The following is a 57,671-nucleotide window of genomic DNA, read 5'->3' on the forward strand; positions in this document are numbered from 1 at the left end:
GTGTATAAGAGACAGCATCATGGCGATCGACGAGCCGTCGCTCGGCCTCGCGCCAAAGATCATCGACCAGGTCTACGAGATCCTGGTGCGGCTGCGGGCGCAGCGCAAGCTCACGCTCCTGATCGTCGAGCAAAGCTCGACCCGCGCCATGATGACCGGTGGACGGATGATCCTGATCCGCGGAGGTCGCATCGTTCTGGAGGGGGCGGCCACCGACATGATCAAGGACGATCGCCTGAAGCAGGCCTATTTCGGCTTCGGAGATCACTGAGATGACGGAGATCCTCCAGATAGTCTTCGACGCCCTGAGCCTCGGCAGCCTCTACGCCCTCGGCGCGCTCGGCATCGCCCTGATCTTCGGTGTCATGCGGCTCGTCAATTTCGCCCACGGCGATTTCATCGCCTTCTGCGTGTTCGCAATGCTGTGGCCCTCGGTCGACGCAGCGGCGATCGTATTTGCCGGCCAACTGCCGTTCTATCTGCTGATCCCGCTTCTCCTCCTGATTGGTGCCGTGCTTTCGGTCCTCTCGGAGATCGTCGTCTTCCGCCGCTTCCGCAACGCCAATCCGGCGACGATGATGATTGCATCCTTCGCGCTCGGCTTCGTCATCAGGCATCTCCTTTTGATGTTGTATTCGAGCCGTCCGAAATCGATCACACTGTGGCCGAGCTTGGGCCTGCCGGTCGAATTCCTCGGGGCCCACATTCCGATGCTCCAGATCCTGACCATCATCATCACGCTGGTCGTGCTGGTCGTGCTCGTCCTGTTCCTCAAGCGCACGCGCTATGGGCTGGAGATGCGCGCGGCGGCGGAGAATTTCACCATGGCCCGCATGCTCGGGGTTCGCGCCAACGGCGTGATCCTGCTGGCCTTCGCCATCAGCGGCATGCTGGCCGCTGCGATCGGCCTGATCCTGGCCACCAACTCCGGCACCGCCGATATCGGCATGGGCGCCAACGTGATGCTGATCGCCTTCATCGCGACCGTGATCGGCGGCCTCGGCAGCATTCCCGGAGCGGTTGCCGCCGGCTTCCTGATCGGCGGGGCGAGCGTCGTGTTCCAGGCAACCTTGCCGCACGACGCCCGCGTGTTCCGCGACGCCTTCGTCTATGGCGCCGTCATCGTCGTGCTCCTGGTGCGGCCGCAGGGCCTGTTCGCACCGAAATCCTCCAAGCAGAGAGTCTGATCGTATGTCGACGCGGCCCTCCGTCATCCGGCAGACGATCGTAACACCGATCATCCTGATCGTGGCGCTGCTCATCATGGCCGCCCTCACCTATCAGTTCGGCAGCCGGGCCTTCAACCGCACTGCAGTCGAGATGTTCATCAACATCATGGTGGTCGTCGGGCTCTATGTCTTCGTCGGCAATTCCGGCCTCTTGTCGTTCGGCCACATCAGCTTCATGTGCCTTGGCGCCTACATGACCGCCTGGCTCGCCATTCCGCCGGTGATGAAGTCGATCACGCTGAAGGGATTGCCGGCCTGGCTCCTGCACACGCAACTGCCGATGTGGGTGGCGACCCCGATCTCGGGCGTGTTCGCGGCACTGTTCGCGCTGATCATCGGGCGCGTCATCATGCGCCTGTCGGGCATCGCCGCCTCGATCGCGACCTTCGGCCTGCTTGGCGTCGTCAACAACGTCTATTCGAACTGGGACTCCGTGACGGGCGGACAAGGCTCGATCGTCGGCATTCCGCCGACCATGAATGTCTGGATCGGCTGGCTCGGTGCCGCCGTCGCGATCGTGATCGCCTATCTCTATTCGATCTCGCGCTCGGGGCTTGCGCTTCGCGCCACACGCGACGAAGCGGTCGCGGCGAGCGCCTCCGGTATCGACATTGTCCGCGAGCGGCTGATCGCGTTCGTCGTCAGCGCCTTCATCATCGGGCTCGCGGGCGCGCTCTATGCGCACTTCCTCAGCATCGTGAATCCCGGCGCGTTCTATCTACGGACGACCTTCGTCACGCTGTCGATGCTGGTGGTCGGCGGCATGTACAGCCTCAGCGGGGCCGTCTCGGGCGTGGTTGTGATGTCGGTACTGATCGAGCTGTTCCGCAATCTCGAGAAGGGCATCAGCCTCGGCGGCCACACCGTCGCATTGCCGAACGGCGTCCAGGAGATCGCGATCGGCATCATCACCATCGTGATCCTGATGTACCTGCCCATGGGACTGACCCGCAACCAGGAATTCTCCTGGCGTGGATGGCCGTTGCAGCGGCGTCTGGCGCGCCCCGTCCAGACGGCGCTGAAGGAACTGAACTGACGTTCGTTTGCTCAATTGGAGGAGTGGCTCATGCATTTGAATACAGTACTTGGCTTTCTGGCCGGAGCGTCCGCGCTCGGGTTCACGCCGGCACAGGCGGCCGACGAGATCGTCGTCGGCTTCGCGACCGCGGCATCCGGATTCATGCAGGCCTACGACAAGCCGGCGCAGGATGCGGCCCTGATCCGGATCGACGAGATCAACAAGGCCGGCGGCCTGCTCGGCAAGAAGATCAAGCCCGTCTTCGCCGACACCAAGACCGACCAGGCCGAAGGCGCCAAAGCCGGTCTCGCGGTGCTCGACCAGGGCGCCGATCTCGTCATCGTCTCCTGCGACTATGATTTCGGCGCACCCGCAGCGCTGCAAGCGCAGGCGGCCGGCAAGGTTTCCTTCTTCCTCTGCGCGGAGTCGATCAAGGCCGGCATTCCCGGCGTCGGCCCCTTCTCGTTCTCGGCCTCGGTGCTCGCGGCCGTACAAGGCGCTACCATGGCGGAATGGGCCTACAACAAGAAGAACGCGCGCAACTTCTACCGGCTGCTCGATAGCTGGACCGTCTACAACAAGGGCATCTGCGACGGCTTCGACTGGCAGATGCCGCACCTGAAGGAAGCCAAGCTCGTCGGCAGCGACACTTTCAAGAACGATGACGCCTCGATCGCCTCGCAGATCACGCGCATCAAGAGCCTGCCGAAGGAACCCGACGCCATCATGCTCTGCACGATGATGCCGGGTGCCGTTTCCGCCATCAAGCAGATCCGCGCCGCCGGCATCAAGTCGATGATCCTGAATGGCTCCGGCGTCGACGGCAGCTATTGGCTGAACGCCGTGCCTGACCTCTCGAACTTCTATGTCCCCGTGCAGGGCTCGGTGTATGGCGACGATCCCAATCCCAAGGTCAATGAGTTCAACAAGAAGTACAAGGAAGTCACCGGTGGCGATCCGTCCAGCCAGTACGTCTATCCCGGCTACGTCCTGATCGACGTCTGGGCCAAGGCGGTCGAACGCGCCAAGTCGACCGATGCGGCCGCTGTCGTGGTCGAGCTCGAGAAGATGAACAACGAAGCCACGCTGTTCGGGCCGCGCACCTTCACCAAGGACATCCACCACCAGAACCAGGGCCGTTACCTGATCGTCGACACCGAGGCCGGCAAGCCGAAGGTGGTCGATCAGTGGACCATTTCGGAAAAGATTCCGCTCGACTATCTGGTGTCCAAGTAACCCGCAAATGCGCCGTCCGGGGTACGCCAGGCGCGCCCCGGACGGCCTTGCTTCTTCGTCTGCAAAGCCGTTGGGAGGAAATGGAGAGATGGTCGTGATCAACTGCGACATGGGCGAGGCCTACGGCCTCTACAAGATGGGCGACGACAAGGCACTGATGCCCCATATCGACGTCGCCAACGTCGCTTGCGGCTTTCATGCCTCCGACTTCAATCACATGCGCAAGACGGTGCAGCTCGCCAAGGAGTTCGGCGTCAAGGTCGGCGCGCACCCCTCGCTGCCGGACTTGCAGGGCTTTGGCCGCAGGGAGATGAAGATCAGCCGCGAGGAACTGGCCAACTGCCTGCTCTATCAGATCGGAGCACTCAAGGCATTCCTGGACGCCGAGGGCATGACGCTCAACCACATCAAGCCGCACGGCGCGCTCTATGGCATGGCGTCGCGCAACGAGGAGATCGCCGAAGCCGTGGCTGATGCGGCCGACGTCTACAAGGTGCCACTGCTCGGCATGAAGGGAACGCTGCATCAAAAGGTTTATGAGCGGCGCGGCCACACATTCGTCGCCGAATATTATGCCGACCTCGACTATAACGCCGACGGCAGCCTCATCATCACCCGCGAACACGAGGCCAAGGACCCCATCGATGCCGCCTCACGGTGCACGCGCGCCGTGAGCGAAGGCAAGACGCGGACGGTGGCCGGAAACGACATCACCGTAGGCGCGGATTCGATCTGCATCCATTCCGACACGCCCAACGCGGTGGCGATCGCAGAAGCCGTTCGCGAGGCGGTCCGTCCCTACCTCACCGCGCGCTGATCCGGTGCGCCAACAATCAAAGCAATCACATCATGAGGAACCCATGGCAACCCAACAAATCTTCTCGCCGCTTCCCGGCATCTTCTACCGCAAGCCTGCACCGGACAAGCCGGTCTACAAGAACGACGGCGACGTGGTCGCGGACAGCGACACGATCGGGCTCGTCGAGGTGATGAAGTCGTTCAACGAGGTGAAGGCCGGCGCCGCTGGCAAGATCCTGCGGTTCCTCGCCGAGAACGAGGAGCCCGTGATGGCCGGTCAGCCGATCGCCGAAATCGACGTTTGAGGCTCGTCGCATCTCCATGGCGATCAAAAAGCTCCTCATAGCCAATCGCGGCGAAATCGCGGTGCGCATCATTCGCGCAGCGCGCGAGCTCGGCATTGTGACCGTGCAGGTCTATAGCAAGGCCGACAAGGACTCGCTCGCCACCAGGCTCGCCGACGAGTCGATCGAGATCGGCCCGCCCCAGGCGTCAAAATCCTATCTCAACCAGGCCGTCATCCTCGAGGCCGCCAAGAGTGCCGGAGCGGACGCCATCCATCCCGGCTACGGGTTCTTGGCCGAGAATGCTGAATTCGCCGGGGCTGTCGAAGCGTCAGGCCTGATCTTCGTTGGTCCGACCGCGCAATCGATCCGGCTGATGGGCGACAAGGTCGCGGCGCGGGAAGCTGCTGCCTCGGCCGGCGTTCCCACTGTCCCTGGCAGCCGGGGTCGCCTGGTGTCCATTGACGAGGCCTTCGCGCTGGTCGACAAGACGGGCTTTCCCGTCATGATCAAGGCGGCGGCCGGCGGCGGTGGGCGCGGGATCCGCATCGCGCGCTCGGCCGAGGAATTCCGTCATCTGATGCCGCAGGCTCAGGCCGAAGCGCTCGCCGCGTTCGGCGATGGCGGGCTTTACGTCGAGAAGCTGGTCGAAGGCGCGCGACACATAGAGGTACAGGTGCTCGGCGACGGGCACGATGTCATCCATTGCTTCGAGCGCGAATGCTCTTTGCAGCGTCGCCGCCAGAAAGTCTGGGAAGAAGCGCCCTCGCCTTCGCTGGCTCCAGCTGTCCGTGAAAAACTCTGTGCCTCTGCTGTCGCGCTGGCCCAAGCGGTCAACTATCGCGGCGCCGGAACGCTCGAATATCTCTACGACGACCGGACCCACGACTTCTATTTCCTGGAAATGAATACCCGCATCCAGGTCGAGCATCCCGTCACGGAGATGATCACCGGGATCGATCTCGTGGGCGAGATGATCCGGATCGCCGGCGGCGAGCGCCTGCGAATCCGCCAGCACGAGGTGCGCGTCAGCGGTCATTCGATCGAGGTCCGCATCAATGCCGAGGATCCCTCGAAAAACTTCTCGCCGAACCCGGGCACCGTCAGCGCACTCGGCGTACCCGGCGGCGACGGCGTACGCTTCGACAGCATGCTCTATCAGGGCTACACGGTGCCGCCCTTCTACGACAGCCTGCTCGCCAAGCTGATCGTACATGACAAAGATCGGGCCAGCGCGATCCGAAAGCTCGAGCGCGCCCTTGCCGAGCTCAACGTCGAGGGCCTGGCGACCACGAAGTCGCTGCATCAGGCGCTTACCCGCGACGCCGACGTGCAGGCCGGACGCTTTCACACAGCCTGGCTCGAACCATGGCTGGAATCCCATGCCGCGACGCTTGCGGCACCGTTACCGACCGCAAAGGTTGCGCCATGATCGCGAGAGAAACCGTCCCGTCAGCAACAGGAGGCCGCTAGTCATGCAAACCCGATTTTCCTTCGGCGGCGATGAGCATATCTTCGCCGAAGTCGGTGAAGCGATGTCGCTGGAGGCATTCTTCAAAAGTCTCTTCGTCACCAATGCGGTGCGGGACGCCAAGATCAAGGGCGTGACCGAGATCTGCCCGGCGAATGCATCCTATCAGATCAAGTTCGATCCAGATCAGATCAAGCCCGACGATCTCCTCACCGAGCTGAAGCGACTGGATACGGGGTCCGAGAAGTCCGAGCCGGTGATCAAGACGCGGATCATCGAAATCCCCGTGCTCTACAACGATCCCTGGACGCACGAGACCCTGATGCGCTTCCGCGAGCGGCATCAGGATCCAAATGGGACTGATCTCGAATACGCCGCGCGCATCAACGGGCTCGATGGCGTCGATGCCTTCATCAAGGCGCATTCAAGCGCCCCCTGGTTTGTTTCGATGGTCGGCTTCGTCGCAGGCCTGCCCTTCCTCTACCAGATGGTGGAGCGCAAGCGGCAGCTTCAGGCGCCGAAATACCTGCGGCCGCGCACGGATACGCCAAAGCTCACCGTCGGGCACGGTGGATGCTTCAGTTGCATCTATTCGGTGCGCGGTGCGGGCGGCTACCAGATGTTCGGCATCACGCCGATGCCGATCTACGATCCAAATCAGAAGATCAGTTATCTGCGCGACTTCATGTGCCTGTTCAGGCCGGGCGACATCGTGAAGTGGAAGCCGATCGACCGGGTGGCCTATGACGCTGCGGTCGCCGACGTCGATGCCGGGCGATTTGCGCCGATCATCCGCGACGTCTCGTTCTCGCTGACCGAGTTCAACCGCGATATTGATGCCTATAACCGCAAGCTCGATGGAGTCCTCCATGGCCATTAAGGTTCTAAAGCCGGGTCTTGCAACCACCGTCCAGGACCTCGGGCGTCCCGGCTACTATCACATCGGCATCCCGCTTTCCGGGGGCATGGACCGTCACGCTCTCGCGGCGGCCAATTTGCTCGTCGGCAACCCGGAAGGTGCGGCCGTGCTCGAAGCCGTGTTCATGGGGCCAGAACTCGAATTCACCGAGGACGCCACGGTGGCGATCGCCGGCGCCGAGCTGCCACCCAAGCTCGATGGCGAACCGCGCGAGACCTGGACCAGCTTCAAGGTAAGGCGTGCTCAGATCCTCTCGTTCGATTTCCTCAAGCAGGGCGCGCGCGGCTACATCGCGGTCGCCGGCGGCATCGATGTTCCCGTCGTTCTCGGCTCGCGCTCGACCTACGCGCTCGGCGCGCTCGGCGGCTTCAAGGGCCGAAAGCTCGAAGCCGGCGACGAACTGCCGGTCGGCAAGGTCGCAGCAGCAGTGAAAGATGGCCGTACGGTCACGAGGGACCTGCGCGGCCAGCCGGCCGGGATGCCGACGGAGGTGCGCGCCATGCCGGGGCTCTACTGGCACCGCATCACCGAAGCCGCCGGCAACGGCTTCTTCTCTGACACCTGGAAGGTTGCTCCGGAAGCGGATCGCATCGGCTACCGTTTCAAGGGCGGCAAATCGCTCGAATTCGTGCCACGCGAACCGCCGTTCGGCGCCGGCTCCGATCCGTCCAACATCACCGATGCCTGCTATCCCTACGGCTCGATCCAGGTGCCCGGCGGCACCGAGCCGATCGTGCTGCATCGTGACGCAGTCTCGGGCGGTGGTTATTTCATGGTCGGCACCGTGATTGCTGCAGACATGGATTTGATCGGCCAGCTTCAGCCCAACACGCCGGTGAGGTTCGTCAAGGTCGGCATGGATCAGGCGCTTGCGGCCCGCAAGAACCGGACGGAGCTGCTGGGCAAGCTCCGGACAGCCCTGGCGTAATCGCCAGGGGACGCACGATCTGTCAACGCCCCGACCGGCAGCGGTCGGGGTGAATAGCTCTGTCTGCGCGTCACGTCCGCGGTCGAACCTCCTCGTTCGGCACGAGAGTTGCAACGGACGCGCTGGGGCTGAGAAACCAGACATGAACTATGCAAACATCGGAATAACCGCGATGTCCGTTTCTCTGAAACAGATCCGCTATTTCGTCGCCGCTGCCGAGACCGGACGCATCAGCCAGGCGGCCATGGACCTCAACGTCTCGCAATCGGCAGTAACCGCGGCGATCCAGCAGCTCGAAGCGACCGTTTGCGCACGCCTCCTGGAGCGCACGCCGAACGGCGTGACCGTCACCATGGAAGGCAGCCGTTTCCTGTCCCAGGGCCGTCAGATTCTTGCTGCGGTCGCCGAAGCGGTGCGGAGCACGCATATGTCCGCAGGGCCGCTGTTCGGGACGGTGCGCATCGGCGTGACCTACACGGTGTCCGGCTATTTCCTGCCGCGTCACCAGATGCGCTTCCAGGCGAGCTTTCCCGGTATCACCATCGAACTGTTCGAGGCCCCGCGCGACGTGCTCGAACGTGCGCTCGTCGACGGCGCGCTCGATCTGGCGGTGATGCTGGTCTCCAACCTGCGCGACAATGCCATGCTCGTCAGCGAGACCCTGCTGCGGTCGCCGCGCCGGCTGTGGCTTGCGCCTGAACATCCACTGACCCGCGCCGAGCGGGTCCATCTCGCGGAGATCGCGACCTATCCCTACGTTATGCTCACCGTCGACGAGGCCAAGCACACCTCGATGCGCTATTGGACCCACGCGGCGCTCGAACCGAAAACGGTCTTCCGCACTTCCTCGGTCGAAGCGGTGCGCTCCATGGTTGCAGGCGGCATGGGTATCGCCATTCTGTCCGACCTGATCTACCGGCCCTGGTCGCTGGAGGGACAGCGGATCGAGACCCGTGTCATCGAGGATGAGGTTCCCAGCATGGACGTGGGCCTCGCCTGGCGGCGCGACACAAAACTCTCGGAAGCCGCCAAGGCATTCCTCGATTTCATGCGCTTTGCGGTTGCCGGCGTCGGCCCGGCCAGGCCCCCGGTGAGCCTCGACCATCGGCATCGGGCCGAGGAGGCGATCGAAATCTAAGATATCTGTTTCCGTATTTGTTCGACTTGACGCCGTCCGGCTGCCCTCGCCACACTCGCGCTGGGACAAGACGACCGGAGGCACAGCCGGCGGCCGGGAGTGAGACATGCAAGTCACGTACGCGACTACTGACATTCCATTGCAAGCCCGGCGCCAGTACTGGCAGGAGGTCGTCTCCAGCACTTATTACTCGCTGGACCTTCGTTTTTTCGGGGGGCAGGACTTTCACGGCACACTGGGCGCGTGGTCGCTCGGGCCGGTCTCGATGTCCCGCCAGGCCTCCAACGGCCTGCTCTACAAGCGACATGAACGCCATCTGCTCAATGAGCGAGACGAATGCTTCCTGATCACCGTGCCGGAGCTTGCGGAAATCCGATTCGAGCAGGACGGCAGGGATGTGCGTTGCAAGCCGGGCGCCTTCCTGATCGAGCGCAGCCACCTGCCCTATGAGTTCAGCCATCAAGATCCTGCCGCGCTCTGGGTGCTGAAGATCCCAAGCGCCGTGCTGCGCGCGCGGATTTCCCGCCCCGAGCGCCTGGCAACCCTGCAGATCGACGCCAGCCGCAGCGTCGGTGCGCTGTTCGTCGACACGCTGCGCCTCGCCGGCGACCGCATCGGCGAGATGGACGAGACAGCTCGCGCGATGATAGGCAAGCACCTCATCGAGCTCCTGGCGATGGCCATCGAGTCCGACGACCGCGTGCTGACCGGGCACTCCTCGTCCGTGCGCAATGGCCACCTGCTCCGCTGCGAGCATTTCATTCGTACTCGCCTCGACGACATGCGGCTCACGCCCCAGATGATCGCCGATGGCTGCGGCATCTCGCTTCGATATCTGCAGCAGATTTTCGAGGGCGAGGGCATGACCGTCTGCGCCTATATTCGCAACCAGCGCCTTTCGATGTGCGATGCCCTGCTGCGCGATCCCAATTGCCGCAAGAGCATTTCGGAAATCGCCTATCAGTGGGGCTTCGCCGACCAGGCACAATTCAGCCGCAACTATCGCAGCCGGTTCGGCCGCACACCGAGCGAGGCGCGAGCGACCTCGCGCGCTTCCAATTCCTGAAAACAACGTCACCTGACGTCCGAGTGATCGATTCTTAGGCAACCCGCCGCCGATCCGGGCACACCTGCCCGTCGCTCTCTCGCACAAATCTTCCTGCGCTCAGCGTCAAGAACGCAAGCCGCCGATCTGCCTATGATCGGCGAAACGCTTGTTCGAAAGGAAGACGCATCGTGCAGAACCTTCGCGTGGCCGTCGATGTCGGCGGCACCTTTACCGACATCTGCATTATGGATGAGACGACCGGTCTCATCCGGATCGAGAAGACCTCGTCCACGCGCGATCCGATCGAAGGGATCATGGGCGGCGTCTCCAAGGCGGGAATCGATCTGTCCAAGGTCGCCTTGTTCTCGCACGGCACCACGGTCGCCACCAACGCGCTGATCACGCGCCGCCTGCCCCGCACCGCCGTCGTCAGCACGGAGGGCTTTCGCGACGTCATTGAGATCCGGCGCGCCAACAAGGAAGACCTCTGGGACACCTACAAGGACGTCGTCCGGCCCTACGTGCCGCGGCGCGACCGGCTGACGGTGACGGAGCGAGTCGATGCCGCCGGCAAGGTGATCCAGCCCCTTGACCTCGACGCCGCACGCAACGTCGCGCGCATCCTGAAGCGAAGGGGTGTCGCCGCGATCGCGGTCTGCTTCATGAACGCCTATCTCAACGGCGAAAACGAGCGCGCCATGCGCGAGATCTTGCTGCAGGAGATGCCGGACATCCCGGTCTCGATCTCCTCGCAGGTGCTCCCCGAAATCTTCGAGCACGAGCGGTTCTCGACCACGGTCGCCAACGCCGTCGTCAGTCCCGTCGTCGTGAGTTACACGAGCCGCCTCGGCGATCGTCTCGCCGACGAAGGCTATACGCGCGACCTGTTGCTGCTGCACACCGGGGGCGGCGTCATGACGCCGGCGAGCGTAAAGGATTTCGCCGCCCGCCTCGCCGGCTCCGGCATCGCCGCGGGCGCCATCGCCAGCCGCTACATCGCTGGCCTCTGCGGCTTCCCGCACTCGATCGGTCTCGACATGGGTGGCACCTCCACCGACGTGTCGCTGGCTTATGAGGGCCAGTCGCGCATCACCAAGGACTGGCACATCGAGTTCGGTTATCCGATCCGCTTCGCTTCCATCGAGGTGCTCACCATCGGCGCGGGCGGCGGCTCGCTCGCCTGGACCGATCCGGCCGGCTCCTTGCGCAACGGCCCGCAGTCGGCGGGCGCCTATCCGGGCCCGGCCTGCTACGGCAACGGCAACACCCAGCCGACCAACACAGACGCCAACGTCACGATGGGCCGGCTCGGCACGAGCCTGGCCGGCGGCAAGGTCATGCTCGACCCCGAGCTCGCCCGCAAGGCTGTCGAGGATGGCGTCGCAAAACCGTTCGGCCTCGGCCTGCACGAGGCGGCCGACGCCATCCTGAAGGTCGCCAACGCCAACATGTCGGACGCCGTGCGGCTGATCTCGATCAGCCGCGGCTACGATCCACGCGATTTCGCCCTCGTCGCCTTCGGCGGCGCCGGCGCGCTGCACGGCGTCGACGTCGCACGGGAGCTGGCGATCCCCGTTGTGATCGTGCCGCCCAATCCAGGCGTGACGTCTGCGCTCGGCTGCCTCCTGGTCGACATGCAGCACGATTTCTCGCAAAGCTGCATGGTCGGCGCCGACGAGGCCGATGCCGCCGATATCGAGACTCAGTTCGCCGCGCTGGAGAAGGAAGCGCTGGCGCGACTGACCCATGAAGGCGTAGCGCGGCAGGACATCGTGCTGCAGCGCTCGATCGACATGATGTATCGCGGTCAATGGCGCTCGCTGGCCGTCACAGCGCCGCGCCCGATCGGCAAGGTCGCCGACCTCGTGCAGAGTTTCCATGCCGAGCACCAGCGCGAATACAATTTCCGCCGCGACGACTCGCCCGTCAGCCTCTTCCGCCTCAATCTGAAGGCGATTGGTGTCGTGCCCAAGGCCGAGTTCGCCATCCACAAGCCGACCGGCGTGATCCCTGAGCCGGTCAGCAGCCGCAGGGTCTGGTTCGACGGCAACGGGCTCGACACGCCCGTCTACGCGCGCGACGACCTGCCTTGCGGCTTCTCCTTTCAGGGCCCTGCGATCATCGAGCAGGTCGATGCGACCACCGTCGTGCCCCCCGGCGCTAGCGCCGAGGTCGACAAATATCTCAACATCATCATCCGCGTGAAGGAGTGAGCCGATGGCCGCAGATCTCCCGCTCGACCCCGTGACCTTCGAGGTTCTCAAGAACTCCTTCATCACCAGCGTCGACCAGATGGGCGAGCAGGTGCTTCGGACCTGCTATTCCTTCGTGATCTACAACCGCGACTTCTCAAGTGCGCTGCACGACGCCAAGGGCGAATGCGCTGCACAGGGCAATCAGGACATCGCGGTCCATGTCGGCACGTTGCACTTCACCTGCCAGGACGTCATGCGGCACTTCGAGGGCGACATGCATGAAGGGGACGTCTATGCAATCAACGATCCCTATGCCGGCGGCACGCATTTCTCCGACGTGCGGCTGATCCGGCCGATCTTCGCCGACGGCAAGATCATCGCCTTCAGCCAGTCGAATGGCCACTGGTCCGACGTCGGCGGCAGCGTGCCGGGATCGTTCGACGTCGCCGCCCGCGAGATGTTCCGCGAAGGCCTGCGCATCACTCCCGTGCGCCTGTTCGACAAACGTGGCTTGCGTAAGGACGTCGCGCATCTTCTCGCCTCCAACACCCGTGACCCCGCCTCGATCATCGGCGACATCCAGGCCCAAGCCGAGGCGACCGCGGTCTGCGGGCGCGAGATCCTGCGCCTCGTCAGCAAATACGGCCGCGACACCGTCGAGACCGGGCTCGCTGCGGTCCAGGACTATGTCGAGCGTTCCGCGCGCCAGCGCATCGCAGCCTTGCCCGACGGCGAATGGGAGACGGTCGATTTCATCGATCGTGACCCGGCCGGCGGCGAAGGCATGATTCCGATCAAGATCAAGATGACGATCAAGGGCGATCGCGCGATCTACGATTTCACCGGCAGCCATCCGACCATCGGCTCGATCTACAATTCGGCCTTCGGCGCGACCTTCTCGGCGGTGGTGGCCGGGATGAAGACGTTTTTCCCCGACCTGCCGCTCAATTCCGGATTCTATCGCTGCTTCGACATCATCGCGCCCGAAGGCTCGATCGTCGACGCGAAGTGGCCGATTGCGGTCACCGGCTTCCTGATGCCCTTCGAGAAGATCATGAACTCGATCTACGAGATGTGGTCGAAGCTGATGCCCGAGCGCGCGCTCGCCTGCGCCTTCAATCTTGAATATCTGCTCACCGGCGGCTTCGATGGCCGCAGCGCCGACAAGCCGATCTTCATGTTCTACGACTGGCTGCCGGGCGGCTGGGGCGGCCGCAACGGCAAGGACGGCAGCAACGTCACCACCGCCTGCTTCGGCACTGGCCTGATGTCGCAGCCGGTCGAAGGCCAGGAGCGCGCCAATCCGATCCTGACCACAAAGTGCGAGATCCTGACCGACTCGCCCGGTCCCGGGAAATGGCGCGGCGGCGCCGGCGTGATGAAGACCTCGCGCATGCTGCAGGCGGAGAAGACCGTGATCTCCTACATCTGCGACCGCGAGCGTGCCGTGGTATGGGGCATCGAGGGCGGCCTACCGTCAATGCCGCACGGCCTGACGTTGAAGCGCGCGGGTGCAGATTCCGAGGAGCGCCTCGGCTCGATCTTCTCGGACGTTTCGATCGGCGAAGGCGACGTGTTCTCGCGTCCGACAGCCGGCGGCGGCGGATTCGGCGATCCGCTGGAGCGGGACCCGCGCCTTGTGATCGAGGATATCAAGGACGACTATGTGTCGGTCGCACGCGCCGCCAAGGACTACGGCGTGGTGGTGCAGATCATCGATGCCGAACTGTGCGAGTACGACATCGACAAGACCGCGACCGATGTGCTTCGCACCAAGCTCAGGGCCGAGCGCGTCGCAAATGCAAGGCTCGATCCGGAAATCGTAGCCGCGCGCTATCGCAGCGGCGAGATCGATGCGCTCGACGTCATCCGCCAGCATGCCGTGATCCTCGACTGGGGGAACGGCCGGCTCCTCCCCGAATCCACGCGTCAGTTCCGCGAGGTCTTCGAGCGGCGCTCGGTCGCAAAATGGGCCGCGGGCTGATCCCCGTTGGCAATCGCGTCGCCCACGGGCGGCGCGGCACGCGCATGCAAGGAGGACCCGATGCCGGCGGTCCTCACCCCATCATTCGAACCAAGAGGATTGAGCCATGACCTGCACGACGCGCCTTTCCATCAACCGGCTTCGGCCGATCTGCACAACGCTCGGCGTCGCCGCGAGCCTCGCTGTTTGCGCAATGACCGCGGCCTCGGCCGAAACGCCATGGTTTCCGATGAAGGTTTACGACGCCTCGTCGGGCACGCCAAAACCGGCGGAATATACGGCGCTGGAGAAGGCCGAGAAGCCCTACAAGCTCTGTGTGCTGTTTCCGCACATGAAGGACAGTTTCTGGGTGGCGGTCGCCTACGGCGTCGTGAAGCAGGCCGAGGCCTTGAACGTCAACATGACGCTCTATGAAGCCGGCGGCTACGAGAACCTGCCCAAGCAGCTCTCGCAGTTCGACGATTGCATGGCGAGCGGCGCGGATGCAATCATCGTCGGCGCGATCTCCGGCGCAGGCCTCAGCAAGAAATTCGAAGAAGCGAAGGCCAAGGGCGTTCCGGTCGTCGGCGTCGCCAATCCGCTGCCGCCCAATGCCCTGCCCGCCGCCAATTATGTCGACTTCGTCGTCATGGGTGAGGTCACCGGCGAGGGCCTGCTGGCGCAGTCCAAGCCCGGCGACAAGCTCAACATCGTGACCTTCCCGGGACCGGCCGGCTCCGGCTGGGCGGAATCCTTCAACGAAGGCTTCAAGAAGGCGGTGGCGAAGAATCCGAACGCCAAGGTGCTCGCCGAGAAGTTCGGCGACTCCGGTGTCGCGGTCCAGCTGCAGTTGATCCAGGACGCGCTGCAGGCCTATCCCAACATGAACGTGATCTGGGGCACCGCGCCCACCGCCGAGGCTGCGATCGGCGCGGTGGCAGAAGCCGGCCGTAGCGACCTGAAGATCATGTCGTCCTACGAGAACCAGGCCATGCTGGATGCGCTGAACCGAGGCGACATCCTGGCCTTTGCAACGCAGTACCCGGTCGGCGAAGGCGCCATCTCGGTCGACCAGGCGGTGCGCCTGATCGAGAAGAAGCCAGTGATGAGCCTCGCCCAGCCGCTGGCCTCCGCGGTCGACAAGACCACCGTGCCGAAACTGCAGATGGATCTCGTGCTGGCGCCGGCAAAGTGGACCCCGGTCTACTCGGTCAAGGCCAAGTAAGCCTGCGATTAATTCTTGAGGCGGGAGATGCGTCTCCCGCCTCTCGTCCCAACGGCCTGCGGAGCAGCAGATGGATGTCGACGACGACCCGAAGCCGGCCGAACCTCTGCTTCGACTGCGAGGCATCTCGAAGCATTTCACGGGCGTCCGTGCGCTCGATCGGGTCGATCTCGACGTCCGTGCCGGCGAGCTGCACGTCCTGTTCGGCGAGAACGGCGCCGGCAAATCGACCCTGATCAACGTGGTGTCGGGCACATTTCCGCCCGACGAAGGCACTTTCCATTTCGAGAGTGAAGAGATCCGTCATCTCACGCCACAACGGGCGCGCGCGATCGGCATCAGCCCGGTGTTCCAGGAATTCTCCCTCGTTCCGAGTCTCACCGTCGAAGAGAACCTGTTCCTCGGCCGCGAAGTCTCGCAAGGCGGCGTGTTGCGGGCCCGAGAGATGCGCAAGCGCGCAACCGCGCTGATCGACGAGCTCGGTTTCGATCTCAATCCTGCGCTGCGGGTTGACGATCTGTCGCGCGCGCACCAGCAGATGGCGGAGATTGCCAAGGCCCTGCTCGGCCGCGTGCGCCTTTTGATCCTCGACGAGCCGACCGCTTCGCTCACGGAGCGCGAGACCGGGCGGCTGTTCGAGCTGATCGCCCGGCTCAAGAGCCAGAATGTCGGGCTGATCTACGTGTCGCACCGCATGCGCGAGATCCGCGCGCTGGCCGACCGCGTGACGGTGCTCCGCGACGGCCGCCACATCCGCACCCTCGATGCTGCGACATCGACCGACGGAGAGCTGGTGGAGCTGATGACCGGCCGCAAGATCGATCTGCTGTTTCCGACCATCGCGCACAAGCCGGACAAGGTGATGGTCGACGTCGAAAACCTGACGCTCGCCGACGGCAGCGTTCGCGATGTGAACCTCTATGCCCGGGCCGGCGAGATCACGGGCATCGCCGGCCTTGTCGGCTGCGGCAAGTCGGAGCTGATCCGGGCCATCTATGGCATCGAGCCGGCGACGTCCGGCGTGATCCGGATCGACGGTGCGCCTTATGAATTCCCTGCCGCGCGACGCAGCCTGAAGCGCGGCATCGCCTATTTCCCCGCCAACCGCATCGCTGAAGGGCTCGCACTGTCCCGGCCGATCCGTGAGAACGCCTCGATGACGGTGCTCGACCTGCCCGCCTTCGCCCGCTTCGGCCTACTGAGGCAGGCCGCGGAGCGCGCCAGGATCGGCGGAATCATGGCGCAGTTGCAGCTCAGGCCACCCAATATCGAGCGCACCGCCGGCGCGTTGTCCGGCGGCAACCGCCAGAAGGTGATGCTCGGCCGCGCGCTAACGCGCGAGCTCACCGTGTTCCTGTTCGACGAGCCGAGCGTCGGCATCGACGTCGGCGCCAAGCTCGAAGTCTACGAGTTCATGAAGCGCCTGGTCGAGGCAGGCGCCGCGGTGATCGTGGTGTCCTCGGAATTGCCGGAGGTGCTGGCGCTGTCGAACCGGCTCTATGTCATGCATCACGGCCGCATCGCCGCGGAATTGACCGGTGACGAGAAGACCGAGCAGAACGTGCTTTCGAGCTTCTTCCGGGATCATCTCACGGCGGAGGTTGCATGAGCACGGCGCTGGTCACCGCAGGGCCGCAGAGCTCGATCGGCCTCCGATCGATCGCCGGCCGAATCGGGTTTCTGCCGGCACTTCTGCTGCTGCTCGTCGCCGCCATGTCCGCGACCGATCCCCAGTTCTACGGCATCATCAACATCCTCAACATCCTGCGTAACGCCTCCCTGCTGGCGATCGTTGCCTGCGGCCAGGCGCTGGTCATCGTCGCTGGCGGCTTCGATCTTTCGGTCGGCGCAGTCGTCGCACTCGCGAGCGTCGTGACCGCCAAGACGATGGCCACCACCGCTACCGCGTTTCCCGGCAACACCGCCCTCATCATTGCAAGCGGCGTCGCGGCCGGGCTCGGCTGCGGGATCGCGGTCGGGCTCGTCAACGGGTTCTGCGTGGCAAAACTCAAGGTCTCCGGCTTCGTGGTGACCTTGGGCACGATGTCGGCAACCGCAGGCGTCGGCCTCATGATCACGAATGGCATCCCCGTTTATGGCATGCCCGACATCTTCGTGAAGGGCTTTGGGCGCGCGCAAGCGTTCGGCCTGCCGACCGCCGTTCATGTCGCGCTGATCGTGATCCTCGTAATGGTATTCGCGCAGCGACGCACGCTGTTCGGCCGCTACGTCTACGCGATCGGCGGAAACGTCGATGCGGCCGTGGTGTCGGGCGTGTCGATCCAGCGCCACATCGTGGGCACTTATGTCCTATCGAGTGTGCTTGCAGCGCTGGCCGGTATCCTGCTCACCGCGCAGGTCGGCTCCGGCCAGGCAAGCTTCGGCGGCGACCGGATGATGCTGCAATCGATTGCGGCTGCCGTCATCGGCGGGGTCAGCTTGCGTGGTGGCGTCGGGCGGGTCGAGATCGTCGCCATCAGCGCGCTGTTCCTGACCATTCTCGGCAATGCGCTCAACCTGCTGCACGTCGACTCCCGGCTTCAGCCGGTCTTCCTCGGCGTGATCATGGTGGCGGCGGTGGCGCTCGACGAACTCAGCCGACGGAGGAAAGCCCGTGTCTGACCTCGAATTGTCCGTCATGGCCAAGGACACGGATCGTGCCAAGCCGCTGTCGGGCCGCTGGGTCTGGAATGCGGTGCTGCCGGCTGCGCTGGTGGCGCTGCTGCTCGGCTTCGCCGCGTTCGACCATGGCGTGCTCTCGCCGGCCAACCTGCTCAATATTGCCCAGCAGACCAGCTACCTGGCTCTGTTCGCGATGGCCCAGACCGTGGTCATCCTGACGCGCGGCTTCGACCTTGCGCTGGGCCCAACGGTGTCGATGGTCAGCGTGGGCACCGCGCTCGCCATGGCCGGTGCCACGGCGACGGGTCACGACACCAGCGTGGTGCTGTTCGCCGGGCTCTGCGCCGGCTTCGGCCTCGGCATCGCCTGCGGTCTCTTCAACGGCGTGGTCATCGCGCTGCTCGGCGTCAATCCCTTCGTCGCGACGCTCGGCAGCTACAACATCGCGATCGGAATTGCGACCACGCTCTCCTCCGGCCGGCCCGTGCAAGGTGTGCCGAAGCTATTCTCGCAAATTTTCTATGGCGGCAGCGTCTTCGGCGTACCAGCGGCCATCGTCATCACCGTCGTCATCGGAATCGCGCTCCACCTGATCCTGTCGTGCACCGTGTTCGGGCGATCGCTCTATATCATCGGCACCAATCCACGCGCGGCCGCGGTCGCCGGCCTGCCGGTGAAACGCATCCTCGTTGCGACCTACGTGTTGTGCTCGGGCCTTGCCGCGCTCGGCGCGATCATGATGACGGCGCGGACCGGATCGGGCGAGCCGAACCTCGGCGGTGCGTTATCGCTGCAAGCGATCGCCGGTGCCGTGGTCGGCGGAACGAGCCTGGCAGGCGGCCGCGGCGGGGTCGGCACTGCCGTGCTCGGCGCGCTGTTCATCACGATCCTGTCCAACGGCATGAACCTCACCCGCATCGACGGATACGTCCAGATGGTCGTGCTGGGCGCGATCGTCATTGTCGGCGTGCTGCTCGATCGCCTGCGACTGGAGCGTGGCCAATGATCACCGGCTCTTCCGTGCAAAGCACCCCTGCCGAGGCGCATAATGCGGCGTCGTCAATCTATGTCGCGCCTTCGCTCGCGAGTGCTCTCGATGCGCTCAGCGAATGCGGCGCAGCCGGCGCCGTCTTCGCCGGTGGCACGTGGATCATGCGATCACCGATCCGGCACGAACCGTTGCGAGCACGCTATGTCGCGATAGGCAGGATCGCCGAACTCGGAGCCGTCCGGATCGGGACCGATGTGGTCGAGATCGGCGCCGCGGTGACGCACGCGGCACTCGCTGCCGCTTTGGCCGATCTCCCCGAATTCGATGTCCTTGCGGCCGCCGCCGGCCGCTCCGCGAACCCGGCGGTCCGCGCGATGGCGACGATCGGCGGCAATCTTGCAACGCCAGGCTTCGCCGCGGCCGATTGCGTACCGGCCTTGCTCTGCCTCGAAGCCGAGATCGAGGTCGCAGGCCGGGACGGTCGCGAACGGATGAAGCTGGAGCACTTCCTCAAGATCCGATCGACCTTGGCGCCCGACCGACTCGTCACGCAGGTCGTCGTGCCGCGCAGCGAGCGCAAGACTGCTCACGCCCGCCTTCCATTGCGCAAAGCCGGGGATTATCCGGTCGCCATCGTCAGCCTCTCGGTCAGCGTCGATGCGGCAGGTCAGGTGCAGGCTGCACGGATTGCGGTCGGTTCTGTCGAACCGGTCGCGCGGCGATGGGAGCGGCTCGAGACCGCCCTGATTGGACGTTCGCTCGACGCCGAGGAAGCGGCGCGGACCGCCGCTGAACTGGCGGACGAGTTCGTCGGCCGCGACGGCATTGACGCGCCAGCCTGGTATCGCGTCAGCGTGTTGCCGGGCCTAGTTCGCCGCGCGGCGGCTACCGCGCTTGGCGCCTAAACCATCGGGGATGCATATGGCTCTCAGCCTGACCGTCAACGGCGACCGGCTCGCCTCCACCGCCGATCCTGCCACCCCGCTCGTCGATATCCTACGTGAAGAACTTCATCTGACCGGCGCAAAACCGGTCTGCCGCGAGGGCTTTTGCGGCGCCTGCATGGTGCTCATCGACGGCAAGCCGACGCCCTCCTGCCTGACGCCGGCCGCGCTCGCCGATGGCTGCGAGATCCAGACGGTCGAGGGCCTTGCGACACACGGCCAGTTGAATCGCATCCAGGCCGCGCTCGACGCCAGCGATGCCGTTCAGTGCGGCATGTGCTTTCCCGGCATGGTGGTCAGTCTGACGCATCTCCTGACGACCAGACCCGACGCCACGCGCGAGGACATTCGTGCGGCGCTGACCGGGAACATCTGTCGCTGCACCGGCTACGAGCGCATCATCGATGCGACGCTGCTCGCATTGGCCACGAAATAATCGGGAGACGCTGACATGTCCGATGTTTCCGCGACCATGGATCTCCGCCGGCGCGACGCTGCCGACAAGCTCCGCGGGCGCACCCGCTACACCGCCGATCGTTATCTACCGGGCATGCTGCACGCCGCGGTGCTGCGCGCCAGCGTGCCGTCGGGCCGGATCGTCCGCCTCGATACCTCCAGAGCCGCCCGCATGCCAGGCGTGCGTGCGATCGTGACGGACGCAGACGCACCCGGTATGATGGGGATCGGCATCGCCGATCATCCGCTCTTCGCGCGCGATCTCATTCACTATGATGGCGAACCGCTGGCTGCGATTGCGGCCACCACATTGGCGCAGGCGCAAGCGGCGCTCGCGGCGATCGAGGTGGAGATCGAGCCCCTGCCCGCTGCGCTCACGATGGCTGACGCGCTGGCGCCTGATGCGCCGCTGGTCCATCCCAACTGGCGCGACTATGAGGTCCTGTTTGAAGGCGGTGCGCGCGAAGGCAACGTCGCCTGGGAGGCAACCGTCGTCCGCGGCGATGTCGATGCCGCCTTTGCCCGGCCGGACGTCGAAATCGTCGAAAGCTCGTTCCGGGTCGGCCGCCAGAACCACGTCGCGCTCGAACCGCGCGCGGTAGTCGCGAGCTACGAGGACGGGCGCTTCCATATTGAGACATCGACGCAGGCCCCTTGGGGCATCCGCAACGCCACCGCGCGCCTTCTGGGCGTGCCGGCATCGCAAGTTCGCGTCACGGTGCCGCCGGTCGGCGGTGGCTTCGGCCTGAAGTTTGATCTGGGGGTCGAACCCTTCGCCGCCCTCCTCGCCCGCGCCAGTGGCCGACCGGTCCGGCTTGTCAATTCGCGCGAGGAGGAAATGCTGACCTGCCTGTTCCGCGAGAATGCCGATATCCGGATTCGCTCGGCAGTTACGCGCGAGGGCGAGATCGTCGGCCGCGAAGCGGTCGTGCTGATGGATTGCGGCGCCTATGGCGGCGAGCAGATCTTCCTGACTACCATGACCGCGCACACGCTCGGCGGAAATTACAGGCTGGGCAGTGTGCGGCTGGTCTCACGCGCGGTCTACACCAACACCACGCCGAACGGCGCCTTCCGCTGCTGCAACGGCGTCTACAACACCTTTGCGCTCGAGCGGCATACCGACGAGATCGCGGCCAGGATCGGCATGGATCCGCTTCTCTTCCGCCGCCGCAACGTGCTCGGCGACAAGGATCTTGGCGCTACAGGCCAAGTGTTCCAAGCGGACGTGCTCGGTCCGATGCTCGACCGGATGGACACGCTGCGCGACGCGGCCACGATGCCACCCGGTCGTTCCGACGGGCGGCTCTATGGTCGTGCGACCACGGTTGGCACCTGGTTCGTCTTTGTGGGTCCGTCGGCTGCGACCGTGAACATGAATGCCGATGGCACGGCGACGTTGGTGACATCCGGTGTCGAGATCGGATCCGGCTCGATGATGCAGGCTTTGCCCCAGATCGTCGCGAGCACGCTCGGCATTGCGCCAGAGAGCGTCATCGTGCGCGCCGCCGATACGGATGCTGCCGGCTATGATGTTGGCGTCGGCGGCGGCCGCACGACCGTCTCGCTCGGCGCAGCGAGCCTGTCGGCGGCACAGGAGGTGCGCACGAAGCTATTGAAGGTCGCCTCCGACATGATCGAGGCCGCTCCCGAAGACCTTGTGATGCGCGAGGGTCGGATCGAGATCGCCGGCGCGCCCGGCTCGGGCCGCACCGTGACCGAGGTTGCGACGCGGGCCCAGGCGCTCGGCGGCCCGATCTCCGGCACGGGTGCTTTCACGGGCGCCGGCGTGCCGGCGATGCCCGGATGCGTCGCCGGCCATTTCATCGACGCGATCGACATCCCCGTCTTCGCCGTCCACGACTGCGAGGTCGCGGTCGATCCGGAGACCGGGCATGTCGAAGTACTGAACTATCGTGTGGTTCAGGACGTCGGCCGCGCACTGAACCCGCGTGCGATCCACGGACAGATTCAGGGCGGCGTCGTGCAAGGGCTGGGCTATGCCTTGCATGAAGAAGCAACCATCGGCAGCAATGGTCGGGTCTGCCAAACCGGCTTCGAAACCTACCGCGTGCCACTGGCGCTCGATGTCGTGCCCGTCGAGATCAGTCTTTACGAGGGCGCGCCCTCGATGGGACCGCTCGGGACCAAAGGTGCCGGCGAGGTACCAATTCTCAATGTCGGAGCGGCCGTCGCATGCGCTGTTGCAAACGCCACAGGAAAGCGCGTCCAAGAGCTGCCATTGACGCCGCCGCGCGTCCTCGAACTTCTGCTCGATCGGAAGCGCGACCTAGACCTTCCCCACATTGCCGAGACGTGGTCGGACAATCTTGTGCGCCCTCACAAAACTCCCCAGGGCAACGCGTAGGAATGATCTTGGCAAGAGGCTCGCAGTTCGTACATGCGTTGCGGCGGCCGGCCCGACGCCGCGATCAGTCATCCAGAGCGTCGAGAAACTCTTCGACCTTTCTCAACGCCCCCTCGCGATCCTTGCTGGTATAGACAACCCGATCGCCGTCGCGCTGCAGCGATCTCGCCCTGGACTTCCGCAGTCGTCCCGGCAGGAACGTCGCAGCTACCGCCTCCACTCCGACGTCCAGCCTTACGATACCCCGTCGCCTGCAGTCGATCCTGAGCTTTGCAGCGGCAAAGAAATCGCGGGCTGCCGGCGGCAGTTTGCCGAAACGAAGCAGGGTTTCCTCCTCCAGATCATCTAGTTCGTCGGCACTTCGGCACCTGGCCGCACGAGCGTAGATTTCCAGACGAACCGCCTCCGATTGTATGTAGCCTGGCGGCAACATGTCGACGACTGGAAGATTTAGGTCAGGTACCCACAGATCGGCAGCTCTATCGTCGGCTTTCTCCGAGGCTAATTTGAGAAGGTGGCTGTAGAGCACCGGTCCGAACACCTGCAAATGGCCCGACTGCCGCTCCGAAAGCAGGTCTCCCGCCCCTCTCAGGTCGAGATCGCGGGCGCTGATTGCAAAGCCCGCCCCAGGTCTGCTGAATTCCTCGAGAACGGCCAGCCGCTTCTCGGATCGCTCCGCGTCTGAATCTGTCAGCAAATGCGCAAACGCACGTATCCCGCTGCGCCCAACCCTTCCTCTGAGCTGATGGAGTTGCGCGAGACCGAACCTCTCAGGCCAGCAGACCACAATCGTGTTGGCCCGCGGGATATCGAGACCGCTTTCGACAATGTTGGTCGCCAGCAAAACGTCAGCGGCGCCCTCGACGAAGCTCATCATACGGTCGTCCATCTGGTCGGCGGACAACTTGCCATGAAGGCAGACTATGCGGAGATCGGGAGCCATCGAATGTACTCGCGCCAGCATCGGATCAAGATCCTGGATACGCGGACAGATCAGGAAGCTTTGCCCATGGCGCCTCTGTTCGCGCAATAGCGCCGCGACAATTGCAGCGTCGGAAAGCGGAGCGATCTTCGTGACGACCGGAAGCCGATGAACAGGCGGAGAGGCAATAACGCTGAGATCTCTGAAGCCAGCCAAACCCGCCGCGAGCGTCCGCGGTATCGGCGTGGCGCTCATCCAAAGGGTATGGATGCCCTTGGTCAGCGCTGAAAGCTTCGCCTTCTCTGCTGCGCCAAAATGCTGTTCCTCGTCGATAATAACCAGGCCAAGGTCGGCAAACTTCACATCCTTCGAGGCGAGAGCCTGCGTTCCGACCACGATTTTCAGTCTTCCGCTCTTGAGATCTTCCTTCGCCGCCCTTGCCTCGGACGTCGACGCGCCTCGAGACAGGTTTCCGACCTCGATACCGAACGGGGCAAAACGCTTGCGGAAGGTCGCGACATGCTGTCTTGCCAAGACGGTCGTCGGTACAGCCATCGCCACCTGCTTGCCGGACAGCACGACGGCAGCCGCCGCTCGCAAAGCCACCTCGGTCTTGCCGAATCCGACGTCACCGCAAATCACTCGGTCCATAGGGTGACCTGAGGCAAGATCATCCAGGACGTTCCGAATAGCTTTCGACTGGTCGACCGTCGTGAAATAGGGAAAACGCGCTACGAACCTCTCGTAGATTGAACCCGGCGGTACGAGTTTCGCGGCTCGCCGGCGGCGTCGCTGGCTGATGTGTTTCGCAAGCTGCTTGCCGGCAAGCTGAAGCTCGCGCTCCGCCTCGGTGCGCCGCGCCCACCATGTACTTCCGTCGGCCCTGTCCAGAGTCACCCCCCCGAGTTCCGACGCATACGGCCAGATCAGGGTCAGGTCGGCCGGCGGAACGAGAGCGGCATCATCTCCTGCGAATGCGAGCCTGATCATCTCGCGCGACGATACACCCCCGGTTGCTACCGTCTGCAAGCCCTCGAGCAAAGCCAGTCCTCGCTGCAGATGGACCACCACTGAGCCCACCTCCGGCACATCAGCGTGGTCGAAGGCAGCATTCCAGACTCTGGCCATGGGTTGTGGATGATGGGCCCGGCTGCCGAGCACGTCCGACGCCGTCACGACGACAAGAGGTTTCCGGCCAGATTCGACAAATCCAGTATCGAAGTCGGCCAATAGCGCCGCAGCGCGATTGCAGCCGGCCGTCGCCTTGCTCCAGTCAGAAAAGCGCTCGGCTTTGACCCCGCTCATCCGTTCCAGGGTGCGCAGATCTTCATCCAGCGCAGCAACAAACATCAGCTGCGAACCGGCGCGTCGCGTCTCGTCGACGAATGTTCGAAGAACTTTCCTTGGCGAAGCGACCTTCGAAAACTCCGGCGTGGGAGTGAAGGGTGCCTTTTGGGGCAGCACATGCATCCGCTTGGTCGCTGCCTTCCAGTCGCGCCGCCCAAGGTATTCGCGCTCTCGGTCCGTGCGACCGGCCGCCTCCTCGATCGTGCTCAACCAGCCGTCGGCGTGCCCTGGAACCATAGCATCCGCAATCCACTTGGCTTGCCCGCAATAGTCGAACAGATTGCAGCGTTTGCTGCGCTTGTTCCCATACGCAAGGCGCTCCGACATGGGATCGATGATGAGCTCCTTCGCTTCGAACAGAACCTCCTGCTCTACCGGATTGAACGCCGAAATCCGGCGTATCACATGGCCGGAATGCTCCACCCGGAATGGACTAAGTGCCCCGGCGGGAAATATCTCGAATGTCTTCCCATGAAACAACGCGCCGCCGGGGTAGTCCGCCTCGTCATCGAGGTCGTAGCCGAGTGCCTCAAATCGCGACTTGAGGTGCTGTTCGGAGAAGTTGGTGCCCACCTTTAGACGCTCAATTAGGCGGGACCAACTCGTCGGCGTCGGCAGGCGCTCCATCACGGCCTCTGCCGTGGACACCAGCAGGATCGGCTTCTCGGGCTTCGCAAGGCGCCTCAAGACCGAACTGCGTCGACCTGCGATCTCGTGCGATGGCTCCAACTGATCGAACGGCAGCGTATTCAGACGCGGAAAGACAAGCACGTCGCACGAGGGATCGAGTGCATGAATAATAGCCCCCAGCCGCTCGGCCCTGTTCTCGTTCTCAGCGAGAAAGACGAGACCCTTGCGCCCAGACTTCCTCCATTGCGCCAGCAGATGGAGAGCCAACATGCCGAGCGGAGACGAAGAAGAAATCGCAGTCCGCGGCGCAGGACTTTTTCGCTTCTTTGCACGGTTGGCGACACGCGCCTTACTGGAACGACCCACGTTGATCCCGTCGTTGACTCGCCATCAGCTTAAGCTCATGGCCATGATTTTTTCGATCGATCCAGCCCGTGTGCTCGCAGATTGCTTTACGCCCGCCTCGATACACAAGTTCCGTCACTTGCCCACATTTCCCCGATCGGCCCGTCGCGCACTGATGTCGACGGCAGGCTCTGAGGATGCTCCCACGACAGGCGCAAAGCGAGCATTCGTCGGGCGCAGAGGCCCCTCGGATTTGTTCGACGTTACGAACTGAATCCTGCATGACGATCTTTAGAGGACTCGTTCAGAAGGCCAGCAAGCCGGAGGCCTTCCAAAATGCCTTCCAGCCGCTGCTCCCGGATCAACGCGGCAAGCATTGAAACGGCGTCTCCCTGATGGACGGTGAAGTGAACGGCAGGCGATCGCCCAGAAAGGAGAGCCAAGAGATTCGGCACGTCCGCTACGTGATGTCGCAAGGTGGAAACCGTGTCCTCTGCGAGGTAGGCGGCCAGATCTCCACTGGGTGGCGGATCGAAATCGAAGTCGCACTTCGCGCGTTCATTGATCGATTGTCGTATCAGCCCACTTTGCTGTTTTGCCGCCATCGAGAGCATAAAGACCGCATCGGCGAGCTTCTCCCGCGGCACGTTTCTCAATTGAGCAATGCGCGCCTGGATATCCTTGCCGGAACTATCGTCTCGGTCGTTTCGTTGCTGCACCAACCGCGCATCATGCGCGCGCGAGCTTTTCTTCCGCCTTCGAAACATTGTGATGCTCTCCGGCGACGATATATCCCGGAGAAACAGTCAAATGGAAGCGCAAAATTGCGCGCCACGAGATTCGTGGTACCAAACGAGAAGGTCTACACGCAGGTATTGGTACGGTTTGAGCGAGCGCAGCTCATCCCGAGCCTTGCAGCAGCTTGGCGCGGACATCGGCCTTCAGCACCTTGCCAACCTTCGAGCGTGGCAGGTCGTTCCAGACCTCGATTTGCTTTGGCGTCTTGACGCTGCCAATGCGGGCCTTGACGAAGGCGGTAACGGCAGCCGCATCGACACTTTGGCCCGGTCGCGGCTGAACCACCGCAACCACCCGCTCGCCCCACTTGGAGTCGGGTAGACCCACGACGGCACAGTCCTGGATAGTCTCGATCGCCCGCAGCGCGTTTTCGACCTCGACGGAATAGACATTGAAGCCGCCGGTAATGATCATGTCCTTAGCGCGATCGACGATATAGAGGAAGTTGTCGGAATCGAGATAGCCGACATCGCCAGTATGATGCCAGCCATGGGCCGAGGCCTCTGCGGTGGCCTCTGGATTCTTGTAGTATCCGGCCATCACCAGCGAACCCCGCACCACGATTTCGCCGCGCTGCCCGCTCGGCAGGAGATTGCCGTCGCCATCCATGATGCCGACCTGGACGAGCGGGGTTACCCGGCCTGCAGACGACAGCCGCTCGACGGCGATCGAACCATCTGCATTGAAATGCTCGTCCGGCGCCATGGTCGAGATCATCATCGGTGCTTCCGTCTGCCCGAACAACTGCGCCATCGGCCCGATGCGCTGCAACGCTTCCGCCAACCGTGAGGCCGAGATCGGCGCCGCGCCGTACCAGAAGCACTGCAGCGAGCCGAGGTCGGCGCTGTCGAGCCGGGGATGATCGAGCAGCATGTAGATCACGGTCGGTGGCAAAAACGTGTGAGTGACGCGATAACTCTCGATCAGGGCGAGGAATTCGCCGATATCGGGGTGATGCATGATGACAATCCGTCCGCCGAGCGCCATCACGGGAAAGCACAACACGCCCGCGGCATGCGTCAGCGGCGCCAGCGCGAGGTAGGTCGGACGCCCCTTGAACGGGTAGCTCATCAACGTCAGCGCGGTCATCGTCTCGATGTTTCGATCCGACAGCATCACCCCCTTGGGTTTCCCGGTGGTGCCGCCGGTGCCGGGCAACATGACGAGGTCGCCGACCGGTTCGCGCTGAAAATAGCCGATGTCATCGGACAGCCAGGCGTCGAACGATTCGGCGAACGGCAATGCAACGTCAAGACACACCAACGCCCGCAGCTTCGGCAGCTTCGGGCGGATCTTCTCCACCATCCCGGCGAAACTGGAATGAAACAGCAGCAGGCTGCAGTCGAAGTCATCGAGGATGAGCTGGTTCTCCGCCGCCTCGTTGCGCGGATTGACCGGACACCAGACCGTACCCGCGCGGGAAATGCCGAACACGCAAGCAAACGCGAGTGGATCGTTGCCCGATAGGACGGCGACCTTGTCGCCGGCGACGATACCGGACCGCTCAAAGCTGCGAGCGATCCGGTAGCTCAGCCGCTGCACGTCGGCGTAGCTTAGGTCGCGGCCGTCCATGGTCAGGCATGGCGCGTCCGCACCCAGCGAGGCACCCTTGTCGAGATAGTCGATCAGCCGCATGGCCGCCTCCGCGCGAAGAGAGGTCGGCGCGGACCATGCCGCGCCGGCCAAACCATCAATTGTGGATGGTCAGGATCGGGTTCATCACCAGGCCGAAGCTACGCAGCTGGCCGAGCAATTCGCGATGTCCGAACGCCTGGCAACCCGACGCGAAGCCGACCTTCTTCGGCGCGGTCTGCAGCAGCGAGAACGCGGCATAAGCCTGCAGCATTCCGGTCTGCTTGTAGTTGCAGTTGCCGTGGATCACACAGTGCGCGCGACCAAGCGGCCCGGAGGCGTAGACCGAGTCGATCGAGGTGTTGATGCGCGGATTCTCCCGTGGCGGCATTGCCGCCTGAATGGTCGCGGCGATGTCGGCGAGAGCCTTCTCCTGCTGATCAGGCGGCAGCGGTTTGATTTTCTCCTTCACCATCTGAGTGGTCTGAACCACCCCCTCCATGACGGGACGCGCGAGAACGCCGCCAAGCACACGGCAATTGGAGACACGCGGATCGTTCTTGAACCAGACCGGATGCGCGGTGCCGCCCCATGGCACGGCAATGGCGGTTTCGTGCTGGCCCGGGACCACGACGTCGGCGCGAGCGGTGACGTCCCATTCGACGAACTTGTTTTGTTCGAGATAGTACCAGTTCGCCTTCAGGATCGTGAAGATTGTCTGGGTCGAGGCGTAGGTCGGAAGGCCCTTCCAGAACACCAGGATGTCAAGCGTGTCGAGGCCGGGGTGTTCGAGACAGATGTTGGCGGCGATTTCGCCGGTCGTATACATCTGCGCGATGTTCGGTGCGAGCAACAGGTTTCTTGCCGCGAATTTATCGCCCCATGTCTCCTGACACTTCAGCACCCAGTCCTGTTCGCCGGTCGTATCGCTGTAGTGGCAGCCGGCGTTGAGGCAGGCCTCGACGACTTCATTGCCGTATTTGATGAATGGGCCGACCATATTGCTCACCACTTTCGCGCCTCTGAACAGCTTGGTCAGCGCTTCGACGCTGTGCTCGACCCCGACGACCTCGTAGTCGGCGGTCTCGATGCCGGGGATCTTCTCGACGACGGCCTTGACCTTCGCGGCATCGCGGCCCGCGGCGATGAAGGGAATGTTGTACTCCCGCAGATATTCGCAGACCAGCCGCCCGGTATAACCGGACACGCCATAGACGACGACGGGGCGCTTTTCACTCATGTTGAATCCTCCAGATGATTTTGCGTTTTGATTTGGATCGCAGTTGAGCCGGCCGCGACCTGGCCATGCGTCTCCGTTCCGAAAGGCGATTGCTCCCCGGCGACGTCGGTCAGGTCGAAACGAGCGGCACTACATGCCCATGCCGCCGTCGACCGGCAGCCCGGCTCCCGTGATGAAGCGGGCCTCATTGGAGCAGAGGAACACGGCCGCGTCGGCAATGTCGCCGACCTCGCCGAGCCGGCCGAGCGGCGTCTGCTCAACGACCGAGGCGACGGCGGCATTGGGATCCGGAGCGAGCCCCACCTTCACGATGTCGCCGGCAAGCTGCATGCCCATGTCGGTCGGCACCAGCCCTGGATAGAGACAGTTGACCCTCACGCCGTAGCCAAGCTTGCCGGCCTCCATGGCCGCAACCCGCGTCATGCGGTCGACCGCAGACTTCGTGCCCGAGTACCCTGCGATGGCCGGAAACGCGATGGTGGCTGCGACGGACGCAATGTTGACGATCGCCCCGCCTGCCCCGGCCGCGCCGCCGGGACGCATCGCGCGGAACGCGTGTTTCATGCCGAGCCCGACCCCGACGATGTTCACGTCGCACATGCGACGCAGGTCCTCGGCCCGCACATCGATGATAAGCGAGGTGATCTCGATCCCGGCATTGTTGATGAGGATGTCGTAGCCGCCGAGTGTGGAAACTGTGGCCGCCACCGCCCTTTCCCATTGCTGATCATCGGTGACGTCCAGCTTCACAAATCCGGTCTTCACGTCCGATTTCGCGATCGTCCCGGCAGTGTCCTTGCCGACGTCCTCAAGGATATCGGCGATCATGATTGCCGCACCCGCATTCGCCAGGGCTTGCGCAATCGCGGCGCCGATACCCCGCGCGCCTCCGGTTACCAGGGCTTTTTTGCCCGCAAGTGTCTTCCCACTCATGACGTCTCCTCCGTTGCTTGTTTTGATTGAAGGCGGCGGATCGCCGCGAGGCTCTGGACGACGCTCTCTCTGCCGCGCCGGTTCCGGCGCAGCAGATGATCAATGAGGCGGCCTGCTTGCGCTTCTTCTCCCCCCTTTTTCCCTCTTGGGCATTCTTTTACAGCTGTCAAAACCGATTTTGACAATTGTTTAGTCTTGCCTTGACGATTGTCAAGAAATTCCTTGACGGTTGTCAAAATTCTTGGTGCAGCTAGAGTCGGCCCGTCTGAAGGAGGCGCGAATCGTCTTCGCTTCCCGGGGCGACAGAGCAAGACGAGGAATGGACGTCGATGGCGCAGCAGGTGGCGAGTGCAAGGAAGCGCGTTTTGGACGCGACCGAGGCGCTCAAGGAAGAGAAATTCAATGCGCGCCGGCTCGAACTCGCCGAAGCCGCGCTCGAGACGCTTGGCGAGCTAGGCTACGCCCGCACCTCCTTGCGTGAAATCGCACAGAATTCAGCGTTTACGCATGGGGTCTTTCACTACTACTTCCGTGACAAGACGGATCTGATCTGCTGCTGCGTCAGCCACTACAAGGCCAAGTGCGTGACCCGCTACGATCAGGTCACCGCCAGTGCGCAAAGCCGCGAGGAGCTGATGGAGGGCTTTCTCGCCAAACTCGCCGAAACCCTCCGCAAAGAGGCGCGCATGCACCGCCTCTGGTACGATCTGCGCGCCCAGGCGCTGTTCGAGGACGCCTTCCGCAAGGACGTCGTCGAAATCGACAAGAGCCTCGAAAACATGGTCTGGCGGATCGCCTCGCGCTATGCGGAACTAGGCGGCAAGCGCCCAGCGGTCTCGGCCGGTGTGCTCTACGCGCTGTTCGACGGGCTGTTTCAGAATGCTCTGCTCAAGTTTTTATCGAAGGACGACGGCGCGATTCCCGAATTGCTGGAAGAGGTTCGGCGGCTACTGCCAACCATTTGCTGAACGGCTTTGACTGCAGGTGACATGCTGACGTTGCCTGCGGCGCTCGCCAAAAAGCGGGCAGAAGATCAGGTACGACTGCCCCCCAAACGGCTCGCGGCCGCATCGTTGTGGAAGGTCAGCGGGCTAGGCTTTCTAGCCCGCTGCCGTCACACACGAACTACTTGGCGATACAGGTATCGACGGTCTTGATTGTGCAGACGTCGAGGCCGGTAAATGTCGGATCTTTAGGCGGAGCCTTGCCTTCCTTGACGTCCTTCAAGGCGAACATGGTTTTGTAGCCCATTTCGAACGGACGCTGCCCAACCTGGCCGAGCGACAGCCCCTCCTTCATCTGGTCGATCTGAACCGGCAGCGTGTCGGCAACCACCAACGCCAGGTCCTTCTTGGCGATCTTGTCCTTGAAGGGCGCGACCGCAGCGCGGTTGGCGTCCGGCACGAATTGCGGGAAGCCGCCCGTCGGCGTGAATGCGTCCAAAGTCGGGTTCTTTGCCATGATGTCCTGGAATTGTTGCACCGACAGAGGGAAATCGTCGTTGGTGTAGAGCGGGCAGCCGTCGATCTCCTTCCAGCCATTCTGTCCAGTCAGCCGTTCCCCGGGCGATTGGGCAGACTCCTTGCCGGCAAGCGTGTCACGGATACCCTTCATGCGCTCGTTGTGGTTTGCTGCAGCTGCGCCGCCGGACTGGATACAGATCGTGCCGCCCTTCGGCTTGATGGTCTGAACGATCTTGGCGATGTTGACGCCAATCTCGTAGTTGTGGGTGCCAATATAGGCAAGACGGAGCTCCTTATTCTCAGGGAGAACGTCGGAGTCCCAGGTCAACACGGGAATGCCGGCGCCCTTGGCGGCCTGCAGCGCAACGGCCATCGCTGCCGCGTTGGCCGGTGCCACGGCAATTCCGTCCACCTTCTTGGCCACGAGGTCCTGCACGATCTGCACCTGCTCCTCGCCGCCGCCATGCTCTCCGGGGCCGATATACATGCACTGGAAGGCGCCCTTGGACTCGGCTTCCGCCTTCTTGCAGCCGTCCCGCGCCTGATCGAAGAACGGGTTGTTCATATTCTTGGGAACGAGCGCAAAGGTGAACTTCTGCTGCGCGCAGGCCTGTCCTCCCATGAGCGCTGAAAACGCCACGGCGGCCATCAATAGATGTTTATGCACGTTTCTCCTCCCTCTTTGTTGATTCCAAGTCTCCGAACTACCATCGGATTCCTAACTACGCTTCCACGCGACCCACTCGCGGATCGTCGCAACAAGCGACGTTCCGCTCGTCTGCATGCCGAGAAGCACGGCAATGACGATGAACATGCCAACGAAGGCGCCCTGCCAGTTCGAGTCGATGCCGGCCATCAGAAGCGCGTTGCGGATCACCTCGAGGAAGGCCGAGCCTATCACTGCACCGAATGCGGTTCCGTAGCCGCCCATCAGGTTGGCACCGCCGATGACGGTGCCGGCGATGACTCGAAGCTCGTAGCCCGTCCCCATCGCGTTGATGGCCGAGCCGCTGTAGCCGAGGAGCAGCAGCGAGGCGATCGAGGCCGTGAATGACGAAAACACGTACGCCTGGAATTTTATCCAGTCGACCGACACGCCGGTCAGGCGCGCGGCGTTCTCGTTGGAGCCAATCGCATAGAGGTGACGCGCCCACGCCGTAAAGATGAAGATGGCGCCGAGGATGAGGGCAAGGATCACCATCACCCAGAAATGGGAGGAGAGCTCCGGAAACCAGCGTGGCGCCCAGCCGGCTGGCGCATGGAGCGGCCATTTCGCCTGGCCGATCGCCCTGACGATGGGCGCGTCCGGACCAAACTGATACAGCATCTGGTTGCCGGAGAGCACGACGGCAAGCGAGCGGGCGATCGACAACATGCCGAGCGTCACGACGAAGGACGGCATGCCAATATAGGCAACGAAGAAGCCGTTGAAGGCTCCGCACGCCAATCCCGCCAAGAGCCCGGCTGCAAAGGCGACGTACCAGGAATGATGCCCGGTCAGCAGCAACCCTGTGACAATGGCAACGAGCCCCATCACCGAGCCGACGGACAGATCGATGCCGCCCGTGATGATGACCACGGTCATGCCGAGGCTCATGATCGCAAGCGGAGCGAAGTTGCGCGTAATGTTCGTTACGTTGTCGGCTGTTCCGAAGCTCGGCTCCAGCCAGGTCATGAAGATCACCAGAGCCAGGAGTGCGGCCGCGACCCAGAATGCCTGACTGGTCATCATTCGCTGGAAGGTCGTCTGCTCGCGAATGCTGACGACGTCACTGATTGCGGCGTGCGTTTCTTCTATCGCTTTGGCGGAACTAGGCTTCACGGATCGCCCCCGTAATCAGGCCGGTGATCTGCTCCGGCGAGGTCGCTGCAGTTTCCTTGTCGGCCACTTTTGAGCCGCGCCGGAGCACAATGATGCGATCGCAGACGGTAAAAACGTCGGGCATGCGGTGGCTGATCAGCATCACCGATACTCCGCGAGATTTCAGCCGGCGGATGAGCTCGAGCACCTCGGCGACCTGTCGCACAGAAATGGCCGCGGTCGGCTCGTCCATCAGGACTAGCTTGGCATTGGACAATCGGGCTCGGGCAATCGCAACAGCCTGCCGCTGTCCCCCTGACATCTTCTTCACGAGATCCCGGGGCCGCGTTTCCGATTTGAGCTCGGCGAAGAGCTCGCCGGCACGCCTGATCATCGACTGCTTGTCGAGGATGCGGAACGGCCCAAATCCTTTCTTGATTTCGCGCCCGAGGAAGACGTTCTCCGTGGCCGTAAGGTTGTCGGCCAGCGCGAGTTCCTGATAGACAACTTCGATGCCCTCAGCCCGGGCTTCGATCGGCCTGTGGAAATGGCATGCCTTGCCATCAACGACAATGGCGCCCTCGGTCGGCGGGAAGTTTCCGGCAATCAGTTTCACCATGGTCGATTTGCCGGCGCCGTTGTCGCCCATCAGCCCGACCACCTCCCCTGGATCGACCGAAAAGCTGACGTCGTGCAGTGCACGAATGGCACCAAAGCTCTTCGAGATGCTTCGCACATCAAGTAAAGCCACACGTTCCCTCCATCGTGCGGTGGCAGCTCTATCCGGCCACTTCACCTCCCCGATCTGCGCAATTAATATTGCACAAAACGCAGTCTCGCAACGTCTATTTCATGTGGCGGGCGGTGCCCTTGCAATGGACATTATTGCGGCTCGACCAGAAAGCGCGGAAATCGGGAGTGTGGCTTGCTCGGCGCGATGCCGTACCCGCGCCCGCAACCTTACGGAGCCCTTCGCCTCGAACGTCTCAGAGCGGTGCTTCCGGGTGCGGCGACGTATCGTAGGCGCCCCAGATACTTTGATCGAAGTTGATCGTGGCTCCCGTCATCATTCCGGACTCATCGCAGGACAGGAATGCAACAGCGCGCGCAACCTCGATGGGATCGAGCAATCGGCCGAAGGGCTGCCGCGCGGCGACTTCTTCGAGCCAGTTCGCCGACCGGCCATGGTAGACCTGCTGCGTGTTGAATTCGCCTTCCGAGGCCATCCAGCCAATATTGAGACCATTCACGCGGATGCGGTTGCGCAGCAGCGCATGGGCCGTATTGCGCGTCAGCGTGTCGAGCGCGCCCTTCGATGCGCAATAAGCAACAATGAAGGATTGGCCGCCCATCGCCGACATTGAAGAGATATTGACGATTGTGCCCTGCACTCTGTCACGGCGCATGAGCTTGATCGTATTTTGCATCAAGAAAAAGGGCGCACGCGTATTGACGGCGAAGATCTTGTCAAAAAGTTCGGGGCTTGTATCGATGATAGTGCCGCGGCTTGTGTCACCGGCGGCGTTCACAAGCGCGTCGACGCGCCCGAAGGCCTTGTCCGCCTCAGCCACGACTCTGGCGCAATCCTCGATCTTCGTGAGGTCAGCGCGCACAAACACGACTGCTGCGCCTGTGGCTGTGGCGATTGCATCGGCCCTTGCCCGCCCCTTCGTCTCGTCACGACCGCACGTTACGATGCCTTTGGCACCACGCTCGGCGAAGAGTTTGGCGATGGCGGCACCGAGCCCCTGCGTACCGCCCGTGACGATCGCGATCTTTCCACGCATCGATGTCATGCAAGTCCTCCAAGAGTCGGTGGAGTGCTGTCTGGCTTGCCCTACTGCTGCTCGACGTCCGCAAGCACGTCCCAGTCGACGTCATGCGATATCGCGGACCTCGACCTTCTTGCCGGTTCTGGCCGACTCGACGGCAGCCTCCGCGAGCATGAGCGCGCGGTAACCGTCGTCGAAAGTCGCCTGGGTTGGCCGACCATCACGAATAGCGGCAATGAATGCGGCGATCTCGGCTTCGTAGGCCTCGGCGTAGCGCTCGATAAAGAAGTTGAGGTAGGGTTCGGCCGCTTCAGTCGTGGTCGCGCCGTAACACTTCAGCTCGTGTGCCTTCTTGTTGTCCGAGATGACCATCCCCTCGCTGCCAAACAGCTCGATCCGCTGATCGTAGCCGAAGCTTGCACGTCGAGAGTTATTAATATGGCACAGCTTTCCGTCAGCGGTACGCATGATCACCATTATGGAATCGAAGTCACCGAACTCCGATCCAATGGTGGGATCAACAAGTGCGCTACCGGTCGCGAAGACCTCGGTCGGCTCGTCGTTCAACATGAAACGCGCCACGTCAAAATCGTGGATCGTCATGTCACGGAAGATTCCACCCGAGACCGCGGTGTAACCTCGGGGTGGCATCCCGGGATCACGCGACGTGATAACGACCTGCTCAAGTTTTCCGATCTTGCCGGCGATACAGGCGTCGCGCGCAGCTCTGTGCCCGGGGTCGAAGCGGCGATTGAAGCCAATCTGGATTGGTACGTTGCAGCCATCAATGGCCTTGCGGCATGCTCGCACCCGATCGAGACTGAGGTCAATCGGCTTCTCGCACAAAATCGCCTTGCCGGCCTTTGCCGCGAGCTCGATCAGATCGGCATGCATGGCCGTCGACGTCGCAATCAGGACTGCGTCGGCCTTACCAATCGAGTCTTCCGCACTTGTCGATATCCCGCAACCATGCGCTCGGGCGACCGCTTCGGCGGCAGTTGTGTTTGGATCGAATACCGTCTCCAGGCTCGCCCCGTCCGCCTTGGCAAGATTCCGGGCGTGCAAGACGCCAATGCGTCCGCAACCGAGCAAGGCGAATTTGATCGCCACCATTTCCTCCCGCCGACGAGTGTTCGAATTGCTTGCAAGGGTTATTGCGAATATGCGAAAGTGTCAATAATTGTTCGCTGGCGCCGTCAATGATTCTGCTGTGCCACCAGCACACGATGAAACCAATGTTGAGAGCACCTTAAATGCAGGACGTGAAGACACCGGAAGACTATGAGGAATTGATCCGTGTCATCCACGATCGCTACGATGGCATGAGCAAGTCCTACCAAAAGATAGCCGTCTATCTGACCCAGAACCCGAATGATGTCGCGGTCCTGTCGGTAAATGCCATCGCCGATCGCTGCGGCATCCATGCTTCGAGCTTCGTGCGCTTCGCCCAGTCACTTGGCTATGAAGGTTTCAAAGAGCTTCAGGCGTTGTTTCAACGGCGCTTGTCAACCGCAGCCCCGGGTTTCGAGGCGCGCATTAAAGCTCTGGAAATCGAGTTGGGCGCCCGCGCCGATCGTAGCGAAGTCGGTTTCCTGCGCGACCTGGTCGTCCGTGACATTGCCTCCCTTCAGGACATGCTCGCGGACATTTCTCCAAAAGCTCTCTCGGAAGCGGTGAGCCTCCTTGAGAGAGCCGACTCGGTTTTTCTGATCGGGCAACTACGTTCAGCGCCCGTAGTTGAATTCCTTCGCTACATATTGACCATGCTGGGCAAACGTTGCGTGTTGCTCGACGCAGGCGGCGGACTTGCTACGCACATCGCGCGTACGATCCGCAAGAAGGACGTACTCGTTGCGGTGTCGTTCCGCTTCTACGCAAACGAGGTTGTCAACGTTGTGGAGGAAGCCGGGCGCAATGGCGTTCCCATCATTGCGATGTCGGATAGCACGCTGTCGCCGCTGGCCAAGAGCGCTCGCGTTCTGTTCGCGGTTCCAGAGCATGAGTACACGTTCTCGCGTTCCCTCGCCGCTCCGATGTGCCTTGCACAGGCTTTGACGGTAGCGCTGGCCGCGAGACTGCAGAAAAACGACGTCAATCCGCGGATACCAACGGTTACCGGTAAGTAGAATGAATCGAGGTCAATGACGCGCCGAGGCAAGTAGCGCCTCAGAAAACCAGTCGTCGATCGGTTACGGGGGTGACTCGCACCATGTCGGGCGTTGGATGGCGGGCTCGTGGACGAGACGTTATGATTTGCGGTTGTCCGGTCAGGGTAGCCGTCTCAATTGCGAACAGCGTGCGCAAGTCCGCCAACCCCTCCTCGCCATCAGACTCGGGCGGCGTTCCAGCCTTGATGCAATCTGAAAAATATTCCACCTGCGCGCCAAAATGGTCGATTTGCGGAAACTGGGTTTCGCTGACGTCGCCGTCGCGGCGCAGGCGTAATCTTGTTGCAGTCTCGAACCTGAAACCGGGATCGAGTTCGAGATCGCCCGCCGTTCCGACGACCCGATAAGCGTCGACGGCAGCCGCCCCGAAGCTGGCGACGAATTGCGCCAAACCGCCCGAAGGGAAACGCAGCAAGGCTGCGACCGACGCCTCCACCTCGCCAAAACGCGGGTCATCGTTCGGTCGGTGCGCCATGGCCATCGCCTCGATCGGCTCCTCAGCAAAGATATGACGAGCCGCATTCACGCAATAGACACCGATGTCCTGGAGCGGTCCACCCCAACTCGTAGCTTTCAGTCTGTGGTTCCCTGCCGCCGCCTGGAAACTGAAAACCGATTGAAAGAAAAGCGGCCTGCCGATCGCGTCGTTACGGATGTGTTCGAGAACCGCGACAGTTCCGGGTTCGTTGTGGAGCCTATACGCGGTCATCAGAAACACGCCGGCTTCCCGTGCAGCAGCGATCATGGCGAGAGCATCTTGTTCGCTTGTCGCCAATGGCTTCTCGACCAGGACGTGCTTGCCGGAACGAGCCGCGCGAATAGCGTAGTCCGCATGCAAATGGTTGGGCAGAGCAATATACACCGCATCGACGTCAGAGCCTTTCAAAAGGGCATCGTATCCGTCGTAGTCGACGATCTGGCCAACACCATGGAAATCCGCCAACCGGGCGGCCTTGTCCCGATCGCCGGTCACGATCGCGGTAACCTTTGAGTTTGCGGACTGTCCGACCCCCGGCAAGAACGCTTGCTGCGAAATCCAGCCCGCGCCGACGACTGCATACCTGATCATCATTTCCTCTCCCGGGATCGTGTTGGATTGCGTGATAGGCTGGTCGAACTCCCTGCAGCCTCGCTCGCTTGCCATCTGTCAGTCATACAGCGGGGGACGTGGTCCATATTTCAGGGTTGCCACACCATTTCCAGCAAGTGCCTCAGCGACTTGCTCAGCGATGGCTGAGGCGACATAGCCATCCCACGCGCTCGCTCCGACCGAAGTGCCGGCTTTCACGGCGCTGACCCATTCGGCCATCTGCCTGCAGTACGCCTCCTCGAACCGCGGCACCCAATTGTCCGGATACGCAAGACCTCCGGCTCTGTCTCTGTTCAACAGCGTGAGCGATGCCGGAGCCAGCGATATCGTGCCTTGCCGAGCCACCAACTCGACATGGACGTGATAGCCGTAGCTGGCGTTCACGAAAACTTCGGTCGAAACAATCTCGTCTTTGTCGGTCTTCATCGTGATCATGAGGGGTTCGCCGCCGGGCCCCGCCTCCACGCGCGCAGAAACCATCTCCGACCCCAAAAGCCAACGGCTGATGTCGATCTCGTGGACGAACGAATTCGTGATCGCCATCGAACCATCGAACCACTCAGGCGCGCGAACGTTTCGGTGCACGTTGTGCAACAACGCGGGTCCGCCCAATTCACCGGTGTCTTTGACGCGCTTGATCTCCCGATAGCCGGGGTCGAACCGGCGCATGTATCCGACCTGGATGAGTCTGTGACCCAAAGCGACTTCGGCCCGCACCACTTCTAGGGCATCCGCTGCTGAGGACGCCAAGGGCTTTTCACGGAGAACAGGCTTCCCCGCCCTAATGCAGGCTAGCGTCAGCGCCGCATGTGTGGCGTCGGGAGATGCAATCACTATGGCGTCGATCTGATCCGACGCGATCAACGATTGAGGATCCGAAAAGACGGTTGCTCCAGCGGCCACTGCCTGCGCCCGAGCCGCGTCGGCATCACAAATCCCGGCAAGATGTGCACCGGGAGTCTCGTGTCGGAGTATCCGAGCATGCTCGGCGCCCATCACACCTGTCCCGATGACTCCTATCCCGATGCTCATTTCATCTTCCCTCCCGACTTCGCGCCAGGATGACCCACCGGGACAGGGCGCGACCCGCGCGCTTCTTCGAGTACGGCGACATCCGATCGGTACGGTTCATTGTACGACCTCGTATCCAGCAGAGGCCATCAAGCTCATCAGTTCCGCGTGGCCCTTCTTGGCCATTTCGAGCGGGGGACTGATCTTCGGATCTTGCTCCGCCTCGACGACGAACCAGCCCTCGTAGCCGTAGGACGCGAGGCGGGCGATGATCGCAGCGAAGTCGAGCGAGCCGTCGCCCGGCACGGTGAACGCCCCTTTCGCCACCGCGTCGAGGAAACTCTCCCGTTTCCGGTCGAGCTTGTCGATGACGCTGCTGCGGACGTCCTTGGTATGAACATGGCTGATGCGGGAATGATGTTTGTCGATGACACGCAAAACATTGCCGCCGGCAAAAGCCATGTGGCCAGCGTCGAACAACAGCGGTAACGCCTCACCAGAATTCGCCATGAGCAGGTCGAGTTCAGCTTCGGTCTCGATCGCCGCAGCCATGTGGTGATGGTAAGCGATCGGCATTCCCTGCCCGGCACACCACTCGGCGAAAACCGTCATCTTGCGTCCATAGGCCTTCATCTCCTCGCCCGAAAGCCTTGGTTTGGTATCGAGCGGCGCGGAGCGAATGCCCTGGATTGAACGCGCGGTCTCCCCGTAGACAATGCAAGGCGCCTTCGCTGCAATGAAGAAATCCATCTGGGCGCGAACGCGGTCCTTCTCCCGCTCGATGTCACCGTCGAGCAGGAGACCAGAGAACCAGCCGCCGCAGATGGAGATGCCAAACCGGGCGAGGATCGGCCCGAGTTCCTCCATATTCATGGGGAAGCGCCGTCCGGTCTCCATTCCCGTAAAACCGGCAACACTCGCCTGGCGCAAGCACTCCTCCAGACTGACGTCATCGGACAGCTCCGCAAGATCGTCGTTCCACCACGCGATGGGAGCAATTCCGAGTTTCGCTTTCATGGCTCATCACACTCCGATGCGCTGCTTCGCGCGGATCTCGTCTTGCTGCTTGCGCGCGCTTCGAACCGTCTCGCGCGAAGATACTTGGGGCACGCCCACGTCCCAATCCGCGTCGCCGGGAACCCACGAATACGCATCCGAGGCGATCGAAAGCACAGTCGTGCGATCGTTGCCTTTGGCCCATTCGAGCGCGGCAACAAGATCGGCAAGGCTCTCGCAACGCCGCGCAGCTGCCCCCATGGACTCGGCGTGCTTGGCAAAATCAACGTGAGGAGGATTGTCGCGATTCTGAACTCGACAATCGGTCAACAAGTTGTTGAAGCCTGGCACGCCTTTGAATTGTTGCAACCGGTTGATCACCGCGAACCCGCCATTGTCACAGACCACAACGATCATCTTGTGACCGCTCAGAACTGTCGAGTAGATGTCCGAGTTCATCATCAAATAGGTTCCGTCGCCCACCATCACGATCGGCGTGCCGCCGAGTCCTCCGGGACCGGAGCTGGCCATCGCATGGCCCCAACCCGCCGCGACCTCATAGCCCATACAAGAGAAACCGAACTCGAGGTCGAAGGTGTTCGGCGCCTTGACGCGCCAGCCCTTTGCAACTTCGCCAGGCAAGCCGCCGGCGGCTGAAATCAAGATATCTCTCTCGCCGGCGGACGCATTCACTGCCTGGACTATCTGCGCGTAGGTCGGCACCGGAGCATTGCTTGGGGCCTGCAGTGACTCGAGCAGCGCGTCCCATTCCCTGAAGAGCATCTGAGCACGTGCCATGTGGGCGGGGTCGACGCGCCACGCGCCGAGCGCCGCATCGAGTTCTTCAATCGTCTCCCGCGCGTCGCCCACCACCGCCAGCGCAAGATGCTTCACCGCATCGAACCTGGCCGCGTTGATCGAGATGAAACGCGCGTCCGCGCTGAAGGCGGTCCATGATCCCGTCGTAAAATCCTGAAGGCGCGTCCCCACCGCAAGGATAACGTCGGCTTCGGCTGCAAGCGTATTTGCTGAGGTTGAGCCGATAATTCCGATCGGCCCCGCATGGGCCGGGTGATAGTGGGTCACCGCGCCCTTGCCGGCGATCGTCTCCACAATAGGAATTCCGCGCTTCACCGCAAAATCTGCGACGACGCTTCCCGCCAGCGAGTAGCGCACGCCGCCGCCGGAGATAAGGATCGGTTTCTTCGCGGTCCTGAGCAGTGCGGCCGCTTCCGCGAGTTTCCGACGATCGGGACGCGGACGCGGGATGGTCCAGGTCCGAGACTCGAAGAAGAGCCCGGGGTAGTCAAAGGCTACCTCCTGGGTGTCCTGGGGCAGCGCGAGAAAGGCCGGGCCGCAGTCAGCCGGATCGAGCATGGCGGCCACGGCCTGCGGCAGCGAAGAGATGATCTGCGCGGGATGAGTGATCCTGTCCCAGTAGCGCGTGACCGCCTTGAAAGCGTCGTTCACAGTGACGGTCGGGTCGCCAAAATGCTCGACCTGCTGGAGAACCGGATCCGGCAGCCGGTTGGTGAACGTATCGCCAGCAATGAGCAGGAGAGGCAAACGATTTGCGTGAGCTGTTCCCGCCGCCGTCACCATGTTCAGAGCTCCGGGTCCAATGGACGACGTCGCTACCATGATTTGCCGCCGAAGCTTGGCCTTGGCGAAACCGGTAGCCGCCAACGCCATCGACTGCTCGTTCTGTCCGCGCCAGGTGGGCAGACGATCCTGCACCCCCTCCAGGGCCTCGGACAGGCAGGTCACGTTCCCATGACCAAAAATGCCGAAGACGCCGGCGAACAGGGGCACGCGAACACCGTCGATTTCAGTGAACTGTTGGGTCAGCCATCGCACCAGGGCCTGGGCCATGGTGAGGCGGATCGTGGCGCCGGTCATGCGGTCTCCTCCCTTGACGGTTTGTGAGGAACATAACTCCCTGCATTGAATATTGACAATATTGTTTTTTCGCAACAATTATTGCCATCAATGTCTTCGGATCAGAACTTGCTCGATTTTTTCGTAGGTCGCTTCAACTCCGACCTACGTGAACAGGGATTTCCGACATGACCAAACCGAAGCTTCGCATCGGCCTCATCGGTAGCGGATTCATGGGTAAGACCCACGCTTTCGGTTACTCCATCGCCGCGCGTGTCTTCGACCTCCCCTTCGAGCTGGAACTACATACGATCGCGGACATTAGCGACGAGACGGCCGCGAAAGCAGCCTCCGCCCTGGGCTTCGCGCGCTCGACCTCGGACTGGCACTCGCTCGTGGCGGACCCAGCTATCGACGTCGTCAACATCACCACGCCCAACGCGCTCCACAAGGAAATGGCCTTGGCTGCGATTGCCGGGGGCAAACATGTATATTGCGAAAAGCCGCTGGCGCCGCTTGCGACCGACTCCCGCGAAATGGCCGACGCCGCCGAAGCGGCCGGAGTAAAGACGCAAGTCGGTTTCAACTATCTTTGCAACCCCATGCTGGGCCTCGCACGCGACATGATCGCGGCGGGAGAACTCGGCGAGATACGCGGTTACCGAGGGGTCCACGCCGAAGACTACATGGCCGACAACACCGGGCCGTTCACCTTCCGGCATGACCCGGCGGGCGGCGGCGCGCTGGCCGACATTGGCAGCCACGCACTAGCCACCGCCGAATTCCTGTTGGGTCCAGTCGCCGGACCGATCATCCGCGTCATGGGCGATTGCGTCACGATGATCAAGGAGCGTCCAGATGGCAAAGGCGGTCGGAGGCGCGTCGAAGTCGACGATGTCGGCAGAGCTTTCCTTCGTTTCGCGAGCGGCGCCTCCGGATCGATCGAGGCGAATTGGATTGCGACGGGGCGGAAGATGCAACACGACTTCGAGGTCTATGGAAGCAGAGGCACCCTCGCCTTCAGCCAGGAACGATTCAACGAGTTGCACTTCTTCTCGGCCGATGACCGCCCTGGCCGCCAGGGATTCCGCCGGATCGAGGCTGGCCCGGATCACCGGCCATACGGTCTCTTCTGCGTTGCGCCAGGCCACCAGCTTGGTTTCAACGACCTGAAGGCGATCGAAGCCGCGGGGTACCTTGACGCTATCGCTGGACGCCGGCCGGAGCCATTCAACTTCCGCGCCGGCCTACGTATCCAAACGCTCGTCGAGACCATTCACGCTTCAAGTCGTGCTGAAGCGTGGAAGGACGTTCCTTGAGCATTCCTCGTTTGACAATCGTATTGCAATGAGATCGCGGAGCGACCGTCAGGCCGCCGCCGGGGTTCGTCCGCGCTCGAAGACGAAGTCACGATACCCCGCCTGTGCAACGGCGGCGCAATACTCCCGATACCTCGGAAATCCGCCCGTGAAGAGCGTGAGCCCGAGCGGCTTGTCCTTGACGTTGGCGCCGAGATACCAGGTCTTCGCCTTGTTGAGCAGCGAGCGCTGCGCGATCCTGACCACGAGCTCCATCCATCCATCTTCCGCCGCTTTCGTCGGCTCGACGGTGGCAAGGCCGTGATCGGCCATGTGGGTGATCAGGTTCGCAATCCAGTCGACGTCGTTCTCGCTGATCCTGACGATGTTGGCCAGCGCAGCCGGGCCGTTCGGCCCCGTGGTCATGAACAGGTTCGGGAAACCTTCCATCATCAGGCCGAGATAGGACCTCGCACCGTGCTTCCATTTGTCGTTGACCTTGCCGCCGCCGCGACCGACGACATCGAAGGCCGTCAGCGCGCCGGTGAGCCCGTCATACCCGGTCGCGAGGATCAGCATGTCGAGCTCGGTTTCGCCTGTCTCGGTCCGCACGCCCTTCTCGGTGATTTCGAGAATGGGATCGGCGATGCAGTCCATCAAGTGGACATGGGGCAGATTGAACGTCTCGTAGTATTCGGTGTCGAGGCATGGCCGGCGGGCGAAGATGGGATAGCCGCGCGGCTTGAGCTTTTCCGCTGTGAGGGGATCCGTGACGACGTCGCCGACCTTGCCCCGCACGAATTCGGCGACATGGTCGTTGGCCTCTTCGTTGCTCAGCAGATCCGTAAAAGTCCCGAGCATAGCAAGGCCGCCGGCCTTCCAGGCGTCTTCCATGAGCTCGCGACGTCGCACCGGCGTCACGCTGAAGAAGGCTCGGGTGGTCCACGGCCGCACGCCGCCGTTCGGGCTGTTGCGGGCAGCCTCGCGAAGCCCGGCGTAATTGCGCTTGACCTCGGCGACGTAGTCCGGCTCAAGCTTCTGGTTGCGCATCGGCATGGTGAAACTTGGCGTGCGCTGGAAGACGAAGAGCTCGCCGGCCTTCCGGCCGACTTCCTGGACGATCTGGATACCGCTCGATCCCGTGCCGATCACGCCGACGCGCTTGCCGGCGAAGCTCACTGGATGATGCGGCCACTTGCCTGCACGCAGTAACTCGCCCTTGTAGCGCCCGATGCCCGGGATCTGTGGATCCATGGGGACCGACAGCGGTCCGGTCGCCATCACGCAGTAGGTTGCCTCGACCGTCTCGCCGCGATCAGTCGTGACCTTCCAGAGCTTGCGCGTCTCGTCCCAGGCGGCGCTGGTGACGCGGGTGTTGAATTGATAGTGCTTGCGCAGATCGAGCCGGTCGGCCACGAAGTTGAAATAGGCGAGAAGCTCGGGCTGGGACGCGAATTCCTCCGACCACGTCCATTCCTGCTCGATCTCGGGAGAGAACGAATAGCTGTAGTCAACGCTCGGGAGGTCGACCCGCGCGCCCGGATAGCGATTCCAATACCACACGCCTCCGACATTGCCGCCCGCCTCGAATGCCGCGAGCTTGAGGCCCATTTCCCGGAATTTGTAGACGGCGTACAAGCCGCCGAAACCGGCGCCCACGACGACGATGTCCAGGCGTTGTGCACCCATCTCAGAGTTGCTCATCTCGGGCATTTCCTCGCTTGCATCGTTGGCTTTAGTTGGAGCGGCGATTGACGATGTGCCGCTTGCGAAACCGCATACGCTTGGCCACAGCATCGTCTTGAAAACCATCTCATGAGTTCTGCAGCGCCACTACCGCTTTGACGGCGTGTGGGTTGAGTTTCACATCTATGAAAGAGAACGAGCGCGTCACGAGACCTGTACGGCGTCAAAGGTCACGCCCTGCCGAAATGCATCAGCAATCACTGCACACTGGCTGGTCATCAATCGCTCGTGGTGCTCGCATCGCCGGCGTCGCCGAACGCTGTCCAGCCGCCGTCGACATAGAGGATCGACCCGTTGATGTAGGATGCCTCCGGCGAGGCCAGGAAATAGGCAGCCTTGGCGATCTCCGCCGGCTCGCCGAAGCGGCCGAGCGGAACGCGGCGCCGGATCCGCGCGCTGTCAATGCGGCCCGACGCCTGCAATGCGGCCACGCCCGGAGTGTTGATATAGCCCGGCGCAATAGTGGCGGTGCGCAACCCTGTAGGACCAAGCTCAGCCGCCATACATCGCGTCAGAATGTCGATGGCCGCCTTCGAGGCGCCATAGGCGTGGCGCGGCGCGAACGGCAGGAACGTGTTGATCGAGCCGAGATTAAGAATGACGCCGCCGCCACTCATCAGCCTGATCGCCTCGCGGGCGCAGAGAAATGCACCGACGACATTCACCTCCAACACCTTGTCGAGATCCGCCGCAGACTGATCGAGCGCCGGCACGAAACTATCGGCCACCGCCGCATCGTTGACCAACACGTCTATGCGACCAAAGCGCTGCCTGATCGCGGCAAACAGCGCCAGCACGTCCTGCTCTGACGAAACGTCCAGGGCGACGGCCATGTGTTTCGTGCCGAGCGCGCGCACCAGGTCGGCGGCGCGATCGCCATCCTTATCCGCGACGACCACGGTGTCGCCTCCGGAGGCAAATTGCCGAGCGATCGCCTCGCCGATGCCGTTGGCGCCACCCGTCACCACAACGATTCGCTCCCGCGAATACCGTTCGGGCCTCGCCAGTTCGGCGTCCGGCGTCCCGGCGACCGGTGGGTGCGCATCGCCTGGCTGATTGAAGGATTGCCAGCCGCCGTCGACGACGAGAACCGCCCCGGTTACATAGTCCGCCGCCGGCGAGGCGAGGAAGCGCGCCACAGCAGCGATCTCATCCGGCCGCCCCATGCGCCCGAGCGGAATGCGCCGCCGAACCAGATCGAGATTCGCCTTGCCCGAGCGTTCAAGCTCCGCGACCATGGGGGTGCGGACATAGCCCGGCGCAATCGCCACGACGCGAATGCCATGCTTCGCCCATTCGCAGGCAAGCGACCGCGTTGCCGAGATCAATCCTGCCTTGGACGCCGCACAGGCGTTACGCTTCGGGTTGCCGAGCACGCCCGCCAGCGACGCAACGTTCACGATGACGCCGCCGAGCCCCATCATGCGCCTCGCCACCTCGCGCGCGATAACGAAGGGGCCGCGCAGGTTCACGCTCAACGCCTTGCGAAACGAGGCGACGTCCGTGTCGACGGTCGCCGCCATGGTTGGTCCGAGTGCTGCGTTGTTGACGAGAACGTCGATCCGTCCGAATCGCCGCTCGATCGCGGCGACGAGACCCACGACTTCATCTTCGGAAGCCACATCGCAGTGGAACGCCGCATGCCCGTCGCCAAGCGACGCCGTGACGTCGACTACATCGGTGCACGGCAAATCGACGGCCGCGATGATATCGCCGTCCCGGTGGAAGGCTTCGAGCAGCGCACGGCCGACGCCCCCGGCCGCTCCCGTGATGACGACGACGCGCCTCCGCTTTTTCATCGTTGCCCTTCCCCTCGCCGCGACGGCGTAGTCTTACGTACCGCGCGCCTCGGCCAGAATTTCATGAATGGGATCGTTCGGGTGCGGCGCGCCAATCGGCATACGCGGGCCAAAACGGACCTCCTCGCTCTCGGTGGGCACTGCCTGCTCCTCGAGCCAATCGAACGCCACGATGCGGCGCGCGACGCGCCACTCACTGCCGCGCTTTTCGAAGAGATCGCAATAGCGCCCGGCTATGAGAAACTGCCGCACGACTCCGTCCTTGCCTGGACCACGCTGCAAGGCAAGAAAATAGGTCTCGACCGCGGCACGCGTCGGCCCGACGAGTTCAATCAAGATGTTGCCGACCTGATGGACGTTGCGCGCGCCGCTCTTGAACACCTCGCGAGCCCAGAGAAAGAAGCCCTCGACCGGCCCCGAATAGACGCCGTGCCGATCGGTCGCGTCGGGCCAGTAGGAGCTACGCAGCGTTGCTTCGTCGGCCCGGTCGATGCCCCGACAGTAGCGGTAGATGCAATCGCGGATCGCCTCCCGATCCAGAAACTCGGTCAACTTTGCTTCGTCGGCCATTAATCCCTCTTCCTAACAACTAGCCTTCAATCGCGAGACACGACGCGGCGTGGCACCAGCAATGCGTCCAGGGGCATGACACCCTCGCCGCGCGGCATCACCAGAACCGGGTTGAGATCGATGCTTTCGATCACGTCGGTATTGTCGGACGCGAATTGCGAAAGCCGCGATAGCATCGCCGCCAGCGCATCAACGTCGGCCGGCGGCGCACCGCGCACGCCTTCCAGCACGGCAAAGCCTCGAATCTCGCGGATCATCCGCTGTGCCTCGGCGACATCGAACGGCGCGACGCGGAAGGTCACATCCTTGAGCACCTCGACGAGGACGCCACCGAGCCCGAACATCACCACGGGACCGAAGGACGGATCCCGCACCACACCGACAATGGTCTCTACGCCTCCCCTGACCATCGGCGATACAATGACGCCCTCGATCCGCGCGTCGGGCCGCTTGTCACGGGCACGGGACAGGACGGTGCGGGCGGCTTCGCGGGCCTGCCCCTCGTCGCGCGGACCGACGATCACTCCGCCGATCTCGGTCTTGTGCGCGATGTCCGGCGAGGAGATCTTCACCACCACCGGGAAGCCGATCGCAGCGGCGGCCGCGCCGGCATCCTCAGCCGGTCGCACCAGCGCCTCCTTCGGAAAGGCAATACCGGCCGCCTGCAACAGCGATTTAGCTTCGTGCTCGCTGAGCGCGCCATCTGGTGGCGCGATGCGCGACGCGGCGGCCGGAGCCGTGCGCGCCTGCTTGGCCGCGTCGAAGCTGCGGCGAAACCAGACCAGAGCAGCCAACGCGTTCACTAGCGCCGAGCCATCCTCGAAGATCAGGAAGCCGTCGTCCTCATAGGTGCGGACGATCTCCGGCGGTGCGGACATCGACAGCGCGAGGATCCGACCTTGATGTCCGGCCGTCGCGGCCCGCAGCGCTCCGCGCAGCGAGGCCGAAAAAGTGGGGCTCGCCGGTCCACTGCCGAAAATGCCGGCGAAGAGGTGGTAGCCGCCCTTCTCCAGCATCGCGGCAATGTAGCTCGTCATCAGCGGAAGGTCTGTGAGCGCCTGCGCTGTCGCGTCCACCGGATTGCGCGGCGATGCGTAGGGCAGCATGGCCTTCAGCTCCGCCTGCACCGCCTCAGGCATTGGCGCGACGTCGAGCCCGCACGCCGATGCGTCGTCGGCCATCTGAATGCCGAAGCCGCCGGACAGCGTGAAGATGCCGAACCTGTTGCCGGCGGGATAAAGCCCTCGCGCGCAGGCGTAGGTCACCTCCAGGTGCTCGGCGGTGGTTCGCGCGCGATAGGCGCCGTATTGCCGCAACACCGCATCGAACACGGCATCCGATCCCGCCAGCGCCGCGGTGTGCGAACTCACCGCCTGGGCGCCGACATCGGAGCGACCGACCTTCAGGAAGACGATGGCCTTTTCCTTCGCCCGCGCAACCTCCAGTGCCTCGATGAACGTATCGCGATCGCGAATGCCCTCCGCGTAGGCCATCACGACCTTGACGTCGGGCTGGCCAATGACCCAACGCAGCGCTTCTGCGACGTCGATATCGCACTCGTTTCCGGTGGTGATCCATTGTCCGATGCCAAGGCCACGCTGGCGCGCCAAGTGGGCAATGTGGGAGCCATAAGCTCCGCTTTGCGAGACGACGGCGATCGGACCGGGCTCAACGAACGCGGCATCGAGGATCGCCGAGAATGTTCCGTAGTAGCCGATGCCGGCGTTGAACAGTCCAAGACAATTCGGGCCGAGCACGCGCATACCGCTCTCGCGGGCAATGCCGGCGATCTGGTCCTGGGCGAGACGTCCCTGCTCGCCTGCCTCAGCAAAGCCGGCCGAGAACACCACAGCCGCCTTGACCTTGCGATCCGCGCAGTCTCTCAGCGCCTGGACCGTGCCCTGAGCCGGCACTGCCAGGATGGCCACGTCCGGCACCTCCGGAAGCGCTGCGACCGAGTCGTAGGACCTGATGCCCTGGACGGTGTCCCGCTTCGGATTGACCGGATAGACCGCGCCCTTGAAACCGCCCTCGCACAGATAGCGCAAGGGACGCCCGCCAATGCGCGTAACATCATCAGATGCACCGATCAGCGCGATGGATCGCGGCTTGAAGAGAGGATCGAGCGAGGCTGGATGGTGGCGTATCAAGGCATGCTCTCAACTGGGAGGGATTGGCTGGAGTCCGAATTGCGCTTCCGGCAAACCGGTCACGCCGAGGCCGTCGATCGCGAACAGAAAGCCGCCGTCCGGATGCCGCGAGACGGCGCGCCCCGATCCTGAATCCTTGATCGAGGTCACATAGAGCGTCGACAGATCGGGACCGCCGAAGGCGACCGACGAGGGCAAGTCGGTCGGCGCGTCGATGAGACGATCGAGCCGCCCTTGCGGGGTGAAGCGCGCAATCTTGCCCACCTGCACGAGCGCAACCCAGAGGCAGCCGTCGCAATCGACCGTCGCCCCGTCAGGCCCCGACTGATATGGCCCGGTGTCGATGACAACCCGCGGTTCCGGATCGAACGCGTCGCCGGACCCGTAGCTGTAGGCGCGGATCGCGCGATCGAGGCTGTCGGCGAAATACATGGTACGGCCGTCAGGGCTGAAGCAGAGCGCATTCGAAATGCGAATGCCGTGGGCGAGCACCGCGTGTGCACCATCGGCATCGATGCGAGAGAGCTGCCCCAGCGGCTCGGCGTGGACGCCCATGGTGCCGCAGAGAAACCGCCCCCAGCGATCGACCTTGCCGTCATTGAAGCGCACGCGCGGATCGCATGGATCTGGCCGGAACAGCGGTGTCAGTTCGCCGGAACCGAGATCGAGCCGGTAGATGCCATCCGCGAGCCCTGCGACGAGGGTGTCGCCCTGGCCGAGCCCGACCGAGCCGACCATGGACGGCACGTCCCAGTGCCGCGCGATACCGCGCTCGGGTTCATAGGCATGGATCCGGCGCGAGACACCATCGACCCAGTAGAGCCGCTGTCGCGTGATATCCCAGACCGGACTTTCGCCAAGCTGTGCGGCCGTCGTCGATATCCTGCTCACTTGCAGCGCCATCAGGGGAATTCCGGCTAACCTTCGTCTCGCGTTTTCTCGCGAAGTTGGGGTGTGCGAGAGGATGGCGGGCCGGTCACTCCGGCCCGCCGCTGCGCCTACTGCGTCTTCAGGAGATCGCAGGTGCTTTCCGATGCCGGGCGCCAGGCATCCTCGGCTGGAATCGTGTCAGTAATCTCGTAGTAGTCATAAGGATATTTCGACTCGGCTGACGTCTTGATGCGGGCACCATACAGCGGCCGCATCACTTGTCCGTCGGCGCGGATGCTGACGCTCTTCATCTCGAAATCATCGATAGGCGTCGTCTTCACGCATCACCGCCTCGCCGTCGTCGGTCTGTGTCGCAGCAATCGCCTTAAGGTAGTGCGTGACGGCGCTGTAGGTGCTCGCCTGCGCCTCGTTGGGGACCCGGCCGTTGAACGCCGCCTGATAGCGCTTTGCGAAGGCGCGCGTCTCATCCGTCATGTCCCAGTAAAAGGGAGTCGTCAGGCGCACATTTTGCAGCGGCTGGAGGCCAATGCTGTGCGTCTGATTGATCATCAGCCCCAGTGGAGCAAGCTGCTGCTTCTGCGTCAGCCCGAATTCCTGCGCCTGCTTCATCGCATTGGCAAAGTCCGAGCCCGAATTCGCCAGCGCGATGACCTTTGCACCGCTCGATTGTGCCGTCAGCAGGAACGAGGAGAAGTCCGAAGAATTGAGTGGATGCAAGACGGAACCCACGACCTTGCCGCCACCGGCCTTGATGAAGTTCGTGGTGTCAGCCTGCCAGGCCTTGCCGAAGGAGTAGTCGACGGTGACAAAGAACCAGGTGTCCAGCCCCCTCGCCACCAGCGATTTCACCGTCGCCTTCGGCAGCGCATAGGTGTCCATCGCCCATTGCGTCGTCATCGGCGAGCATTTTTCGTTGGTGAACACCGAGGCCGCCGTTCCTGCCAGGAGATAGGGCTTCTTCCGGCTCTTCATGACGTCTTGCACGCCAAGCGCAATCGAGGACGCCGAGCAGCCGACGATCGCATCCACCCCCTCATTGTCCAGCCAGCGCAACGCAATGGAAACGCCGATGTCCGGCTTGTTCTGATCGTCGGCCACGACGAGCTCGATCTTCTTGCCGTTGACGGCGCCGCCAAAGTCGCTGATCGCCATTCGTGCTGCGACAACCGAACCCGGCCCGCAATTGTCGGAGTAAGGACCCGTCTGGTCGTTCATGACGCCAATCTTGATGACGTCCCCGGAAATTCCCTGCGCCAAGACCGGTGACGCGGCAAACGCTATTGCACCCGATAGGATCGCCATGGCGGCGAGGTAGGCAGCCGACAGTCTCATTTCTTCCTCCCAATAGCCCGCGGATCTGCCCGGCTCTTCTTGTCGTTGCGGGCGGCCACGATCATTTGACGTGCGCTTACGAGAACGCGTAGGTAATTCCTCCATCGACGAACAACATGTCGCCGGTGATGAAGCTCGACTCGTCGCTTGCAAGAAACACTGCCGCATTCGCAACGTCGCGAGGCTCACCGAGACGCCCGATCGGCACACGCGCGCGGCGCCGCTCCCACGCCTCCTCGCTAACGACGAGATTGGCGCCATCGGTCGGCGTCGGCCCCGGCGCTATCGCGTTGACTCGGATTCCGCGCGGCCCAAATTCGGCCGCGGCGGAGCGCGTTGCGCCCGCCACCGCAGCCTTCACCGCGCTGTACATCACGCCATTCGCCATCGCGAGCACAGCAGACGGGGATCCGATATTCACGATGGCTCCGCCGCCGGCTGCGGTCATTGGCGCCAGCACCGCCTGATAGCCCCAGATCACGCCCTTCAGGCCGACATCAATCATCCGGCCGACCATCTCCTCGCTCTGCTGCTCCAGCGGGCCGTAGCGATTCCACATCGCGTTGTTGACCAGGATGGTCGGCGGACCAAACGCCTCGACAAGACGATCAACCGCCGCAAAGACATGGGCCCGCAGGCCTGCATTGCCGACGATCGCAATGGCCTCGCCGCCGTCTGCGACGATTGCGCGCGCCGCGGCTTCGGCCACGTCCACCTTCAGGTCGAGCACCCCGACCGCCGCGCCCTCGCGCGCGAACGCTTCCGCGATAGCGCGGCCGATGCCCCGCCCTCCGCCAGTGACGAGCGCCACGCGCCCCTGCAACCTGCCGCTTCCCACGACGTCCTCTCCACCTCGGCCAGTCTTTCGCACCCTTGGCCTTGACTGAAGGCACCTTGTCATGCGCAGTTGGGTCAAACAAAATATAATTCATTTGTGAAGCCGACTTTCACATCCGTGAATTTTTAGCGGCGACGGGGACGCGAAACATGCAGGCGGCGGTAACGAAATCCGCGGCGATACCGGGTGGACCATCCACCGTGAAGTCGGCGCTACGCGCGCTGGAGATCCTTCAGTTCTTCATGAACGTTCGACAACCGCGCGCGATGTCCGAGATCGGGCTTGCGCTCGGCTATCCGCCGTCGAGCACGACCGTTTTGCTCAAGACACTCGTCAGCATGGGCTACCTGAATTACGACCGGCGCATGCGCGTCTACTTCCCGACGCCCAAGGTGACATCGCTCGGCGATTGGATTCCACGAGCTTTGTTCGGCAACAGCCGGACGCTCGAAGCCATGCATGACGTCCACGCGGCCACCGGCGAAACCGTTTCGATCGGCACGACGAACGATGTCTACCTGCAATACGTCAAGATCGTGCAATCGATCCACCCGCTTCGCTTCCACGTCGACGAGGGGACGCTGCGCCCACTGACTCAATCGGCCCTGGGCTGGCTCCTGATGTCAACGATGTCGGACGAGAAGGTCGACAACATCATTCGCCGCGCGAACATCGCCACGCCGAACGCGTCGGATCGCGTGAAGCTGCCCGACATGATGACTCGCATTCGACAGATCCGCGGCAAGGGGTATTGCTCTGCCGAGAACATTCCCATTCAGGGCGGCGCCACGATCTGCGTCCTGCTGCCCGTGACGATCCAGAATCAGCCCATGGTCATCGGCCTCGGCGGCGCCGCCGAACGGATCCGTCAGAATTTCAATCGCTACCTCGCGGTCCTGCAGCGGGCGGCGAAGTCGGTCAAGATGGACGATCATCTCGACAAGCAGATCGACATCGAGTTCTGACGCAGCACTCAACCGGGAAGCCGCAGCACGGCCTTGGCGAGGATGTTGCGTTGAATCTCGTTGGAGCCGCCGAAAATCGCGGGCGAACGCGAGTCGAGAAAGAGATTCATCGCATCGATCTCGACATCCCCCGCGGCGAGATCGTCAGCAAGCCGCGCCTCTTCGCCGGCGACCGCGAGCATTTCCTCGGTGATCCGCTGGTAGAGCTCGGTCGTGAAGATCTTGAGAGCAGAGACACCGGCACCGAGTTCGCCGCCGGCGCGCAGGACCTTTGCATAGCGCTCGAAGGCGGATCCGAGATCGTAGAGATCGAGCCGCAGGCGGGCGAAGCGCGACATGAACGCGGGATCTTCGAACGCACCACGTGCATCCGCGAGCCGTCGCAGGCGCTCGAGTGCATATTCAGGGCGCGTCGGCGCCCCCAGAAAGATGCGTTCGTGGCCAAGTACCGACTTTGCGACGGTCCAGCCTTCATTGATCTTGCCGACCAGGTTCTTCAGCGGCACACGCACATTGTCGAAGAAGACCTCGCAAAAGTCGGCCTCGCCACGCAAGTTTGCAATCGGCCGGACCCGAACGCCGGGCGAGGTCAGGTCGAGCAACAGGACGGTGATACCCTTCTGGCGCACCTTGGCGTCACGTTCGGTACGAACGAGGACGAAGATCCAGTTGGCGCAATGGGCCAGCGTCGTCCATATCTTTTGTCCGTTGACCACGAACTCGTCGCCATCCAGCACTGCTGATGTCTGCAGGCTTGCGAGATCGGATCCCGCATTGGGTTCCGAATAGCCCTGACACCAGACGTGCTCGCCGGACAGGATCCGCGGCAGATAATGAGCCTTCTGCTCATCGGAGCCGTACTCGATGAGGAGTGGACCGACTAGCCCGATGCCATGGTCCGGAATGCGCGGACAGCCGAGGCGACCCCATTCCTCGACATAGATCATGTGCTTGGCCGCAGAGAGACCCATGCCGCCGTACTGCCGCGGCCAGGTAGGCGCCAGCCAGCCCTTGGCGGCCAGCGCATGATACCACACGGCGACTTCGTTGAAGAGCGGACGCTGCTTGCGCATGTAGCGCAGATGGCTCGGGCAGTTCTGGTCGACCCACGTGCGAAAGATCGACCTGAACTCCTCGTCGGGAATGTCGTTCCAGTCCGACGCCATCAAAGCACGTCCTTGAAGACGGGCGTGCGCTTCTCCATGAAGGCCCGCATCGCCTCCTTGGAATCCTCGTGCTGCGTCATCTCCACCGTGAGGTTCTGCTCGAAACGATAGCCGTCCTTCAGGCCCATCGTTTCGACCGTATTGATCGCGCGCTTGGCGAGCTTCAGCGCCATCGGGCTCTTCTTTGCGATCTCGGCGGCCATCTTGAGGGCGGCGGGCATCAGCTCTTCCCGAGGCAGGCAGTCCTCGATGATGCCGCGACGATAGAGCTCGGCCGCTGGCACCCGGTAGCCGGTCAGTACCATGCGGCGCGCCAGCGTATGCGGAATGATGCGCATCGTATGCCGCACCCCGCCCATCAAGCCGACGTCGATCTCCGGCAGGCCGAACACCGCGTTCTCGGACGCCAGGATGATGTCCGAACAGAGCGCGAGGCCGAGGCCAGCGCCCAGCGCGGGACCGTTTACCGCGGCGATCACCGGCTTGTTGGATTCGATGATGCAAAACCCGACCTCGCGTGCCCGCCGCAGATGGCGATAGGTGTCGCCCGGAATAGCCCCGACCTTGCCGCGCGACTTGATGTCGGCGCCGGCCGAAAAGGTCTTTCCGGCGCCGGTCAATACGATCACCCGTACCGTCGGGGTCTCGTTCAATTCGTCGAAGACCGCGATGAACTCCTCGACGAACTCCTTGGATTGCGCGTTAACCGGCGGCGCATCCATCGTCACGACCGCAATGTGATCCTTGATCTCGGTCTTGATCAGATTGTTATCCATTAGGTCCTCCCGCGGCGATAGCCGCTTTCGCGTTCGACAAACTCCAGGCGCAGTTGTTCAGGCTGTCCCAGCATGGCATTGAGATTGATGGCGCGCTTCAGGTAGAGGCCGATGTCGCATTCGTCGGTGTAACCCATGGCGCCATGAAGATGCACCGCGCGACGGCAGATCGAGAATGCTGCTTCGCCCGCCCGCGCTTTGGCCGCCAACACGGCTAGCTCCGCCGTATCGACATCGTCCGCCTGCAGCGAATCGACCGCGTTGACCACGGCGGCCGCGGCAAACTCCGCTTCGATCCACATGTCGACCAGGCGGTGCTGGATGGCCTGGAAGCTGCCGATCGGCTTGCCGAACTGCACCCGGTCGCTTGTATAGGCGATCGTGAGCTCGAGCGCTTTCGAGGCGAGGCCGGTCAGCTCCGCCGCGAGCGCCAGTCGCGTATGCAGGATCGCCTGGCGGAGCAGCTCCTCGGAGCGGTTCGCGCGCGACAGCACGCGATCCGCCGGCACTGCGCAATCGGAAAATGAGATGGTCGCAAGCGCACTTCCGTCAACCCCGACCCGTTCCGATATCGTCACCCCATCCGCATCGGCGGCGACGCTCAGGAGCATGACACCGTCGGCATCCTGGGCGACCACAAGGAAATCCGTCGCTGCACTCGCCGCATCGACGAAGCGTGTTTCGCCTGACAGCGCGATGCTGCCATTGACGCTGCGTGCGACAACCGGCTTCGCACCAGACGTCCAGGCCGGCACTGCGACCATCTCGCCGCTGGCCACTCCGGCTGCCAGGCGGCTCCGCTCAGCGCCCGGCGAAGCACCGCCAAGCAGCGTCGCGGCAAAGACCGAGGCCGTGCCGGTCGGCTCGGCGATCAACGCGCGGCCCAGCGCCTCACTGAGGACAGCCTGCTCGCGCAATCCGAGACCCGCGCCGCCGCATTCTTCCGGCAGCAACAGCCCGATCCAGCCGGCTTCCGCCATTGCGGACCAGATCAGCGGATCCATGGTCCCGCCGCGCCCGCGTCTCTCGCGCATGGCCTTTGCACCTGGAAAACGCGCAGCAAAGCCGGTGACGCTATCACGAAGCATCACGAGCGTACCGTCGGGATCGTCCAGCATCAGTTCGGGCATGGTCTCTGCTTTTCGGTGACGCCAGCGCCGACGTCAGGTCGGCAATGCATGATCTTTGAATAGTTCGCGCAGCCTGGTCTTCTGCAGCTTTCCGGTCGCGGTGTGCGGCAACTCGTTCACGAAGACGACATCGTCGGGCAACCACCATTTCGCGACCCGGCCGGACATGTAGTCCAGGATATCCTCGCGTGCAGGATCGGTGTCAGGTTTG

Annotated in this window: 50 protein-coding genes and 1 pseudogene (1 of these 51 running past the window's edge); 24 read left to right on the forward strand and 27 right to left on the reverse strand. The window is 62.9% G+C overall.

Annotated features, from left to right (window positions below; translation table 11 throughout):
• From Q2941_RS07890 to Q2941_RS07985, 20 genes and pseudogenes are all read left to right on the forward strand, one after another.
• A pseudogene (locus Q2941_RS07890) lies at positions 1-271 on the forward strand (ABC transporter ATP-binding protein); the annotation flags it as partial.
• A 1-nt stretch (position 272) separates the two neighbouring features.
• Positions 273-1,187, forward strand: a complete 915-nt coding sequence (locus tag Q2941_RS07895; protein WP_254112022.1) for a branched-chain amino acid ABC transporter permease — start codon at positions 273-275, stop codon at positions 1,185-1,187.
• A 4-nt stretch (positions 1,188-1,191) separates the two neighbouring features.
• Complete coding sequence (locus Q2941_RS07900; RefSeq protein ID WP_027524211.1) at positions 1,192-2,265, forward strand: branched-chain amino acid ABC transporter permease; 1,074 nt, start codon at positions 1,192-1,194, stop codon at positions 2,263-2,265.
• A gap of 30 nt (positions 2,266-2,295) precedes the next feature.
• On the forward strand, positions 2,296-3,483 hold the full coding sequence (locus Q2941_RS07905) for an ABC transporter substrate-binding protein (RefSeq protein ID WP_458192107.1): 1,188 nt from the start codon (positions 2,296-2,298) through the stop codon (positions 3,481-3,483).
• 88 nt (positions 3,484-3,571) lie between these two features.
• Entirely contained in the window at positions 3,572-4,300 is a 729-nt protein-coding gene (gene pxpA / locus Q2941_RS07910; RefSeq protein ID WP_027524209.1) for a 5-oxoprolinase subunit PxpA, read from the forward strand.
• Between the two features lie 43 nt (positions 4,301-4,343).
• A complete protein-coding gene (locus Q2941_RS07915; RefSeq protein WP_027524208.1) occupies positions 4,344-4,586 on the forward strand; it encodes an acetyl-CoA carboxylase in 243 nt (80 codons plus the stop codon).
• Between the two features lie 16 nt (positions 4,587-4,602).
• The gene (locus Q2941_RS07920; protein WP_458192108.1) at positions 4,603-5,997 is read left to right on the forward strand and encodes an acetyl-CoA carboxylase biotin carboxylase subunit; all 1,395 of its coding nucleotides are present in this window, start codon (positions 4,603-4,605) and stop codon (positions 5,995-5,997) included.
• Positions 5,998-6,040: 43 nt separating this feature from the next.
• Positions 6,041-6,916 carry a 5-oxoprolinase subunit B family protein gene (locus Q2941_RS07925; RefSeq protein ID WP_027524206.1) on the forward strand — a complete coding sequence of 292 codons (876 nt, stop codon included), beginning with the start codon at positions 6,041-6,043 and terminating at the stop codon, positions 6,914-6,916.
• Positions 6,906-7,883, forward strand: a complete 978-nt coding sequence (locus Q2941_RS07930; RefSeq protein ID WP_458192109.1) for a 5-oxoprolinase subunit C family protein — start codon at positions 6,906-6,908, stop codon at positions 7,881-7,883. Before Q2941_RS07925 ends, Q2941_RS07930 begins: the two co-directional genes overlap by 11 nt.
• A 172-nt stretch (positions 7,884-8,055) precedes the next feature.
• Positions 8,056-9,021, forward strand: a complete 966-nt coding sequence (locus tag Q2941_RS07935; RefSeq protein WP_458192172.1) for a LysR family transcriptional regulator — start codon at positions 8,056-8,058, stop codon at positions 9,019-9,021.
• Positions 9,022-9,127: 106 nt separating this feature from the next.
• Positions 9,128-10,087, forward strand: a complete 960-nt coding sequence (locus Q2941_RS07940) for an AraC-like ligand-binding domain-containing protein (RefSeq protein WP_458192110.1) — start codon at positions 9,128-9,130, stop codon at positions 10,085-10,087.
• A 170-nt stretch (positions 10,088-10,257) separates the two neighbouring features.
• Positions 10,258-12,282 carry a hydantoinase/oxoprolinase family protein gene (locus Q2941_RS07945; protein WP_027524202.1) on the forward strand — a complete coding sequence of 675 codons (2,025 nt, stop codon included), beginning with the start codon at positions 10,258-10,260 and terminating at the stop codon, positions 12,280-12,282.
• Between the two features lie 4 nt (positions 12,283-12,286).
• Complete coding sequence (locus tag Q2941_RS07950; protein ID WP_458192111.1) at positions 12,287-14,248, forward strand: hydantoinase B/oxoprolinase family protein; 1,962 nt, start codon at positions 12,287-12,289, stop codon at positions 14,246-14,248.
• A gap of 106 nt (positions 14,249-14,354) precedes the next feature.
• Positions 14,355-15,452, forward strand: a complete 1,098-nt coding sequence (gene torT / locus Q2941_RS07955) for a TMAO reductase system periplasmic protein TorT (protein WP_458192112.1) — start codon at positions 14,355-14,357, stop codon at positions 15,450-15,452.
• Between the two features lie 70 nt (positions 15,453-15,522).
• A complete protein-coding gene (locus Q2941_RS07960; protein ID WP_254112016.1) occupies positions 15,523-17,061 on the forward strand; it encodes a sugar ABC transporter ATP-binding protein in 1,539 nt (512 codons plus the stop codon).
• A complete protein-coding gene (locus tag Q2941_RS07965) occupies positions 17,058-18,074 on the forward strand; it encodes an ABC transporter permease (protein WP_458192113.1) in 1,017 nt (338 codons plus the stop codon). The genes Q2941_RS07960 and Q2941_RS07965 overlap by 4 nt, the downstream gene beginning before the upstream one ends.
• On the forward strand, positions 18,067-19,080 hold the full coding sequence (locus Q2941_RS07970; protein ID WP_458192114.1) for an ABC transporter permease: 1,014 nt from the start codon (positions 18,067-18,069) through the stop codon (positions 19,078-19,080). The genes Q2941_RS07965 and Q2941_RS07970 overlap by 8 nt, the downstream gene beginning before the upstream one ends.
• Positions 19,077-19,970, forward strand: a complete 894-nt coding sequence (locus Q2941_RS07975; protein ID WP_458192115.1) for an FAD binding domain-containing protein — start codon at positions 19,077-19,079, stop codon at positions 19,968-19,970. The genes Q2941_RS07970 and Q2941_RS07975 overlap by 4 nt, the downstream gene beginning before the upstream one ends.
• Positions 19,971-19,986: 16 nt before the next feature.
• Positions 19,987-20,445 (forward strand): (2Fe-2S)-binding protein, encoded by a 459-nt coding sequence (locus Q2941_RS07980; RefSeq protein WP_035662919.1) that lies wholly within the window; start codon positions 19,987-19,989, stop codon positions 20,443-20,445.
• Between the two features lie 15 nt (positions 20,446-20,460).
• The gene (locus Q2941_RS07985) at positions 20,461-22,833 is read left to right on the forward strand and encodes a xanthine dehydrogenase family protein molybdopterin-binding subunit (RefSeq protein WP_027524194.1); all 2,373 of its coding nucleotides are present in this window, start codon (positions 20,461-20,463) and stop codon (positions 22,831-22,833) included.
• Positions 22,834-22,897: 64 nt separating this feature from the next.
• Here Q2941_RS07985 and Q2941_RS07990 read toward each other — a convergent pair whose 3' ends face one another.
• The 6 genes from Q2941_RS07990 to Q2941_RS08015 all read right to left on the reverse strand — a co-directional run bounded on the left by Q2941_RS07990 (position 22,898) and on the right by Q2941_RS08015 (position 30,856).
• A complete protein-coding gene (locus Q2941_RS07990) occupies positions 22,898-26,002 on the reverse strand; it encodes a DEAD/DEAH box helicase (protein ID WP_458192173.1) in 3,105 nt (1,034 codons plus the stop codon).
• Positions 26,003-26,340: 338 nt separating this feature from the next.
• The gene (locus Q2941_RS07995; RefSeq protein WP_027524192.1) at positions 26,341-26,844 is read right to left on the reverse strand and encodes a hypothetical protein; all 504 of its coding nucleotides are present in this window, start codon (positions 26,842-26,844) and stop codon (positions 26,341-26,343) included.
• Between the two features lie 133 nt (positions 26,845-26,977).
• Positions 26,978-28,510: an AMP-binding protein gene (locus tag Q2941_RS08000; RefSeq protein WP_458192116.1), complete on the reverse strand. Its 1,533-nt coding sequence runs from the start codon at positions 28,508-28,510 to the stop codon at positions 26,978-26,980.
• A gap of 55 nt (positions 28,511-28,565) precedes the next feature.
• Positions 28,566-29,687: a DUF5938 domain-containing protein gene (locus Q2941_RS08005; protein WP_458192117.1), complete on the reverse strand. Its 1,122-nt coding sequence runs from the start codon at positions 29,685-29,687 to the stop codon at positions 28,566-28,568.
• Between the two features lie 129 nt (positions 29,688-29,816).
• Positions 29,817-30,620, reverse strand: coding sequence for an SDR family NAD(P)-dependent oxidoreductase (locus Q2941_RS08010; protein WP_027524189.1), 804 nt, complete (start codon positions 30,618-30,620; stop codon positions 29,817-29,819).
• On the reverse strand, positions 30,617-30,856 hold the full coding sequence (locus Q2941_RS08015; protein WP_458192118.1) for a hypothetical protein: 240 nt from the start codon (positions 30,854-30,856) through the stop codon (positions 30,617-30,619). The genes Q2941_RS08010 and Q2941_RS08015 overlap by 4 nt, the downstream gene beginning before the upstream one ends.
• Positions 30,857-30,949: 93 nt before the next feature.
• On the opposite strand from Q2941_RS08015, the gene Q2941_RS08020 reads away from it, so the two are divergent.
• Positions 30,950-31,588 (forward strand): TetR/AcrR family transcriptional regulator, encoded by a 639-nt coding sequence (locus Q2941_RS08020; protein WP_027524188.1) that lies wholly within the window; start codon positions 30,950-30,952, stop codon positions 31,586-31,588.
• Positions 31,589-31,745: 157 nt separating this feature from the next.
• Here Q2941_RS08020 and Q2941_RS08025 read toward each other — a convergent pair whose 3' ends face one another.
• From Q2941_RS08025 to iolG, 5 genes are all read right to left on the reverse strand, one after another.
• A complete protein-coding gene (locus tag Q2941_RS08025; protein WP_027524187.1) occupies positions 31,746-32,750 on the reverse strand; it encodes a substrate-binding domain-containing protein in 1,005 nt (334 codons plus the stop codon).
• Between the two features lie 51 nt (positions 32,751-32,801).
• Positions 32,802-33,905: an ABC transporter permease gene (locus Q2941_RS08030; protein WP_084801496.1), complete on the reverse strand. Its 1,104-nt coding sequence runs from the start codon at positions 33,903-33,905 to the stop codon at positions 32,802-32,804.
• The gene (locus tag Q2941_RS08035; RefSeq protein WP_027524186.1) at positions 33,895-34,635 is read right to left on the reverse strand and encodes an ATP-binding cassette domain-containing protein; all 741 of its coding nucleotides are present in this window, start codon (positions 34,633-34,635) and stop codon (positions 33,895-33,897) included. The genes Q2941_RS08030 and Q2941_RS08035 overlap by 11 nt, the downstream gene beginning before the upstream one ends.
• Positions 34,636-34,870: 235 nt before the next feature.
• On the reverse strand, positions 34,871-35,680 hold the full coding sequence (locus Q2941_RS08040) for an SDR family oxidoreductase (RefSeq protein ID WP_458192120.1): 810 nt from the start codon (positions 35,678-35,680) through the stop codon (positions 34,871-34,873).
• Between the two features lie 81 nt (positions 35,681-35,761).
• A complete protein-coding gene (iolG, locus tag Q2941_RS08045; protein WP_027524184.1) occupies positions 35,762-36,769 on the reverse strand; it encodes an inositol 2-dehydrogenase in 1,008 nt (335 codons plus the stop codon).
• Positions 36,770-36,909: 140 nt separating this feature from the next.
• Between iolG and Q2941_RS08050 the strand changes: the two genes are divergently transcribed.
• Entirely contained in the window at positions 36,910-37,782 is an 873-nt protein-coding gene (locus Q2941_RS08050) for a MurR/RpiR family transcriptional regulator (RefSeq protein ID WP_027524183.1), read from the forward strand.
• 40 nt (positions 37,783-37,822) lie between these two features.
• Here the strand turns inward: Q2941_RS08050 and Q2941_RS08055 are convergent, their stop codons facing one another.
• The 4 genes from Q2941_RS08055 to iolD form a co-directional block, all read right to left on the reverse strand.
• The gene (locus Q2941_RS08055; RefSeq protein WP_458192121.1) at positions 37,823-38,896 is read right to left on the reverse strand and encodes a Gfo/Idh/MocA family protein; all 1,074 of its coding nucleotides are present in this window, start codon (positions 38,894-38,896) and stop codon (positions 37,823-37,825) included.
• 75 nt (positions 38,897-38,971) lie between these two features.
• Entirely contained in the window at positions 38,972-39,946 is a 975-nt protein-coding gene (locus Q2941_RS08060) for a Gfo/Idh/MocA family oxidoreductase (protein WP_458192122.1), read from the reverse strand.
• Between the two features lie 96 nt (positions 39,947-40,042).
• A complete protein-coding gene (gene iolE / locus Q2941_RS08065; protein WP_458192123.1) occupies positions 40,043-40,942 on the reverse strand; it encodes a myo-inosose-2 dehydratase in 900 nt (299 codons plus the stop codon).
• 6 nt (positions 40,943-40,948) lie between these two features.
• On the reverse strand, positions 40,949-42,820 hold the full coding sequence (gene iolD / locus Q2941_RS08070) for a 3D-(3,5/4)-trihydroxycyclohexane-1,2-dione acylhydrolase (decyclizing) (protein WP_458192124.1): 1,872 nt from the start codon (positions 42,818-42,820) through the stop codon (positions 40,949-40,951).
• Positions 42,821-42,987: 167 nt separating this feature from the next.
• Between iolD and Q2941_RS08075 the strand changes: the two genes are divergently transcribed.
• On the forward strand, positions 42,988-44,118 hold the full coding sequence (locus Q2941_RS08075; protein ID WP_458192125.1) for a Gfo/Idh/MocA family protein: 1,131 nt from the start codon (positions 42,988-42,990) through the stop codon (positions 44,116-44,118).
• Positions 44,119-44,166: 48 nt separating this feature from the next.
• On the opposite strand, the gene Q2941_RS08080 is transcribed toward Q2941_RS08075, so the two are convergent.
• From Q2941_RS08080 to Q2941_RS08115, 8 genes are all read right to left on the reverse strand, one after another.
• Positions 44,167-45,801, reverse strand: coding sequence for a flavin-containing monooxygenase (locus Q2941_RS08080; protein ID WP_458192126.1), 1,635 nt, complete (start codon positions 45,799-45,801; stop codon positions 44,167-44,169).
• A gap of 260 nt (positions 45,802-46,061) precedes the next feature.
• Positions 46,062-47,642, reverse strand: coding sequence for a glucose 1-dehydrogenase (locus tag Q2941_RS08085; protein WP_458192127.1), 1,581 nt, complete (start codon positions 47,640-47,642; stop codon positions 46,062-46,064).
• A gap of 33 nt (positions 47,643-47,675) precedes the next feature.
• Positions 47,676-48,212, reverse strand: coding sequence for a nuclear transport factor 2 family protein (locus Q2941_RS08090; RefSeq protein ID WP_027524175.1), 537 nt, complete (start codon positions 48,210-48,212; stop codon positions 47,676-47,678).
• Positions 48,213-48,238: 26 nt separating this feature from the next.
• Entirely contained in the window at positions 48,239-50,362 is a 2,124-nt protein-coding gene (locus Q2941_RS08095; RefSeq protein ID WP_458192128.1) for an acetate--CoA ligase family protein, read from the reverse strand.
• 9 nt (positions 50,363-50,371) lie between these two features.
• Positions 50,372-51,265: an SMP-30/gluconolactonase/LRE family protein gene (locus tag Q2941_RS08100; protein ID WP_027524173.1), complete on the reverse strand. Its 894-nt coding sequence runs from the start codon at positions 51,263-51,265 to the stop codon at positions 50,372-50,374.
• 95 nt (positions 51,266-51,360) lie between these two features.
• The gene (locus Q2941_RS08105) at positions 51,361-51,573 is read right to left on the reverse strand and encodes a hypothetical protein (RefSeq protein ID WP_458192129.1); all 213 of its coding nucleotides are present in this window, start codon (positions 51,571-51,573) and stop codon (positions 51,361-51,363) included.
• Positions 51,551-52,585, reverse strand: coding sequence for an ABC transporter substrate-binding protein (locus Q2941_RS08110; protein ID WP_458192131.1), 1,035 nt, complete (start codon positions 52,583-52,585; stop codon positions 51,551-51,553). Before Q2941_RS08110 ends, Q2941_RS08105 begins: the two co-directional genes overlap by 23 nt.
• Positions 52,586-52,661: 76 nt before the next feature.
• Positions 52,662-53,423: an SDR family NAD(P)-dependent oxidoreductase gene (locus Q2941_RS08115; RefSeq protein ID WP_458192132.1), complete on the reverse strand. Its 762-nt coding sequence runs from the start codon at positions 53,421-53,423 to the stop codon at positions 52,662-52,664.
• Positions 53,424-53,572: 149 nt separating this feature from the next.
• On the opposite strand from Q2941_RS08115, the gene Q2941_RS08120 reads away from it, so the two are divergent.
• Positions 53,573-54,388: an IclR family transcriptional regulator gene (locus tag Q2941_RS08120; protein ID WP_254112005.1), complete on the forward strand. Its 816-nt coding sequence runs from the start codon at positions 53,573-53,575 to the stop codon at positions 54,386-54,388.
• Positions 54,389-54,396: 8 nt separating this feature from the next.
• Here the strand turns inward: Q2941_RS08120 and Q2941_RS08125 are convergent, their stop codons facing one another.
• The 4 genes in view from Q2941_RS08125 to Q2941_RS08140 are tightly spaced (at most 33 nt apart) and all read right to left on the reverse strand, a layout consistent with a single transcriptional unit that may run on beyond the window.
• A complete protein-coding gene (locus Q2941_RS08125; RefSeq protein WP_458192133.1) occupies positions 54,397-55,554 on the reverse strand; it encodes an acyl-CoA dehydrogenase family protein in 1,158 nt (385 codons plus the stop codon).
• Positions 55,554-56,330, reverse strand: a complete 777-nt coding sequence (locus Q2941_RS08130; RefSeq protein ID WP_027524168.1) for an enoyl-CoA hydratase/isomerase family protein — start codon at positions 56,328-56,330, stop codon at positions 55,554-55,556. Before Q2941_RS08130 ends, Q2941_RS08125 begins: the two co-directional genes overlap by 1 nt.
• Complete coding sequence (locus tag Q2941_RS08135) at positions 56,330-57,460, reverse strand: acyl-CoA dehydrogenase family protein (RefSeq protein ID WP_458192135.1); 1,131 nt, start codon at positions 57,458-57,460, stop codon at positions 56,330-56,332. The genes Q2941_RS08130 and Q2941_RS08135 overlap by 1 nt, the downstream gene beginning before the upstream one ends.
• Positions 57,461-57,493: 33 nt before the next feature.
• On the reverse strand, positions 57,494-57,671 hold the 3' end of the coding sequence (locus Q2941_RS08140; RefSeq protein ID WP_458192136.1) for a 3-(methylthio)propionyl-CoA ligase. 1,454 nt of this gene lie beyond the right edge of the window; 178 of the gene's 1,632 nt are visible here — the last part of the coding sequence; its start codon lies beyond the right edge, outside the window — the gene reads right to left on this strand; the stop codon is at positions 57,494-57,496.

It is taken from the genome of Bradyrhizobium sp. UFLA05-153 (genome assembly GCF_054185185.1).

Bases quoted from the DNA above. Each gene is read 5' to 3' on its own strand.
- Q2941_RS07895 (WP_254112022.1), top strand. From the start codon at position 273: ATGACGGAGATCCTCCAGATAGTCTTCGACGCCCTGAGCCTCGGCAGC.
- Q2941_RS07900 (WP_027524211.1), top strand. From the start codon at position 1,192: ATGTCGACGCGGCCCTCCGTCATCCGGCAGACGATCGTAACACCGATC.
- Q2941_RS07905 (WP_458192107.1), top strand. From the start codon at position 2,296: ATGCATTTGAATACAGTACTTGGCTTTCTGGCCGGAGCGTCCGCGCTC.
- pxpA (WP_027524209.1), top strand. From the start codon at position 3,572: ATGGTCGTGATCAACTGCGACATGGGCGAGGCCTACGGCCTCTACAAG.
- Q2941_RS07915 (WP_027524208.1), top strand. From the start codon at position 4,344: ATGGCAACCCAACAAATCTTCTCGCCGCTTCCCGGCATCTTCTACCGC.
- Q2941_RS07920 (WP_458192108.1), top strand. From the start codon at position 4,603: ATGGCGATCAAAAAGCTCCTCATAGCCAATCGCGGCGAAATCGCGGTG.
- Q2941_RS07925 (WP_027524206.1), top strand. From the start codon at position 6,041: ATGCAAACCCGATTTTCCTTCGGCGGCGATGAGCATATCTTCGCCGAA.
- Q2941_RS07930 (WP_458192109.1), top strand. From the start codon at position 6,906: ATGGCCATTAAGGTTCTAAAGCCGGGTCTTGCAACCACCGTCCAGGAC.
- Q2941_RS07935 (WP_458192172.1), top strand. From the start codon at position 8,056: ATGTCCGTTTCTCTGAAACAGATCCGCTATTTCGTCGCCGCTGCCGAG.
- Q2941_RS07940 (WP_458192110.1), top strand. From the start codon at position 9,128: ATGCAAGTCACGTACGCGACTACTGACATTCCATTGCAAGCCCGGCGC.
- Q2941_RS07950 (WP_458192111.1), top strand. From the start codon at position 12,287: ATGGCCGCAGATCTCCCGCTCGACCCCGTGACCTTCGAGGTTCTCAAG.
- torT (WP_458192112.1), top strand. From the start codon at position 14,355: ATGACCTGCACGACGCGCCTTTCCATCAACCGGCTTCGGCCGATCTGC.
- Q2941_RS07960 (WP_254112016.1), top strand. From the start codon at position 15,523: ATGGATGTCGACGACGACCCGAAGCCGGCCGAACCTCTGCTTCGACTG.
- Q2941_RS07965 (WP_458192113.1), top strand. From the start codon at position 17,058: ATGAGCACGGCGCTGGTCACCGCAGGGCCGCAGAGCTCGATCGGCCTC.
- Q2941_RS07975 (WP_458192115.1), top strand. From the start codon at position 19,077: ATGATCACCGGCTCTTCCGTGCAAAGCACCCCTGCCGAGGCGCATAAT.
- Q2941_RS07980 (WP_035662919.1), top strand. From the start codon at position 19,987: ATGGCTCTCAGCCTGACCGTCAACGGCGACCGGCTCGCCTCCACCGCC.
- Q2941_RS07985 (WP_027524194.1), top strand. From the start codon at position 20,461: ATGTCCGATGTTTCCGCGACCATGGATCTCCGCCGGCGCGACGCTGCC.
- Q2941_RS07990 (WP_458192173.1), bottom strand. From the start codon at position 26,002: ATGTTGGCTCTCCATCTGCTGGCGCAATGGAGGAAGTCTGGGCGCAAG.
- Q2941_RS07995 (WP_027524192.1), bottom strand. From the start codon at position 26,844: ATGTTTCGAAGGCGGAAGAAAAGCTCGCGCGCGCATGATGCGCGGTTG.
- Q2941_RS08000 (WP_458192116.1), bottom strand. From the start codon at position 28,510: ATGCGGCTGATCGACTATCTCGACAAGGGTGCCTCGCTGGGTGCGGAC.
- Q2941_RS08005 (WP_458192117.1), bottom strand. From the start codon at position 29,687: ATGAGTGAAAAGCGCCCCGTCGTCGTCTATGGCGTGTCCGGTTATACC.
- Q2941_RS08010 (WP_027524189.1), bottom strand. From the start codon at position 30,620: ATGAGTGGGAAGACACTTGCGGGCAAAAAAGCCCTGGTAACCGGAGGC.
- Q2941_RS08020 (WP_027524188.1), top strand. From the start codon at position 30,950: ATGGCGCAGCAGGTGGCGAGTGCAAGGAAGCGCGTTTTGGACGCGACC.
- Q2941_RS08040 (WP_458192120.1), bottom strand. From the start codon at position 35,680: ATGACATCGATGCGTGGAAAGATCGCGATCGTCACGGGCGGTACGCAG.
- iolG (WP_027524184.1), bottom strand. From the start codon at position 36,769: ATGGTGGCGATCAAATTCGCCTTGCTCGGTTGCGGACGCATTGGCGTC.
- Q2941_RS08050 (WP_027524183.1), top strand. From the start codon at position 36,910: ATGCAGGACGTGAAGACACCGGAAGACTATGAGGAATTGATCCGTGTC.
- Q2941_RS08055 (WP_458192121.1), bottom strand. From the start codon at position 38,896: ATGATGATCAGGTATGCAGTCGTCGGCGCGGGCTGGATTTCGCAGCAA.
- Q2941_RS08060 (WP_458192122.1), bottom strand. From the start codon at position 39,946: ATGAGCATCGGGATAGGAGTCATCGGGACAGGTGTGATGGGCGCCGAG.
- iolE (WP_458192123.1), bottom strand. From the start codon at position 40,942: ATGAAAGCGAAACTCGGAATTGCTCCCATCGCGTGGTGGAACGACGAT.
- iolD (WP_458192124.1), bottom strand. From the start codon at position 42,820: ATGACCGGCGCCACGATCCGCCTCACCATGGCCCAGGCCCTGGTGCGA.
- Q2941_RS08075 (WP_458192125.1), top strand. From the start codon at position 42,988: ATGACCAAACCGAAGCTTCGCATCGGCCTCATCGGTAGCGGATTCATG.
- Q2941_RS08080 (WP_458192126.1), bottom strand. From the start codon at position 45,801: ATGAGCAACTCTGAGATGGGTGCACAACGCCTGGACATCGTCGTCGTG.
- Q2941_RS08085 (WP_458192127.1), bottom strand. From the start codon at position 47,642: ATGAAAAAGCGGAGGCGCGTCGTCGTCATCACGGGAGCGGCCGGGGGC.
- Q2941_RS08090 (WP_027524175.1), bottom strand. From the start codon at position 48,212: ATGGCCGACGAAGCAAAGTTGACCGAGTTTCTGGATCGGGAGGCGATC.
- Q2941_RS08100 (WP_027524173.1), bottom strand. From the start codon at position 51,265: ATGGCGCTGCAAGTGAGCAGGATATCGACGACGGCCGCACAGCTTGGC.
- Q2941_RS08110 (WP_458192131.1), bottom strand. From the start codon at position 52,585: ATGAGACTGTCGGCTGCCTACCTCGCCGCCATGGCGATCCTATCGGGT.
- Q2941_RS08120 (WP_254112005.1), top strand. From the start codon at position 53,573: ATGCAGGCGGCGGTAACGAAATCCGCGGCGATACCGGGTGGACCATCC.
- Q2941_RS08125 (WP_458192133.1), bottom strand. From the start codon at position 55,554: ATGGCGTCGGACTGGAACGACATTCCCGACGAGGAGTTCAGGTCGATC.
- Q2941_RS08130 (WP_027524168.1), bottom strand. From the start codon at position 56,330: ATGGATAACAATCTGATCAAGACCGAGATCAAGGATCACATTGCGGTC.
- Q2941_RS08135 (WP_458192135.1), bottom strand. From the start codon at position 57,460: ATGCCCGAACTGATGCTGGACGATCCCGACGGTACGCTCGTGATGCTT.